This window comes from Nitratireductor sp. B36 (assembly GCF_020833685.1).
Taxonomy (GTDB): Bacteria; Pseudomonadota; Alphaproteobacteria; order Rhizobiales; family Rhizobiaceae; genus Nitratireductor.
The window spans coordinates 658733-713992 of the sequence record NZ_JACKZY010000003.1 but is presented as its reverse complement, the minus strand read 5'-3'; the positions used below and the strand labels follow the sequence as shown (position 1 = coordinate 713992).

Annotated in this window: 57 protein-coding genes, 1 other RNA gene and 1 riboswitch (2 of these 59 only partly in view); of the genes, 29 read left to right on the top strand and 29 right to left on the bottom strand. The window is 61.7% G+C overall.

Annotated features, from left to right (window positions below; translation table 11 throughout):
- From H7H48_RS15165 to H7H48_RS15155, 3 genes are all read left to right on the top strand, one after another.
- Nucleotides 1-419 carry the 3' portion of a carboxypeptidase M32 gene (locus H7H48_RS15165; RefSeq protein ID WP_229449875.1) on the top strand. The gene continues 1066 nt to the left of window position 1, outside the view, so 419 of the gene's 1485 nt are visible here — the last part of the coding sequence; its start codon lies beyond the left edge, outside the window; its stop codon occupies nt 417-419.
- 3 nt (nt 420-422) lie between these two features.
- Nucleotides 423-1175, top strand: coding sequence for a GntR family transcriptional regulator (locus H7H48_RS15160; protein ID WP_229449874.1), 753 nt, complete (start codon nt 423-425; stop codon nt 1173-1175).
- An 80-nt stretch (nt 1176-1255) separates the two neighbouring features.
- Nucleotides 1256-1945: a nitroreductase family protein gene (locus tag H7H48_RS15155; protein WP_229449873.1), complete on the top strand. Its 690-nt coding sequence runs from the start codon at nt 1256-1258 to the stop codon at nt 1943-1945.
- A 20-nt stretch (nt 1946-1965) separates the two neighbouring features.
- On the opposite strand, the gene H7H48_RS15150 is transcribed toward H7H48_RS15155, so the two are convergent.
- Nucleotides 1966-3771 carry an ABC transporter transmembrane domain-containing protein gene (locus tag H7H48_RS15150; protein WP_229449872.1) on the bottom strand — a complete coding sequence of 602 codons (1806 nt, stop codon included), beginning with the start codon at nt 3769-3771 and terminating at the stop codon, nt 1966-1968.
- A 206-nt stretch (nt 3772-3977) separates the two neighbouring features.
- Here H7H48_RS15150 and rpmE point away from each other — a divergent pair, with 206 nt between their 5' ends.
- A complete protein-coding gene (gene rpmE, locus H7H48_RS15145; RefSeq protein ID WP_223021740.1) occupies nt 3978-4199 on the top strand; it encodes a 50S ribosomal protein L31 in 222 nt (73 codons plus the stop codon).
- A gap of 66 nt (nt 4200-4265) precedes the next feature.
- On the opposite strand, the gene H7H48_RS15140 is transcribed toward rpmE, so the two are convergent.
- On the bottom strand, nt 4266-4550 hold the full coding sequence (locus H7H48_RS15140) for a SelT/SelW/SelH family protein (protein WP_229449871.1): 285 nt from the start codon (nt 4548-4550) through the stop codon (nt 4266-4268).
- A 66-nt stretch (nt 4551-4616) separates the two neighbouring features.
- Entirely contained in the window at nt 4617-5366 is a 750-nt protein-coding gene (locus tag H7H48_RS15135) for a YebC/PmpR family DNA-binding transcriptional regulator (RefSeq protein WP_229449870.1), read from the bottom strand.
- Nucleotides 5367-5514: 148 nt separating this feature from the next.
- Between H7H48_RS15135 and H7H48_RS15130 the strand changes: the two genes are divergently transcribed.
- A complete protein-coding gene (locus tag H7H48_RS15130; protein ID WP_229449869.1) occupies nt 5515-6321 on the top strand; it encodes an MBL fold metallo-hydrolase in 807 nt (268 codons plus the stop codon).
- 108 nt (nt 6322-6429) lie between these two features.
- Here the strand turns inward: H7H48_RS15130 and H7H48_RS15125 are convergent, their stop codons facing one another.
- The 4 genes from H7H48_RS15125 to ssrS all read right to left on the bottom strand — a co-directional run bounded on the left by H7H48_RS15125 (nt 6430) and on the right by ssrS (nt 8954).
- Nucleotides 6430-7197: a TerC family protein gene (locus tag H7H48_RS15125; RefSeq protein ID WP_229449868.1), complete on the bottom strand. Its 768-nt coding sequence runs from the start codon at nt 7195-7197 to the stop codon at nt 6430-6432.
- A gap of 69 nt (nt 7198-7266) precedes the next feature.
- Entirely contained in the window at nt 7267-8091 is an 825-nt protein-coding gene (locus tag H7H48_RS15120) for a YmdB family metallophosphoesterase (RefSeq protein WP_229449867.1), read from the bottom strand.
- A 50-nt stretch (nt 8092-8141) separates the two neighbouring features.
- Entirely contained in the window at nt 8142-8723 is a 582-nt protein-coding gene (locus H7H48_RS15115) for a 5-formyltetrahydrofolate cyclo-ligase (protein ID WP_229449866.1), read from the bottom strand.
- A 74-nt stretch (nt 8724-8797) separates the two neighbouring features.
- Nucleotides 8798-8954, bottom strand: a non-coding RNA gene (gene ssrS / locus H7H48_RS15110) — 6S RNA.
- A gap of 124 nt (nt 8955-9078) precedes the next feature.
- On the opposite strand from ssrS, the gene H7H48_RS15105 reads away from it, so the two are divergent.
- Together H7H48_RS15105 and H7H48_RS15100 are read left to right on the top strand one after the other, a co-directional pair.
- The gene (locus H7H48_RS15105; protein WP_229449865.1) at nt 9079-9915 is read left to right on the top strand and encodes a MoxR family ATPase; all 837 of its coding nucleotides are present in this window, start codon (nt 9079-9081) and stop codon (nt 9913-9915) included.
- An 81-nt stretch (nt 9916-9996) separates the two neighbouring features.
- Nucleotides 9997-10443 carry a GNAT family N-acetyltransferase gene (locus H7H48_RS15100; protein ID WP_229449864.1) on the top strand — a complete coding sequence of 149 codons (447 nt, stop codon included), beginning with the start codon at nt 9997-9999 and terminating at the stop codon, nt 10441-10443.
- On the opposite strand, the gene H7H48_RS15095 is transcribed toward H7H48_RS15100, so the two are convergent.
- On the bottom strand, nt 10440-10934 hold the full coding sequence (locus H7H48_RS15095; RefSeq protein ID WP_229449863.1) for a hypothetical protein: 495 nt from the start codon (nt 10932-10934) through the stop codon (nt 10440-10442). The genes H7H48_RS15100 and H7H48_RS15095 overlap by 4 nt on opposite strands.
- On the opposite strand from H7H48_RS15095, the gene H7H48_RS15090 reads away from it, so the two are divergent.
- Nucleotides 10927-12117 carry a VWA domain-containing protein gene (locus H7H48_RS15090; RefSeq protein WP_229449862.1) on the top strand — a complete coding sequence of 397 codons (1191 nt, stop codon included), beginning with the start codon at nt 10927-10929 and terminating at the stop codon, nt 12115-12117. The genes H7H48_RS15095 and H7H48_RS15090 overlap by 8 nt on opposite strands.
- A gap of 21 nt (nt 12118-12138) precedes the next feature.
- Here the strand turns inward: H7H48_RS15090 and H7H48_RS15085 are convergent, their stop codons facing one another.
- From H7H48_RS15085 to hemC, 6 genes are all read right to left on the bottom strand, one after another.
- The gene (locus tag H7H48_RS15085) at nt 12139-12924 is read right to left on the bottom strand and encodes a glutamine amidotransferase (protein WP_229449861.1); all 786 of its coding nucleotides are present in this window, start codon (nt 12922-12924) and stop codon (nt 12139-12141) included.
- Nucleotides 12925-12929: 5 nt separating this feature from the next.
- Entirely contained in the window at nt 12930-13394 is a 465-nt protein-coding gene (locus H7H48_RS15080; protein ID WP_223021749.1) for a TerB family tellurite resistance protein, read from the bottom strand.
- Nucleotides 13395-13460: 66 nt separating this feature from the next.
- Nucleotides 13461-15116 carry a heme biosynthesis protein HemY gene (locus H7H48_RS15075; protein WP_229449860.1) on the bottom strand — a complete coding sequence of 552 codons (1656 nt, stop codon included), beginning with the start codon at nt 15114-15116 and terminating at the stop codon, nt 13461-13463.
- A 6-nt stretch (nt 15117-15122) separates the two neighbouring features.
- On the bottom strand, nt 15123-16556 hold the full coding sequence (locus tag H7H48_RS15070; RefSeq protein WP_229449859.1) for a phage tail protein: 1434 nt from the start codon (nt 16554-16556) through the stop codon (nt 15123-15125).
- Between the two features lie 150 nt (nt 16557-16706).
- The gene (locus H7H48_RS15065; protein WP_229449858.1) at nt 16707-17414 is read right to left on the bottom strand and encodes a uroporphyrinogen-III synthase; all 708 of its coding nucleotides are present in this window, start codon (nt 17412-17414) and stop codon (nt 16707-16709) included.
- A gap of 1 nt (nt 17415) precedes the next feature.
- Nucleotides 17416-18345, bottom strand: a complete 930-nt coding sequence (gene hemC / locus H7H48_RS15060) for a hydroxymethylbilane synthase (protein ID WP_229449857.1) — start codon at nt 18343-18345, stop codon at nt 17416-17418.
- A 93-nt stretch (nt 18346-18438) separates the two neighbouring features.
- Between hemC and tsaD the strand changes: the two genes are divergently transcribed.
- From tsaD to H7H48_RS15020, 8 genes are all read left to right on the top strand, one after another.
- The gene (gene tsaD, locus H7H48_RS15055) at nt 18439-19524 is read left to right on the top strand and encodes a tRNA (adenosine(37)-N6)-threonylcarbamoyltransferase complex transferase subunit TsaD (protein WP_229449856.1); all 1086 of its coding nucleotides are present in this window, start codon (nt 18439-18441) and stop codon (nt 19522-19524) included.
- Nucleotides 19521-20507, top strand: coding sequence for an NAD(P)H-dependent glycerol-3-phosphate dehydrogenase (locus H7H48_RS15050; protein ID WP_229449855.1), 987 nt, complete (start codon nt 19521-19523; stop codon nt 20505-20507). The genes tsaD and H7H48_RS15050 overlap by 4 nt, the downstream gene beginning before the upstream one ends.
- Before the next feature lie 15 nt (nt 20508-20522).
- Nucleotides 20523-20819, top strand: coding sequence for a YciI-like protein (locus H7H48_RS15045; RefSeq protein WP_223005401.1), 297 nt, complete (start codon nt 20523-20525; stop codon nt 20817-20819).
- Complete coding sequence (locus H7H48_RS15040; RefSeq protein ID WP_229449854.1) at nt 20819-21244, top strand: EVE domain-containing protein; 426 nt, start codon at nt 20819-20821, stop codon at nt 21242-21244. Before H7H48_RS15045 ends, H7H48_RS15040 begins: the two co-directional genes overlap by 1 nt.
- Before the next feature lie 68 nt (nt 21245-21312).
- Nucleotides 21313-21912 carry a methyltransferase gene (locus H7H48_RS15035; RefSeq protein WP_229450094.1) on the top strand — a complete coding sequence of 200 codons (600 nt, stop codon included), beginning with the start codon at nt 21313-21315 and terminating at the stop codon, nt 21910-21912.
- 55 nt (nt 21913-21967) lie between these two features.
- Nucleotides 21968-22375, top strand: coding sequence for a DUF1761 domain-containing protein (locus H7H48_RS15030; RefSeq protein WP_229449853.1), 408 nt, complete (start codon nt 21968-21970; stop codon nt 22373-22375).
- 78 nt (nt 22376-22453) lie between these two features.
- On the top strand, nt 22454-22726 hold the full coding sequence (locus H7H48_RS15025; RefSeq protein WP_025031833.1) for a helix-turn-helix domain-containing protein: 273 nt from the start codon (nt 22454-22456) through the stop codon (nt 22724-22726).
- Nucleotides 22727-22854: 128 nt separating this feature from the next.
- On the top strand, nt 22855-24543 hold the full coding sequence (locus H7H48_RS15020; RefSeq protein ID WP_229449852.1) for a SulP family inorganic anion transporter: 1689 nt from the start codon (nt 22855-22857) through the stop codon (nt 24541-24543).
- Here H7H48_RS15020 and H7H48_RS15015 read toward each other — a convergent pair whose 3' ends face one another.
- The 5 genes from H7H48_RS15015 to H7H48_RS14995 form a co-directional block, all read right to left on the bottom strand.
- Nucleotides 24544-25191 carry a septation protein A gene (locus H7H48_RS15015; RefSeq protein WP_229449851.1) on the bottom strand — a complete coding sequence of 216 codons (648 nt, stop codon included), beginning with the start codon at nt 25189-25191 and terminating at the stop codon, nt 24544-24546.
- 2 nt (nt 25192-25193) lie between these two features.
- Nucleotides 25194-26756, bottom strand: a complete 1563-nt coding sequence (ftsY, locus tag H7H48_RS15010; RefSeq protein ID WP_229449850.1) for a signal recognition particle-docking protein FtsY — start codon at nt 26754-26756, stop codon at nt 25194-25196.
- A gap of 5 nt (nt 26757-26761) precedes the next feature.
- Nucleotides 26762-28045 carry a tRNA (N(6)-L-threonylcarbamoyladenosine(37)-C(2))-methylthiotransferase MtaB gene (gene mtaB / locus H7H48_RS15005; RefSeq protein WP_229449849.1) on the bottom strand — a complete coding sequence of 428 codons (1284 nt, stop codon included), beginning with the start codon at nt 28043-28045 and terminating at the stop codon, nt 26762-26764.
- Complete coding sequence (gene dapF, locus H7H48_RS15000; RefSeq protein WP_229449848.1) at nt 28046-28927, bottom strand: diaminopimelate epimerase; 882 nt, start codon at nt 28925-28927, stop codon at nt 28046-28048.
- 101 nt (nt 28928-29028) lie between these two features.
- Nucleotides 29029-29190 (bottom strand): DUF1328 family protein, encoded by a 162-nt coding sequence (locus tag H7H48_RS14995; protein ID WP_229449847.1) that lies wholly within the window; start codon nt 29188-29190, stop codon nt 29029-29031.
- Between the two features lie 250 nt (nt 29191-29440).
- On the opposite strand from H7H48_RS14995, the gene H7H48_RS14990 reads away from it, so the two are divergent.
- The 9 genes from H7H48_RS14990 (at nt 29441) to lpdA (ending at nt 41593) form a co-directional block, all read left to right on the top strand.
- Nucleotides 29441-29974 (top strand): protease inhibitor Inh/omp19 family protein, encoded by a 534-nt coding sequence (locus tag H7H48_RS14990; protein ID WP_229449846.1) that lies wholly within the window; start codon nt 29441-29443, stop codon nt 29972-29974.
- Nucleotides 29975-30025: 51 nt separating this feature from the next.
- Entirely contained in the window at nt 30026-31231 is a 1206-nt protein-coding gene (gene zapE / locus H7H48_RS14985) for a cell division protein ZapE (protein ID WP_229449845.1), read from the top strand.
- 355 nt (nt 31232-31586) lie between these two features.
- Complete coding sequence (gene mdh, locus H7H48_RS14980) at nt 31587-32552, top strand: malate dehydrogenase (protein ID WP_229449844.1); 966 nt, start codon at nt 31587-31589, stop codon at nt 32550-32552.
- A gap of 13 nt (nt 32553-32565) precedes the next feature.
- Nucleotides 32566-33762, top strand: a complete 1197-nt coding sequence (gene sucC / locus H7H48_RS14975) for an ADP-forming succinate--CoA ligase subunit beta (protein WP_229449843.1) — start codon at nt 32566-32568, stop codon at nt 33760-33762.
- 6 nt (nt 33763-33768) lie between these two features.
- Nucleotides 33769-34671, top strand: coding sequence for a succinate--CoA ligase subunit alpha (sucD, locus tag H7H48_RS14970; protein WP_229449842.1), 903 nt, complete (start codon nt 33769-33771; stop codon nt 34669-34671).
- A 110-nt stretch (nt 34672-34781) separates the two neighbouring features.
- Nucleotides 34782-37769, top strand: coding sequence for a 2-oxoglutarate dehydrogenase E1 component (locus tag H7H48_RS14965; protein ID WP_229449841.1), 2988 nt, complete (start codon nt 34782-34784; stop codon nt 37767-37769).
- Nucleotides 37770-37790: 21 nt separating this feature from the next.
- Entirely contained in the window at nt 37791-39332 is a 1542-nt protein-coding gene (gene odhB / locus H7H48_RS14960; RefSeq protein WP_229449840.1) for a 2-oxoglutarate dehydrogenase complex dihydrolipoyllysine-residue succinyltransferase, read from the top strand.
- Nucleotides 39333-39398: 66 nt separating this feature from the next.
- Nucleotides 39399-40154, top strand: a complete 756-nt coding sequence (locus tag H7H48_RS14955) for an SDR family oxidoreductase (RefSeq protein WP_229449839.1) — start codon at nt 39399-39401, stop codon at nt 40152-40154.
- Nucleotides 40155-40186: 32 nt separating this feature from the next.
- Nucleotides 40187-41593 carry a dihydrolipoyl dehydrogenase gene (gene lpdA, locus H7H48_RS14950; protein WP_229449838.1) on the top strand — a complete coding sequence of 469 codons (1407 nt, stop codon included), beginning with the start codon at nt 40187-40189 and terminating at the stop codon, nt 41591-41593.
- 54 nt (nt 41594-41647) lie between these two features.
- On the opposite strand, the gene H7H48_RS14945 is transcribed toward lpdA, so the two are convergent.
- The 5 genes from H7H48_RS14945 to H7H48_RS14925 all read right to left on the bottom strand — a co-directional run bounded on the left by H7H48_RS14945 (nt 41648) and on the right by H7H48_RS14925 (nt 46701).
- Complete coding sequence (locus H7H48_RS14945; protein WP_229449837.1) at nt 41648-41851, bottom strand: hypothetical protein; 204 nt, start codon at nt 41849-41851, stop codon at nt 41648-41650.
- 72 nt (nt 41852-41923) lie between these two features.
- Entirely contained in the window at nt 41924-42997 is a 1074-nt protein-coding gene (locus H7H48_RS14940; protein ID WP_229449836.1) for a TraB/GumN family protein, read from the bottom strand.
- A 67-nt stretch (nt 42998-43064) separates the two neighbouring features.
- Nucleotides 43065-44006: a tyrosine recombinase XerC gene (locus tag H7H48_RS14935; RefSeq protein WP_229449835.1), complete on the bottom strand. Its 942-nt coding sequence runs from the start codon at nt 44004-44006 to the stop codon at nt 43065-43067.
- Nucleotides 44007-44238: 232 nt separating this feature from the next.
- Entirely contained in the window at nt 44239-46050 is a 1812-nt protein-coding gene (locus H7H48_RS14930) for an ABC-F family ATP-binding cassette domain-containing protein (RefSeq protein WP_229449834.1), read from the bottom strand.
- A gap of 3 nt (nt 46051-46053) precedes the next feature.
- Nucleotides 46054-46701 carry a thiamine diphosphokinase gene (locus H7H48_RS14925; RefSeq protein ID WP_229449833.1) on the bottom strand — a complete coding sequence of 216 codons (648 nt, stop codon included), beginning with the start codon at nt 46699-46701 and terminating at the stop codon, nt 46054-46056.
- A 94-nt stretch (nt 46702-46795) separates the two neighbouring features.
- Nucleotides 46796-46909: riboswitch (TPP riboswitch) on the top strand.
- Between the two features lie 37 nt (nt 46910-46946).
- On the opposite strand from H7H48_RS14925, the gene thiB reads away from it, so the two are divergent.
- The 4 genes from thiB to H7H48_RS14905 all read left to right on the top strand — a co-directional run bounded on the left by thiB (nt 46947) and on the right by H7H48_RS14905 (nt 51971).
- Nucleotides 46947-47951, top strand: a complete 1005-nt coding sequence (thiB, locus tag H7H48_RS14920; RefSeq protein ID WP_229449832.1) for a thiamine ABC transporter substrate binding subunit — start codon at nt 46947-46949, stop codon at nt 47949-47951.
- Between the two features lie 19 nt (nt 47952-47970).
- Entirely contained in the window at nt 47971-49569 is a 1599-nt protein-coding gene (gene thiP / locus H7H48_RS14915) for a thiamine/thiamine pyrophosphate ABC transporter permease (protein WP_229449831.1), read from the top strand.
- On the top strand, nt 49566-50312 hold the full coding sequence (gene thiQ / locus H7H48_RS14910) for a thiamine ABC transporter ATP-binding protein (protein WP_229449830.1): 747 nt from the start codon (nt 49566-49568) through the stop codon (nt 50310-50312). The genes thiP and thiQ overlap by 4 nt, the downstream gene beginning before the upstream one ends.
- Before the next feature lie 171 nt (nt 50313-50483).
- Nucleotides 50484-51971 (top strand): M48 family metalloprotease, encoded by a 1488-nt coding sequence (locus H7H48_RS14905; protein WP_370633405.1) that lies wholly within the window; start codon nt 50484-50486, stop codon nt 51969-51971.
- 40 nt (nt 51972-52011) lie between these two features.
- Here the strand turns inward: H7H48_RS14905 and H7H48_RS14900 are convergent, their stop codons facing one another.
- The 5 genes from H7H48_RS14900 to H7H48_RS14880 all read right to left on the bottom strand — a co-directional run.
- Nucleotides 52012-52869: an RNA polymerase factor sigma-32 gene (locus H7H48_RS14900; RefSeq protein WP_229449829.1), complete on the bottom strand. Its 858-nt coding sequence runs from the start codon at nt 52867-52869 to the stop codon at nt 52012-52014.
- 335 nt (nt 52870-53204) lie between these two features.
- A complete protein-coding gene (locus tag H7H48_RS14895) occupies nt 53205-53777 on the bottom strand; it encodes a CarD family transcriptional regulator (RefSeq protein ID WP_229449828.1) in 573 nt (190 codons plus the stop codon).
- 379 nt (nt 53778-54156) lie between these two features.
- A complete protein-coding gene (fdxA, locus tag H7H48_RS14890) occupies nt 54157-54495 on the bottom strand; it encodes a ferredoxin FdxA (RefSeq protein WP_007007554.1) in 339 nt (112 codons plus the stop codon).
- 138 nt (nt 54496-54633) lie between these two features.
- Nucleotides 54634-55023, bottom strand: a complete 390-nt coding sequence (locus H7H48_RS14885; RefSeq protein ID WP_229449827.1) for an RNA-binding S4 domain-containing protein — start codon at nt 55021-55023, stop codon at nt 54634-54636.
- Between the two features lie 9 nt (nt 55024-55032).
- Nucleotides 55033-55260, bottom strand: the final stretch of a protein-coding gene (locus H7H48_RS14880; RefSeq protein WP_229449826.1) for a helicase-related protein. It continues 2808 nt past the right edge of the window; 228 of the gene's 3036 nt are visible here — the last part of the coding sequence; its start codon lies off the right edge, out of view; it ends in the stop codon at nt 55033-55035.

Below are 55260 nucleotides of genomic sequence, written 5' to 3'. Positions count from 1 at the left end.
TCATCCTGCGTTTCGAGCTGGAGCAGGATCTGATTTCCGGCAGGCTCGAAGCCCCCGACCTGCCGGAAGCCTGGGACGCGAAGATGAAAGCCTATCTTGGTCTCTCCACCATCGACACGCCGCAGGATGGCCCCATGCAGGATGTGCACTGGCCTTCCGCAGCCTTCGGCTATTTCCCATCCTATACGCTCGGCGCGATGATCGCCGCGCAACAATGGGCGGCAATCGAGAGGGAGATCCCGGATGTGAACGAGCAGTTTGCACGCGGGCAATTCGAAGCGGTGAACGCCTGGCGGCACGAGAAGATATGGTCGCAGGCATCGCGGCTCTCAACGCCGGACCTCATCGAACAGGCGACCGGCGAACCGCTCAACGCAGCGCATTTCACAAGACATCTGGAAGCACGCTACGGCAAATAGGCCGTGCCACCCGGACAGGAAGGCTTGTCAGAGCGCCGGCATCGGCACACTCTCGCCACCATGGAAGACACCGATTCCCGATCCACTGTGGAGACAGTGGCCGACGCTCTGACCGAAGCCGTTCGCACCGGACGGCTTGTTCCCGGCCAGAGGTTGACGGAAAGCGAGTTCACTGCCCGGCTCGGCGTGTCCCGCTCCTCCGTGCGTGAAGCGTTTCGCCGGCTGACGGCCGATGGTCTTCTCGCGGCGGAACCGCATCGGGGCGTGATGGTTCGCCAGCTATCACGCGCGGAGGTGGACAATCTCTTTCAGGTGCGCGGGGCGCTGGAAGCGCTTGCGGTCACCCTCGCCCTGCCGAAGCTGCATGTCGCTCCGTCGGCTCTTGTTACCTTGCAAAGCGATCTGGACGCTGCTGTCGATGAGGGCAACATGAACCGCTTCTCGCAGCTCAATGGCCAGTTTCACCGGCTCTTTCGCGAGACTGCGGAAAACCCCCTCCTCAGCGATACGCTCACACGATTGTCCAATTCGCTCTATTGGCTGCAGTTTCGAGTACTCGTGGACCGCAGCCACGTGTTCGAAACCAATCGGCAGCACCGGGAAGTGACGGAATGCGTGGTTGCCAACGACGAAGACGGAGCGCGAACCGCCATGCTTCGCCACATCGAGAACGCGAGAAAGCTCATTCAATCGCTGCCTGACGATCATTTTGCGCCACCGAAACAGCACATTGGCAAGAACGCATCGATGGCGTGAACCACGTCGATGCTTGACGTCGAGCCTCGCCTGAACGATTGTCCGACAATCTTATCGGACAAAATGGAGGAACCGTCCGCATGAGCAACAACGCCACTCAGGAATATCGCCCTGTTCCGCTTCCCGATTACAGGGAGTATCCAGTGGAGGAAATGCGGGCGCGGGCACGAGCCTTCTATGATGAGATCCGCACGCGGCACACGGTGCGCGACTTTTCAAGCCGCCCCGTTCCGCGCGACATTATCGAGACCTGCATCAGGGCGGCAGGAACCGCTCCCAATGGCGCAAACCACCAGCCCTGGCACTTTGCGGTCATCGGCGACCCTGCCGTGAAGAAGCAGATCCGCGAAGCGGCCGAAGTCGAAGAGAAAGCGTTTTACGAGGGACGTGCGGGAGAAGAATGGCTGCAGGCGCTGGGACCGCTGGGTACCGATGCGAGCAAGCCGTTTCTGGAGGAAGCGCCATGGCTGATCTGCGTGTTCGGCGAACGACGCAGCCGTTCTGCCGACGGCGTGAAACGCAAGAATTACTATGTGCCCGAATCGGTGAGCATCGCCACGGGTTTTCTGATCGCTGCCCTGCATCGGGCGGGACTTGCCACGCTGACCCACACACCCAACCCGATGAGCTTTCTCAACGAACTGTGCGGCCGGGACCCGCACGACAAGCCATATATTTTGATGGTTGTTGGCTATCCCAAAGAGGACGCCACCATTCCCCAGCATGCGATGGAGAAAAAGCCTCTGGAGGAAATCGCGACGTTTATTTGAGGCGGGAGTTCAGCCTCAACTCATTCCGCCGCCTCGCCGGGGGCATCGAACTGAAGGCTTGCTAGGTTCGCATAAACACCGCCTGCCGCAACAAGCTCGGTGTGCGTGCCTTCTTCAACAATACGCCCCTCATCAAGGACGAGAATGCGGTCGGCCTTCAGAACCGTCGACAGCCGGTGCGCGATGACGAGCGTGGTGCGTCCCTTCATCAGATGTTCCAGGGCCTGCTGCACCAGCGTCTCGCTCTGCGAATCGAGCGCCGAGGTTGCTTCGTCCAGAAGCAGGATCGGTGCATCGCGCAGGATGGCGCGTGCAATGGCCATACGCTGGCGCTGACCGCCGGACAGGGTGACGCCGCGCTCACCCACCAGCGTGTCGTACCCCTCTGCCAGATCGCTGATGAAATCATGCGCAAGCGCAGCCCGCGCTGCAGCCTCGATTTCCGCACGGGTCGCATCCGGGCGGCCAAAGGCAATGTTGTCCCCGGCGCTGGCGGCAAAAATGGTGACATCCTGCGGCACAATGGCCATGCGCGCCCGCAGAGCCAGCGGATCCGCCTGCCGAGCGTCGACGCCATCGACACGAACAGTCCCTGTGTCTGGATCATAGTAGCGCAACAGCAGTGAGAAGATCGTGGTCTTGCCCGCACCGGACGGACCAACAATCGCGACCGTCTCACCCGGCCTCACCCTGAAGTTCAGCCCGTGCAGAGCCGATCGGTCCGGTCGCGTGGGATAGGCGAAAGAAACATCCTCGAAAGCCACTTCACCATGCGCCGGCTCAGGCAGCGTGGCCGGATTGGCTGGCGCCGTGATGACCGGTTTCTCGGCAAGAAGCTCACTCATACGCTCGGCAGCGCCCGCAGCCTGCGAAAGCTCCCCCCAGACTTCCGAAAGGGCGCCCAAAGCGCCAGCCGCCAGAACCGAGTAGAGCAGGAACTGGCCGAGCGTTCCCGGCGTCATGGCGCCCGAGAGAACGTCACGCGATCCGAACCACAAGACGGCGACAACCGAGCTGAAGGTCATGAAGATGGCAAAGAACGTGAGAAAGGAGCGCGCGAAGATGGACGAGCGTGCAGCGGCGAATGCTGTCTCGATTGCTTCGGAGAATTTACCCCGCGCCGTGGCTTCTCCGGTGAAAGCCTGGAGTGTGCGCATGGCGCCGATCTGTTCGCCCGCATAGGCGGTGGCGTCAGCCAGCGTGTCCTGCGCAAATCGCGACCGCCGGCGCACGGAGCGGCCAAAGGCGACCAGCGGCAAGACGATGACCGGGATCGCCGCCACCACAAGGAGCGAAAGCCGGGGGCTCGTGACGACCATCATGCCCACCGCGCCCAATCCCATAATCACGTTCCGCAAAGCCTGGGAGATCGTCGCCCCCACCGCAGATTTGACCTGTGTCGCATCGGCAGAAATGCGTGACACGATTTCGCCGGACTGGACCGTGTCAAAAAAGCCCGGAGAAAGCCGCGTGACATGATCGAACACGTCGCGCCGCAGATCGCTCACGACACGCTCGCCAAGCGTGATGACGAAGAAATAGCGGCCGGCAGAGGCGACGGCGAGCACGGCCGCCACCACAATCAGCATTGAAAAATAATTGGCGATGAAGATGGAGTCGGATTCCGAGAATCCATGATCGATCATGCGCCGCACCGCAAGTGGCAGCGTCAACGTCGCGATGGCCGCGATAACGAGGAAAAACGCGGCACCGGCAGCCAGCCCGCGATAACGTCCGACATAGGGCAAGAGGCGCCGGAGTGGCTTGAGAGACCGCCGCTTCGCTGCCTGTTCCCTTTCGTCCGACGCCATTCTTCCACGCGCCATCGTCAGTTCCCTTTTTCACACCATGTCCGCGAGCGGCAATTTGTACCCCGCTCAACTCTTGTCTTGTCGCCGGACCTGATGTATAGGCTCGCCAACCAATTCCGAAGCCGTAGCCTTCCTTGGCCGCGGCTTCAAGTTTTCAGGATGGGTGCAATTGCCGCAAGTGCGGTCTTGGTTGTTACCCCGACCAAATTCAGGACAAGCCGATGAAAGCCGAAATTCATCCCGACTATCACACGATCAAGGTCGTCATGACGGACGGCACCGAGTATGAAACCCGCTCCACCTGGGGCAAAGAGGGCGACACGCTCCAGCTCGACATCGACCCGTCCACGCATCCGGCATGGACCGGTGGTCAGCAGTCGCTGATGGACCGCGGTGGCCGCGTCTCCAAGTTCAAGCAGCGTTATCAGGGACTGGGCATCTAACCCGCTCCAACGCAGCAGAGATTGCAAAAACCCGCCTCAAGAGGGCGGGTTTTTTGTTGCTTCCATTTAGGTTGCCGGCTTGTCGATGTGTCCGAGATCACGCTCCGGATCGATCACGTCACGCACGCGCTGTTTCAGCGTCTTGGCATCGGGAAAACCGCCATCGCGCTTCCGTTCCCAGATAAGTGTATCGTCGCAGGAGACCTCGAAGATGCCTCCCGTGCCGGGGCGCAGCGCCACTTCGGATAGCTCCGTGGAAAAGGTGGAGAGAAGCTCCTGGGCAAGCCAGGCCGACCGCAGGAGCCATTGGCACTGGGTGCAGTAGGTGATTGTCACGCGGTGCCCGGACATGCCAAACGTCCTTTGCCAAACGGGCGGGAAGTAGATGCCGGGCCAGAATGCCCGGCAAGAGCGCGGTCAGGCCGCGCTGAGTTTCGCAAGCGTCTCGTCATCGACCTCGAAATTGGCGTAGACGTTCTGCACGTCGTCGTCATCCTCAAGCGTGGCAACAAGCTTCAGGATCGACTGGGCGCGCTCCTCGTCAACCGGTGTGCCGGTTTGCGGCCGCCAGATCGCCTTGACGGATTCCGCCTCGCCGAGTGCCGCTTCCAGCGCTGTCGTGACATCGCCGATATCTTCAAAGGCGCAGGTGATGACATGGCCGTTCTCATCCGACTGGACGTCTTCGGCGCCGGCCTCGATGGCCGCCTCCATCACCGTGTCGGCGTCGCCCTTGTCGGCCGGATAGATGATCTCGCCCACACGGTCGAACATGAAGGAGACCGATCCTGTCTCCCCCAGCGACCCGCCAGCCTTGGTGAAGGCAGCGCGAATGTTGGAGGCAGAACGATTGCGGTTGTCCGTCAGCGCCTCGACGATGATTGCCACGCCGCCGGGGCCATAGCCCTCATAGCGCACCTCGTCATAGTTTTCCGCATCACCGCCCGACGCCTTTTTGATGGCGCGTTCGATGTTGTCCTTGGGCATGGACTGGGCCTTGGCGTTCTGGATGGCCAGGCGCAGACGCGGGTTCATCGCCGGGTCGGGCAGTCCCATCTTGGCTGCGACGGTGATTTCGCGCGCCAGCTTGGAAAACATCTTCGAGCGAACGGCATCCTGCCGGCCCTTGCGGTGCATGATGTTCTTAAATTGGGAATGACCGGCCATGGGGCTCCTTCTCACGGTCTTTTGAATGCAACGAAATAACGCCGCCTTATAGTGAAAATGCCGGCCAACGTCCAGAACCGCCGGCTGCCAAACATGGCGCACCGCGGCGCTTTGCCGTAGAATTGGCCGTCCAAAACGGGAGATGCCGATGAACGCCTTCCGACTGATTGCAGCCTTACTGACCATTTTGCTTTTACCGTTTGCCGCAGCGCAAGCGCAAACCGAGCGGCCAAGCACGTGTCTGGCCATGGCTCAGGGATTGCCTAAAGTGATCTACGCCTCCCTTGCTCTCCCAACAGCGGCCAGCGCGGAGGCGGTCGATATCACCTATGCGGGCCACTCCACCTATATCATCGAGACGCCCGCCGGCGTCACCATCGCCACGGATTTCTCGGGAGCGTATGGGGCCAGTCCGGTGCCGCGTGTCGTCACCATGAACAAGGCGCACGGCACCCATTTCACCCGCAGTCCCGATCCGGCCATCGAGCATGTGCTGCCGGGCTGGAACCCGGAAGGTGGGCCGGCGCGGCATTCGCTTCTCGTGGAAGACGTCTATATCCGCAACGTGACGACCGACATCCACCGCTATGGCGCCATGGAGCCGGACGCCAACTCCATCTTCATCTTCGAGGTGGCGGGCCTGTGCATCGGCCATCTGGGCCATCTCCACCACAGGCTCGACGACAGTGACTATGCGGCCATCGGCAGGCTCGACGTGGTGATGGTGCCCGTTGATGGCGGGCTGACGCTCTCGCTCGACGGGATGAGCGAAATCGCACGCCGGCTTTCCTCATCGGTCATCCTGCCCATGCATCGGCACTCCACACCCCTCAGCGCTTTCACAAGCCGGATGGGCGGTGGTTTCGAGCTCGATTTCCGTGAGGGACGGACGATCACCGTGGCGCTTGACAATCTGCCACGGCGACCGACCATCGTCATCCTGGACGGCGTTTAGCCTTACCTGGAGCGTGTCCGCTTTTCGTTGAATTGCAGACACTCTCCATTTTGCTTTTTGTTCGCAAATCCGAGCGGAAAACCGGTTTCCACTTTTCCTGGAATTGCGCTACTCAGCCGAACCTTCCGCCAGCGCCTTGTCGCGCGCCCGCTTGCGCCGCGCCATCATGTTGAGCCCCTCGACCAGCGCCGAGAAACCCATGGCGGCGTAGATATAGCCCTTGGGAACGTGGAAGCCCATGCCGTCTGCGATCAGCGTCATGCCGATCATCAGCAGGAAAGCGAGCGCCAGCATGACGACGGTCGGGTTGGCCGCAATGAAGCGCGACAGAGGCTCGGCAGCGATCAGCATCACGGTTACGGCCGAGATGACGGCGATGAACATGATCGCGATCTCATCGGTCATGCCGACGGCGGTGATGATCGAATCGATGGAGAACACCAGGTCGAGAAGCAGGATCTGAACGATGGCGGCACCAGCCGTCATCGTGACCTTGCCCATCATGTTCTCCTTGCCGTCGTCGGGATCAACCGAATGGTGAATTTCCTTCGTGGCTTTCCAGACCAGGAAGAGACCACCGGCAATGAGAATGAGATCACGCCAGGAGAAACCGTGGCCGAACAGCTCAAACACGGGCTCGGTGAGCTGCACGATGATGGAAATGGTGGCGAGCAGCGCCAGCCGCAGGATCAGGGCCGCGCTGATGCCGATGCGCCGTGCCCGCGCCTGCTGCTCCTGTGGCAACTTGTTCGTCAGGATGGAGATGAAGATCAGATTGTCGATGCCGAGAACGATCTCAAGCACCACCAGGGTCACAAGCGCGACCCAGGCTTCCGGATTGGAGACAAACTCGAAGTGACCGGCAAGCCATTCCATTGCAGCACCCCTCGCTGGCAATTGTTCAAATATAGCGTTTCGCAGAGTTATGCGTGCACGCGCCCAGCGTCAACGCCAGAAGGCAGGAACGGTTTCCTCAAGCCGGGGACCGAGCCGCAATGGGGCGATCTGCTCGCAAAGCCCGGTACGGTCTGAAATCTCCAGCCCGACACCGCAAATCGTGGCAGGGCCGGATGCCGCCTCAAAGCGTCCCTTGGGCACTTTCGCCGTGAAACGGTTGAGCGGTTCTTCCTTGTCCATGCCAAGCGAGGAATCGTAATCGCCGCACATGCCGGCATCGGAGAGATAGCCCGTGCCGCCATTGAGGATCTGGTGATCGGCGGTCGGCTGGTGCGTGTGCGTGCCCACGACTAGGCTCGCCCGCCCGTCCACGAAATGGCCGAAACACATCTTCTCAGACGTTGCCTCGGCATGAAAATCGAGAATGACGGCATCGGCCTGATCGCCCAGCGGACAGGCAGCCAGCACATCCTCCACGCAGGCGAAGGGATCGTCGAGCTCGGGATGCATGAAGACCCGGCCCATGATGTTGGAGACAAGGACCCGGGCACCGTTCTTTGCCATATAGACACCCGAACCCCGGCCCGGCGTGCCCTTGGGAAAATTCGCCGGCCGCAGGAAACGCTCCTCGCGGGGGGCGAAGGTCAGCGCCTCGCGCTGATCCCAGACGTGATTGCCTGTCGTCACCACATCGGCGCCGGCATCGAGCGTAGCCCGGAAAATCTCCTCGGTGATGCCGAAACCGCCGGCCGCGTTCTCGCCATTCACCACAACGAAATCCAGCCGGAAATCGGAAATCAGGCCGGGGAGCTTTTCCCAGACCGCCGTGCGGCCGGCGCGGCCGACCATATCGCCAAGAAACAAAAATCTCATGCGCCGCTTCTAGAGCATCGGAGGCGTGGGTGAAAAGCGCAAAAAACCTCTCACGCTTCAGTGAATCGCCGCAACCCCGTCTCGGTAAGGATTTCCGACAGGGGCTGGTCATGCGCCTCGTCGGGCACACAGTCCACTTCCTGGCAATCGAAGGCGATGCCGATGAGGCGCGGTGCACAACCCTTCGCCTTCAACCGCGCTATGGCGCGGTCGTAATAGCCTGCCCCATAACCGATGCGATGACCGCGTGCATCGAAGGCGGCGAGCGGCACCAGCATCACATCGGGATCAAGCACGGGCGCATCTTCACCCGGCCCCATGGTGCCAAAGCCCATATCGACCATTGGCACATCAGGCAGATATTCGCGGAAGACGATGGTGGTTTTGTCGAGAATGGCCGGCAGCGCGATCCGTGCACCACGTACGGCAAGTGCGTTCATCAGCGGACGCACATCCATTTCCGAGCGCATCGGCCAGAAACCGGAGACCACGCCCCCCGGCGACGGCGCCAGCGCATCCGCATGGGTGGCAAGCTGCTGCCCTACCTCCTGGCGCCACGCGGCATCCAGCGCATCACGACGCGCAAGCGCAGCTGCACGGAGTTCTTTCTTCAGATCGCGGGAGGTGTTCATGCGGAATGGTGTGTGGCGTGTCTCGACATCACGCGACGATAATCAGGCAAACCACAGAGAGCAAAGAGAAAGAGTGGCGATCCACGGCGACCGATGGAATACACGATCCCGGGAACCTACAAAGTAGGTGGGCGCCGTGTAGCCAAGCCCACGGGCGAGACCAGGGACAGCTCCCTTAAGGATCGATAAGGCCCCGGGGAATTAGATTCCTGTCGGGAAGCGCAGACCGCAGCACCAATATAGTCTTCCGCCCCCTGCTTCGCCAGAGGCATTCGCGCACTTGCGCCAGCAAAATTCACCCAATAGGGTCGCGCTCGAATTTTGAGCTGGAACCACACCGCAAGGACTGATGCGCATGCGTTTCGAAGGCACGGCGGATTATGTCGCCGACAAGGATCTGATGGTGGCCGTGAACGCGGCAATCGCGCTGGAGCGCCCGCTTCTGGTGAAGGGCGAACCCGGCACCGGCAAGACCGAGCTCGCCAAACAGGTGGCGGCAGCGCTCGGGCTTGATCTGATCGAATGGCATGTCAAATCCACCACGCGCGCGCAGCAGGGGCTTTATGAATATGACGCCGTCTCGCGCCTGCGCGACAGCCAGCTCGGCGATGAGCGCTTCAACGATATCAAGAACTACATCAAGCGCGGAAAACTGTGGGAAGCCTTCGCGGCAGACCGCAAGACCGTTCTCCTGATCGACGAGATCGACAAGGCCGATATCGAGTTTCCCAACGACCTGTTGCAGGAGCTCGATAAGATGGAGTTCTTTGTCTACGAAACCGGCGAGACGGTGAAGGCGATCCACCGCCCCATCGTGATCATCACCTCGAACAATGAGAAAGAGCTGCCCGACGCCTTTCTGCGCCGCTGCTTTTTCCACTATATCCGCTTTCCCGATGCCGAGACCCTGGCAGATATTGTCGAGGTCCACTATCCCGGCATCAAGAAGAACCTGGTGTCTGCCGCCCTCAGCCAGTTTTATGAAATCCGCGAGGTACCGGGGCTGAAGAAGAAACCCTCCACCTCCGAGGCGCTGGACTGGATCCGGCTTCTCGTCGCCGATGATGTTCAACCCGAAGACCTGCGCGGCGAGGCGAAAAACGCCCTGCCCCGCCTGCATGGCGCGCTGCTGAAGAACGAGCAGGACGTTCACCTCTTCGAGAAACTCGCCTTCATGGCGCGGCGGCAATAGGCGCAAGGCCTGCGCGTTCGTGGCCCTTGCCAGAACGCCAACCCCCGGCCAGACAGTGCCGCGAAGAAGAGGGAGAACACCATGACCGACATCACCATCCGCCCGTTGATAAAAACCGATGAAGCCGAATGGCGCCGGCTGTGGGCGGACTATCTGACATTCTACAAGACGAGCGTGCCCGAAGAGGTCTATGCCACCACATGGGAGCGGCTTTTCGACACTGGCGAATACGAACCCAATGGCCTGATCGCCGAGATGGACGGAAAGCCTGTCGGTCTGGTGCATTACATGTTCCACCGTACCTGCTGGACGGTTGGCAACAACTGCTATCTGCAGGACCTCTACGCCGATCCCACCGTGCGTGGAAAGGGCATTGGCCGGGCGCTGATCGAGGCCGTATACGAAAAGGCGGACGAGGCTGGCGCTGCCAACGTCTACTGGATGACGCAGGATTTCAACGAAACCGCGCGCAAGCTCTATGACCGGATCGCGAAACTGACGCCGTTTATCAAGTACCAGCGGCGCTAGGTCCGGCACGCGGTCTTCTTCGGCTGATCCTTCCGCATCTCTCCATTCAACGTATAGCTCTTCTTCAGATACGAGAGCCCTGCGACGAACCACAGATGAGGGAGGGGCCATTGATGGCGATGCTTCCGCTTCCTTTTCTCCGCGAAATACTCGCTGGAAAGAAATTCCGCGACAGACTGTGTGCCCTTGGCACGGTTGCATTCAAGACAGCATGGCAAAGTGTGTAACCCCGGTGCATAGACACGAGGGACAACATGATCGCGTGTTGCCTTGCTAAGCGGCAATGGCTTGCCCACGCCGGCACGACGCCGCATTGGAATTCCGCAATAGGCGCACCAGTTCTTACGGTCATCCTGCCACCAGAAACCGATGAGGGACTCCGCCGAACGTATCAGGGAATGCAATTGATCTGTTTCCATGGCACCTAATGTATGGAATTTCTTCCAACATGAGCCAAATGCTAGATGAAAGTTTTTAATCAAAATGTTCATTCCCTTCTTCCTTGAGCTGAAAGCCGCGCGCATTCCTGTTTCGCTGCGCGAATATCTTTCACTGCTGGAGGGGATGGAGAAGGAGCTTGTCTCCTATGATGTGGAGACGTTCTATTATCTCGCTCGCGCGACGCTGGTGAAGGACGAACGGCATATCGACCGGTTCGATCAGGTGTTCTCGCATGTCTTCAAGGGTGTCGAAGCGGTGTCGGGTGGCGAAGGTGTTGCGCCGCAGGCAATCCCCGAGGAATGGCTGCGCAAGCTGGCGGAAAAGCACCTTAGCGAGGAAGAGAAAAAGCTGGTCGAGGCCATGGGTGGCTTCGAAAAGCTCATGGAAACACTGAAAGAGCGTCTTGCCGAGCAGAAGGGGCGGCATCAAGGGGGCAACAAGTGGATCGGCACCGCCGGCACTTCTCCATTTGGCGCCTATGGCTACAATCCCGAAGGCGTGCGCATCGGCCAGCATGAATCGCGCCACCGCCGTGCGGTAAAGGTGTGGGACAAGCGCGAGTTCAAAAATTTCGACGATGCGGTGGAGCTCGGCACGCGCAACATCAAGGTGGCACTGAAGCGGCTGCGCCGCTGGGTGCGCGAGGGCGCGGTGGAAGAGTTCGACCTGCCCGGCACGGTACAGGCCACCGCCGAACACGGCTATCTGGATGTCAAAACCCGGCCCGAACGGCGCAACGCGGTAAAGCTTCTGATGTTTTTCGATGTGGGCGGCTCGATGGACGATCACATCCGCATTGTGGAAGAGCTGTTTTCGGCGGCGCGCGCCGAGTTCAAGCACATGGAATATTATTACTTCCACAACTGCCTCTACGAGGGCGTATGGAAGGACAACCGCCGCCGTTATTCCGAAGTGACACCCACTTTCGACGTGCTCCACAAATTCGGGCCCGACTACAAGGTCATTTTCGTTGGTGATGCTTCAATGAGCCCGTATGAAATCGCCTATCCGGGCGGCTCGGTGGAGCACTGGAACGAGGAAGCCGGCCATGTGTGGCTGAACCGCGTTCTCCAGCAATGGCCGAATGCGGTGTGGCTCAACCCGGTGCCGGAAAAACACTGGCGCTACACACACTCGATCCAGATGCTGCAGGAGATTTTCTCAGGCCGCATGTATCCGATGACGCTCGCGGGACTGGAAGCGGCCACGCGGGAGCTTTCGCGGAAGCATTGACCCCGAGGAGGCGCGTTTCGATCAGGCCACGCCCCTACGCCCGACCATACGCCGGCCCACGGGATGCTTTCCCTTCGCTTCGTCTCCTGTCTGCAGCGTTCCGGTGCATTCGCGCCCGAAAATCAGTTCCAGAAACTCCACCAGCCACTGTTTCAGGTGCCGGTCCCAAATGAGTCGCCCCCCCAGATGGTCGCGGCCCTGCTGGGCACCGGGCATGACAAAACGATGCGCGCCACGCACCACCCAGCGCTGCATCATGGCGCGCGTGAGTTCGGCATGAAACTGAACGCCCCACGCATTTTCGCCATAGCGGAAAGCCTGGTTGGGATAATGCTCGGCAGTGGCAAGAAGCGTGGCGTCCTTCGGAAGGGAGAACCCTTCCCGGTGAAACTGATAGACCATTTCCGGCCAATGGAGCAGTTTGCGTCCGGCGTCCGTTGCGCGCAACGGATACCAGCCGATCTCCACCAGTCCGTCATCATGGCTCTTCACCTGCCCGCCCAGATGCTTCACCAGCAATTGCGCGCCGAGGCAGATACCGAGAAAGGGCTTGTTCTCCCGCAGCGGAACAGCGAGCCAGTCGGTCTCGCGCCGTACAAAATCATCATGGTCATTGGCGCTCATGGGACCACCGAACATCACCACGCCAGCATGATCTTCAAGCGTTTCAGGCAGAAGATGCCCCAGCGGGGGACGGCGGATATCCAACGAGAAGCCGCTTGCCTGCAACACCTGGCCCACACGCCCCGCACTGGATGTTTCCTGATGCAGGACAATCAGGATCCTGCGGCTCGGCTCGGTCCCCATGGCAATCAGCTCTTGGCGTGTTTCTCTTGCATTTCCTGGCGCAGGATTACCCGATCCCGATTGTCGACGCCAATAAGCTCCGCCACACGCCAGACAAGGTTGTCCTCCAGTTCATGCATTTCGCCATCGGCGAAGACGATGCCCCACATGAGGCCGATGAAGGCCTTTCGCGCATCGGCATCCAGATGCCGTTTCAAAACGCTGGTGAAGGCGTAGAGGTCGATCGCCTCTTGTTCGGCTTTCTCACCAGCCTTGACGATCTTCTCAAGCTCCGCCCCCGTCAGATTGTAGGTGCTGGAAAGGGTTTCCCTGAGCTTTTCGACCTCAGATGCTTCACGAATGCCATCAGCATCGAGAACGTGGAAAAGCAATGCGGCGGCAGCCACACGCGGATCATCTTCCGGCTTCACCGTCGTTTGGCGGCTGCTGCCTGGAAGATCTTTCAGAAAGGACATAATGCTGTCGAACATGAGGGCCTGCTGTTCGGATCACGTGGAGGAGCGACCCGCCGTGAAGCGAATCGCAACATCTCAATCTTAAAATAGGCGGAAGGGACTTTGCGTCGAGCCGTTCTTGTCGTCCGGGTCCACGCCGGGGTCGTCAGGCAATGGCGGTTTGACTGGTTCGTCCTTGGATGAAGCATCTGTCTTCAGCCCGTTGACCGGGACGGGTTTCGGCTGCGGCGCGGGCTTCTGTGAACGAGCTTCCGCATCCGCTGCCTTTTCTTCCGGCTCTGCGTCTTTCGGATTTGCGTCTTTCGGCTTTTCCGCTTCGACAGGCTCTGCCTCGATTACCACCGGATCGGGTGCCGTCTCCTCGGGTTCACGCGCTTCTTCCGCACCCTCTGGTGCTGCGATGGCAGGGGCCGGCGAGAAATCTTCATCGCCTTCGACCACCTGCGCCAGCCGTTCCATGGGCATGCGCCACTCGAACGCATCCAGCTTGCCGGTGACGGGCGAGATCGGCGCCCAGCGGTCCGCCACATAGCCATCGGCGACCCAGGCGGGATCGCGCGGCGCACGCAGCGCCTTGGCAAGCCACTGGCGCACGCGGCCCTGATCTCCGGTCTCGGCTTCCTCGATGTCGGCCATCAGGAGATAGACGCTTTCGCGCGGCCCCAGCCGGGCGGCTGCCTCGCAGGACTCCCTTGCGAGCTTGAACTCGCCCGCGTCGAGCGCCGCACGGCCAACGATCAGGGCCGATTCCACATTGTTGCGTTTCAGCGATTGGAGTTTCTTGGCGCGCGCCAGACGGTCCTGCGTGGAATCACCGGGGCGAGCATGGATATAGGCTTCCGCAATTTCGGGATGCGGTTCTTTATTCCAGACGGTCTCCAGAACTTTTGAACCCTTGCGCAACTCGTTTTGGCGGAACAGCGCCCTGGCAGCGGTCACAGCCGCAGGCACGAAATCCGGCCGCAGCTTGTGGGCTTCCATGGCGGCGGTGCGCGCAGCCTGAGGATCGGCGTCCAGCACTTCGAGAGCCTTGGCGGTGAGCAACACGGCGCGACGATCGGTGACGCTCTCGCGCGCATCCTTGCCGCTCGGCTTGCGGCTGCCGAGCAATGCCAATGCCCCATCCCAGTCGCCCTCTGCCGTCTTCCCATCCAGTGTGGCGTTCACGGCCCAGTCAAGCTGGGGTGCATCTTCCACCGCCCGCTCCGCATAATGGCGGGCAACCTCGCGCTCACCCATTCGCTCGGCCTCGAGATACAGTCCGCGCAGACCCAGAAGACGCATCTCGGGATCGTCGAGCATCGCGGTGAACTTGTCGCGCGCCGCTTGCCGATCACCGTCCAGCAATGCTGCCTGCGCATCGAGAAGATGGATGAGCGGCTCCTGATCGGAAGAAATGAGCTTGGCCGCCTGCTGGCTCATGCGCCGCGCCAGACCGCCATCACCGGCGCCGGCCGCTATCATCCCGGTGGAAAGCGCCTGATAGCCGCGATCGCGACGACGCACACGGAAATACCGCGCAACCGCATAAGGGCTCGTCCAGATGCTCCGGATCAGCCACCACAGGATCATCACCGCCGCAACGATGGCCACAATTGCGACGGCGGCCACCATGAGCGAAACCTCATAGCGATAGCCCGCGAAGGTGACGACGAGATCGCCCGGACGCTCGGCCAGCCAGGCAAAGCCCAGCCCCAGAAGGAAGACGACAACAAGATAGAAGAGAATACGGAACATCTGCGCTTATGCCCCCTTCAGCGCATCGGCGAGCGCCCTGTTCAATATCTGGTCGGCGGCCTGACGGGCCCTGAGCTTTTCAGCGAAATCGGCGCCGGCCTGTTTGCCTGCCTCCGGCAGAGTCTCGTATTCGGCAAGCGCCTTTTCATAATCATTGGCAACCACGGCCGCTTCCATGCGTGCGGCGATCGCATCCGGCCCATCGCCTTCGACGCTGCCCACCGGACGCACCACCACGAGCGAGCGGGCGCTGGCCATCAGATTGTCGATGATGCCGCCACCGCCATCGCCCGCCTGGCGCGTGGTGGCGGCCACGATGCGGCTCGCCACTTCGGGCGCCTCGGCGGCAAGCGCCGCGCGGCTCGGCACACCGGAGTTCGCATTCGCCTCAAGCGGCGCCAGCGCCTCGGCCTCACCCTCGGGTGCGATGGCGGTATAGGTCTCAAGCTCGCTGGCATAAGGCGTGCCGCGCTCCACAGCGGATTTCAGTGTGGTCGCGGCAATGACCAGCGCCATGCGCGGGGCGGCATCCGCCTCCTCAGCCTGCGCCTTCAGCGCGTCGACCTCGGTCTTCAGTGTGGAAAGAGCCGCGGCGTTGTCAGACGCCGTCTGGCTCGCCGTACCGGCCACTTCGGATGCTTCCCGTACGCTGGCCTCTATCGACGAGATCCGGGAGGTTACATCTTCAAGCGCGGCTCCTGTTTCACCGCCTGCCGATAGGCCCTGCGTCTTTTCCTCAAGTGCTGCGAGCCGATCCGAGATCGCCTCAAGTCCCGGCCCCTCGCCGGCTTCGCCTGAGGAGATCGATTCGCGCAGCGCCGTAATCTCATTTCCCAGCTCGGAAAGGCGCTGCTCGGTTGCGCCGGCGCGCTCACGCGCCTCGCTCAACGCGGCCTCCACCGCTTCAGTGTTGCCGCTGGCGGCAGGCTGATCGCCCAACCTGCTTTCAAGGGCTGCCACCTGCTGACGGAGTGTTTCCACCGCCGGGTCGGCGGCATCACCGCCCCTGTCGGGAGAAGGCAGGATGCCTCCCCACTGCAGGCCACCTGCAAGTGCCAACGCCACGACACCGCCGACAACACCACCGATAGCCGCACGGCCAGCGCCGCCCCCGCCTGTGGCGGGCGAGGAGCGCTCGGGTTTTGCGGATTTCTTTTCGGCATCAGCCTTGCTGACATGTGCACCACCAGCTTTCGCTTCGCGCCCGAACCCGGCATCCTTGCTCGCGGGCTCTTCTTTGGACGCGGCGGCAGGCTTTTCGTCTTTTGGAGCGGTAGAGGGGGCGGGCTTGGCAGATGTCTCCGTCCCGGAGGCCTCCGGCTTCGCTTCCGCGCCCATTTGCGCGACCTGCCCGGCTGCCTGTTTGCTGGCTTCACCGGGCGCGTCAGGCTTGTCGACCTTTTCCTTCTTCACCTGATCGGGATCCAGATCGATGGTCACTGGCTCCTTCTGGGTTTTGGAATGACGCGTTCTCGGCGTTTTGACCATCAGGCAACTCCGCTGCAAAAGACTGACCCTGCACTATGTGCAGTGCATATAAGTTCCTATCACACCCCCATGTGTTGAAAACAGGGGCTCACAGGATTGCGGTTACGTCTTTAGCAGAAAGAGCAGACGATCTTCCGACGGAAAATCCGCAATTCGAACGGTTTTTGCGACATCCTGACCCAAAACCCCGGCAATACGCTCCGAGAGACAATAAAATGTCGCAGCTGCCAAATTTGTTCCCACGACAGACCGCTCCATGAGGCGCACAAGCTGGCTTGCACCATTGGCCGAATAAAGCAGCACGTCATCGACAGGGCGCTCGCCGATAACCGACCGGATAGCGCTCTCTGAAGGATCCAGCGGCAGTGTGTCGTAAATCTCGACCAGACGTGGGCGGTGGCCTGCCGCTCGAAGCCCTGTTTCCAGCACGTGGCGGCGCACCCGCCCGCAAAGCACCGTTATATGGGCGGGAGCCGCGAAAGCCCCGTCGATGCGCACCGCCAGCCGCTCCGCATCGCCCGCCTCGTCATCGACCACATTGAGCCCGGCAGCACGCGCGGCATCACCGGTGCGGTGTCCCACGGCGAAGACCGGCTTGCCCTTCAATGCGTCGAAAACGGATTGTGGCGCATGGCGGATCGCATTGGGGCTGGTGACAGCGACAACATCCACCGGTTCGGCGTGGATGGCGGGGTGAAGCGGCACAGTCTCCGTCAACGGCAGGACGAGGGGCTCGAACCCCATTTCAGCGAGCCTGCCTGCCGTTTCCGAAGCGCCCGGCTCCGGACGCGTGACCAGCACCCGCCGCATCTTACTGCCAGCTATCGAAGAACCGCGTGCCGGCCTTCTCGCGGATTTCCGCGCCTGCCTCCGCGCCGATGCGCACGGCATCCACTGCCAGGCCCTCAGTTGCGATCTCATGGGTCTCACGGCCATCGGGCGTGAGGATCAGGCCCGAAAAGCGCAGCGTGTCGCCGTCTATGCGGGCAAGGCCCGCGATGGGCGTGCGGCAGGAACCGTCCAGCGCACCGAGAAAAGCGCGTTCGCAAAGCAGCGCATCGCCCGTTTCGGCATGATGGATCGCGGCGATCATCGGCCCGATGCGCGCATCACCGATGCGGCTTTCGATGCAGATCGCGCCCTGCCCCAGCGCCGGCGGAAAGCGTTCGGGGTCCATCACCTCGGTCGCTATATGCGGCATGCCGAGCCGGTTAAGCCCGGCAAGCGCCAGAAGCGTGCCTTCGGCGACGCCTTCCTCCAGCTTCCGCAGGCGCGTCTGCACATTGCCACGGAACATGCCGACATCAAGATCCGGGCGCAGCCGCAGCACCAGCGCCTGACGACGCAGCGAGGAGGTGCCGAGCTTGGCGCCCCGCGGCAGATCCTCGAGCTTTGCAATGGAGCGGCCAATGAAGACATCGCGCACATCCTCTCGCTCCAGAAAGGCGGAGATTTCGAGCCCGTCCGGCAGGACGGTGGGCATGTCCTTCGAGGAATGCACGGCCAGATCGATGCGGCCATCGAGCATGGCCTCCTCGATTTCCTTGGTGAAAAGCCCCTTGCCGCCGGCCTGCGAGAGCGGGCGATCCTGAATGCGGTCGCCGGAGGTGGAGATGACGACGATCTCGAACGCCTCTTCTGGCAGGCCGTGTGCCGCCATGAGGCGCGCGCGCACCTCTGCCGCCTGAGCCACTGCCAGAGCGCTTCCGCGCGTGCCGATCTTCACCACATCAGTTTGCATGCCGTCACGTCCGTGCTAACCCGCATCCGAACCGGATGCACCACACCCCTAACGGGGATTGGCTGCGACGGCAACATGAGCGGGTAAGTCTGAATGACGCGCATCCTTGGCATCGAGACGAGTTGCGACGAGACGGCAGCGGCCGTGATCGAAAAATCGGGCAACGACACCAAAATCCTGTCCAATGTGGTTTTGAGCCAGATCGCCGACCATGCCGCCTTTGGCGGCGTGGTGCCGGAGATCGCAGCCCGCGCCCATGTGGAAGCGCTGGACGGAGTGGTGAAAGCCGCACTCGATGAAGCGGGCCTCCCGCTACAAGACATCGACGCCATCGCCGCCACGGCAGGTCCCGGCCTGATCGGCGGGCTGATCGTGGGGCTGACCACCGCCAAGGCGATCGCGGCGGCGAGCGGCAAGCCGCTCATTCCCGTCAACCATCTGGAAGGCCATGCGCTGACCGCCCGGCTGACCGACGGGATCGACTTTCCCTATCTGCTTCTGCTCGTCTCAGGCGGGCATACGCAGATCGTTCATGTGGAGGGCGTCGGGCGCTATCAGCGCTGGGCCTCCACCATAGACGATGCGCTGGGCGAGGCATTCGACAAGACAGCCAAGCTCCTCGGCCTGCCCTATCCCGGCGGCCCCAGCGTGGAAATGGCGGCAGCGGAGGGCGACCCGGCGCGCTTTGCCTTTCCGCGCCCATTGAAAGGTGAATCACGACCCGATTTCTCATTCTCCGGCCTCAAGGCCGCGGTGCGGCGTGAAGCCACCGCACTTGCGCCACTCGGTGAAAAAGACATCGCCGACATCTGTGCGTCATTCCAGCAGGCGGTGACCGAAACACTGACCGACCGGGTTGCTCGAAGTCTCGCCCGCTTCCGGGAAACGCATCCCGATCTCAAAACTCCGGCCCTTGTGGTGGCGGGCGGTGTGGCGGCCAATCAGGCAATTCGCTCTGCACTCGATACACTCTGCGAGAAAGCCGGTTTCCGGCTCATCGCCCCGCCCTTGCGCCTATGCGGTGACAATGCCGCGATGATCGCCTGGGCCGGTCTGGAACGGTTGGAAGCAGGCCTTGAAGAAGAGGAGACCCTCGGCTTCGCCCCGCGCCCGCGCTGGCCGCTGGATCAGGCATCGGCCCCACTCTTCGGCGCGGGCAAACGGGGAGCAAAGGCATGAGAACACCATGGACCATCGCTGTTCTGGGCGCAGGCGCATGGGGAACGGCGCTGGGCGCGACAATGCTCACGAGCGGGCACCGCGCCAAACTTTGGGCGCGCGACGAAGCGCTGGCGCAGGCGATCAATGCCGATCACATCAACGAACGCTACCTGCCCGGCTTGAAGCTTGATCAAAAGCTTGCTGCAACGAGCAGCATGGAGAATGCACTCAAGAATGCCGACTGCATTCTTGCCGTGACGCCAGCGCAGACCCTGCGGGCGGTTCTTGCCGATGCCGGCCCGCATGTGCCGAAGGGGGTACCCATCGTGCTATGCGCCAAGGGCATCGAACGCGAGACGGGCAGGCTCATGTCCGAAATCGCCTCCGAGATGCTGCCTGAAAACCCTGTGGCCGCGCTGTCCGGGCCGAGCTTCGCCAGCGATCTGGCGCGCGGCCTGCCGACCGCCGTGACGGTGGCGGCAAAAAATGCCGGTCTGGCGATGACGCTCGCCGAACAGCTCTCCGCGCCGCGCCTGCGCTGCTATTCGACCGACGATCTGACGGGTGTGGAGATCGGCGGCGCGCTGAAAAACGTTCTGGCCATCGCCGCCGGCGCCACACACGGAGCCGGGCTCGGCGCCAGCGCATCGGCAGCGCTGATCACCCGTGGTTTCGTGGAATTGCGGCGTATCGGCGAGGCTTTTGGCGCGCGGCCCGACACGCTGATGGGGCTTTCGGGCCTCGGCGATCTGATCCTGACCTGCGGCTCGGAACAATCGCGCAATTTTGCCTTTGGGGCAGCACTCGGACGCGGGGAAAGCCTTGAGGGCCGACCGCTGGCGGAGGGCGCACATACGGCGGGGATTGCCGCGCGCATCGTGCGCGAACGCGGCCTCGAAGCGCCCATTATCGAAAGCGTGACAGAGCTTCTCAAGGGACGGGTCACCGTACAGGCCGCCATGGAAGCGCTGCTTTCACGCCCGCTCAAGAGTGAAACCTGAAACAGGGGGAAGAACATGATCTTTGCTATCATCTGCCGGGACAAGCCTGGCCATCTGGAAACGCGTATGAGCACACGGCCCGACCATGTGGACTATTTGAACGGGCTCAACGAAAACGGCGCGCTGAAATTCGCAGGGCCATTCCTTGACGATGAAGGCAAGCCCTGCGGCAGCCTTGTTGCAGTGGAGGCCGAAGACCAGGCGGCAGCGGAACTGATCGCCGCCGCAGACCCCTATGCTCTTGCGGGCCTTTTCGAATCCGTTGAAATACGGGCCTGGAACTGGGTCTTCAACAATCCGGAGAATGCGTGATGGCCTATTGGCTGTTCAAGTCCGAGCCTTCCACCTGGTCGTGGGAGATGCAGAAGAAAAAGGGTGACGAGGGCGAGCAGTGGGACGGCGTGCGAAACTATCAGGCGCGCAACAACATGCGCGAGATGAAGCTCGGCGACCTCGGCTTCTTCTACCACTCGGTCAAGGAAACTTCCGTGGTCGGTATCGTGGAAGTGTGCGCGCTGGCGCATCCCGACACCACGACGGATGACCCGCGCTGGGAATGCGTGGACATTCGCGCGGTCAAGGACATCCCTCGCCCGGTCACGCTGGCCGAGATCAAGGCCAATCCGGCGCTTTCGGAGATGATTCTGGTCAACAATTCGAGGCTTTCCGTGCAGCCGGTGCGGCCTGACGAATGGGCCGAGATCTGCCGCATGGGCGGCCTCGACAAGGCACCCTGAGCCTTTCCCCCGTGCGGCGCATCACCCCGGACAATGCGGCGGCGTTCATCCGCGCCAACACGGCGCTGATGCGCCCGCCGCATGTGCCGGAAATCGCGCTCCATCTGGCCGATGAGGCGCATGATCTGTGGCAACGCACGGAGGAGGAGCTTGCAGAGATCGGCCTGCCGCCCCCTTTCTGGGCCTTCGCATGGGCGGGTGGTCAGGGGCTTTCGCGCTACATTCTCGATCACCCCGAAACCGTGCGGGGGAAAACCGTTCTCGACTTTGCGACCGGATCCGGGCTTGTCGCCATCGCCGCCATGAAGGCTGGCGCGAAACATGTTCTGGCAGCGGACATCGACCCGTTCAGCGGACCGGCCTGTGCGCTGAACATGGTCGCGAACGATGTGCAGTTCGAGACCACGCAGGAAGACCTCACCGGCGCAACAGGCAAATGGGAGGTGGTGCTTGCCGGCGACGTGTTCTATGACCGGGCGATGACCGACACGCTGGTGCCATGGTTCGAGCGCCTGTCAGAAGCAGGCGCGACGGTCATTGTCGGCGACCCCGGCCGGAGCTACCTGCCGCGCGAACACCTTGCCGAACTGGCGAGTTATATCGTGCCGGTGACCCGTGCGCTCGAAGACGCAGAGGTGAAGCGTACTACCGTCTGGCAATTCGCTTGACCGCTTTGTGGAGTGCGGATTCAATCCGCCCTGCTGGACATGTGAGGAGAACCCCATGGATTTCGCCGGTCTCAACTATCTCGCCATCCTCGTTGCCGCCGTCGCAGCGTTCATGTTCGGCGCCATTTATTACGGCGCGCTCGGCAAGCCATGGATGAAGGCCGCTCGCATCAAGCCCGAAGACGCCAGGATGGAACCGTCGCTCTTCATCACCTCATTCGTGGCCGAACTGATCATGGCATGGGTTCTGGCCGGCGTGATCGGCCATCTGGGCGCAGGCCAAGTGACCTTCTGGAACGGCGTTGTCTCCGGTGCCTTCATCTGGCTCGGCTTCATGGCCACGACCGTGGCTGTCAACCAGCGCTATGAAGGCTTTGGCTGGGACCTGACCCTGATCGACGCCGGCCACTGGCTAGGTGTCGCCCTTATCATGGGCGGGGTGATCGGACTTTTCGGCGTCTGATCCGTTTGAAACCATCAATATTGATGTTCTAGACATCAATACTAAAAGACTGTATATACTCTCGAAGACGGAGCGCCAATGATAACCGCAGCACAGATGCGCGCCGCCCGAGCCCTTTTGGGCATCGACCAGAAGCAACTGGCCGAGCTTTCGGGCGTTTCCCTGCCGACCATCCAGAGGATGGAGGCAAGCGAAGGCAATGTGCGCGGTGTGGTCGACACGCTTTCCAAAGTGGTCGAGGCGCTGGGGGCAGCCGGCATCGAGCTGATCGGCGACCATGCACCCAGCCACGGCACCGGACGCGGTGTACGCTTCAGAGAGCCAACCCCGGCAAAGGCGAAAACCGTCTGAGACAACGCAGTTCCAGCAAAAGTGGAAACCGGCTTTGCGACCGGAACTGCGGGAACGATGAGAACGCAACGGCGACCGCCTGCAAATCCGCCGACGGCCTTCCGCTGCCGATGGTATGAGGCTTTCCCATGCAGGCGAGCGCCACGCGCCCCGGCTTCACTGCTCTGTTCACACCCAAACTGCTGACCGTGCTGCGCGAGGGCTATGGCCCTGCCGCGCTCAAGGCCGACATCGTTGCCGGCCTGACGGTCGCGATCATCGCGCTGCCCTTGTCCATGGCCATCGCCATCGCTTCGGGCGTGGGGCCGGAGCGCGGCCTCTATACCGCCATTGTCGGCGGCTTTCTGGTTTCAGCGCTTGGCGGCAGCCGGTTTCAGATCGGCGGCCCGGCGGGCGCGTTCATCGTGCTCGTTTTCGCCACGGTGCAGGCGCACGGCATGGACGGGCTGATCCTCGCCACCTTCCTCTCCGGTTTCATCCTGCTTGCCATTGGTCTCTTGAGGCTCGGCACCTTCATCAAATATGTGCCTTACCCGGTCACGGTGGGCTTCACCTCCGGCATCGCCGTCATCATCCTGACGAGCCAGCTCAAGGATTTCTTCGGCCTGACGCTGACGGGCGCGGAGCCCGGGCCTTTCATCCCCAAATTGCAGGCGCTGGCGGAAGCCGCGCCGACGGTGAACGCCGCAGCCCTTCTGCTGGCGCTTGGCTCGGTGGCGGTGATCGTCGGGCTGCGCCGCTGGCGGCCGCACTGGCCGGGCTTTCTGATCGCCGTGGTGGCGGCCACGCTGGTCGCATGGGCGCTGGGTCTGCCGGTGGAAACCATCGGCTCGCGGTTTGGCGGCATTCCGCAGATGCTGCCTGCCCCGCACCTGCCGGACCTGAGCACCGAAAAGATCATGGCGGTTCTGCCCGCCGCGTTCTCGTTTGCGCTTCTGGGCGGCATTGAGAGCCTGCTTTCGGCGGTGGTGGCCGATTCCATGACCGGACGCCGGCACCGCTCCAACAGCGAACTGGTGGCGCAGGGCGCGGCCAATATCGGTTCGGCGCTGTTTGGCGGTTTCTGCGTGACGGGCACCATCGCGCGCACGGCAGCCAATGTGCGGGCCGGCGCACGCGGGCCTGTTTCGGGCATGCTGCATTCGCTGTTTCTTCTGGCGTTCATGCTGGTGGCGGCGCCGCTGGCACGCTTCATCCCGCTTGCAGCCCTTGCCGCAATTCTGGCGGTGGTTGCATGGAACATGGCGGAGAAGCATCAGTTCGCAGCACTGCTGCGCTCCTCGTGGGGCGACGCTGTGGTGCTTCTGGTGACGTTCCTGCTAGTGGTGTTCCGCGACTTGACGGAGGGCATTCTGGTGGGCTTCGGCCTCGGCGCGCTGCTCTTTCTGCACCGCATGTCGGAAGCGGTGCGCGTGGAGCATGGCGTTGCCTCCCTGGGAGATCAGCCTGACAATGGCGAACGTCCATACAAATCCGAGATTGCAACCGACGACGATGTGGTTGTCTATCGCATTGCCGGCGCGTTCTTCTTCGGTGCAGCGGCTGCGGTGGGGGCCGCACTCGACCGGATTGGCGGCCAGCCGAAAGCCTATGTCATCGACATCGGCTCGGTGAGCTTTCTCGATTCCACAGCGGCTGCGACAATCGAAGGTTTCGTGCGCAAGGCGCGCCAGAAGGGAACCAATGTCTATCTCGCGGGGGCAAGCCAGCCGGTGCGCAAATTGCTGCGCACCCACGGGATGCGGCCACCCGCACTCCGGTTCTACAGCCGGCTGGACGACGCCATCGCCGCTGCAAGGCGGGATGCGGCTGAGTAGCTACTTCGTGGGCTCTTCCAGCGAGTGCTTCATGATCAGCGGCATCTGGCTCATCGTGAAGAGGATGGTGATCGGCATGATGCCCCACACCTTGAAGGCGACCCAGGCGTCGGTGGAGAACATCCGCCACACCACCTCGTTGACCACCGCCAGGAAAATGAAGAACAGGCCCCAGCGCAGGGTGAGCTTGCGCCAGCCTTCCGCATCCAGCTTGAAGGCGGAATCGAACACATAGCCGAGCAGCGACTTGCCGAAGGCGAGACCGCCCAGAAGCACCACGCCGAACAGCGTGTTGACGATGGTCGGCTTCATCTTGATGAAGATTTCGCTGTGCAGGTAGAGCGTCAGCGCGCCGAACACGAACACCACCACGCCCGAAACGAGCGGCATGATGGGAAGAGTGCGGGTGAGAATCCAGGAGGCTGTGAGCGCAATGGCCGTGGCGGCCATGAAGAGCGCGGTCGCCACAAAAAGCGGCCCACCGAGACTGCCCAGCGCCGGGAAACGCTCCACCAGCCACTCACCACGCGAATTGGCGAAGAAGAACACCATGAGCGGCCCCAGCTCCAGCGCCAGCTTTAAGAGCGGGTTGATCTCCTTGCGCTTGGGATCGGCGGGATCGCGTTCGAAGACGGGTTTTTCGCTCACGCTTACTGAACTCCTGCAATCGCCTTGGCGAAATCACTCGCCGAGAAGGGTTCGAGATCGTCGACCTGCTCGCCGACGCCGATGAAATAGACCGGCAGCTTGTGCTTGGCAGCGATGGAAACAAGGATGCCGCCGCGCGCCGTGCCGTCGAGCTTGGTCATGACCAGGCCGTTGACGCCGGCAACATTGCGGAAGATTTCGACCTGATTAAGGGCGTTCTGCCCGGTGGTCGCATCCACCGTCTGGAGGACGGTGTGCGGCGCGTCGGGATCGTGCTTGCCGAGCACACGCACAATCTTTTCAAGCTCGGCCATCAGCTCGGCCTTGTTCTGCAAGCGCCCGGCGGTATCGATGATCAGCACATCGGAGCCCGCTTCCTTGGCCTTTTCATAAGCATCGAAAGCCAGCCCCGCCGCATCCGCGCCCAGCTTGGAAGAAACAACCGGAGACCCGGTGCGCTCGCCCCAGATCTTGAGCTGTTCGATGGCGGCGGCGCGGAACGTGTCACCGGCCCCCAGCGTCACCGAAAGCCCGCCCTCGGTGAGCTTTGCGGCCAGCTTGCCGATGGTGGTCGTCTTGCCGGTGCCGTTGACGCCGACCACGAGGATGACATGCGGCTTGTGCGACAGGTCGAGCTCGAGTGGCATGGCGACCGGCGCCAGCACCTTCTCGATTTCCTCGGCCATGACGGCCTGCACTTCTTCACCGGAAACATCCTTGCCGTAACGGCCCGACGCCAGCGCATCGGTCACGCGCATGGCCGTCTCAAGGCCGAGATCGGCGCGCAGCAGAACGTCTTCCAGATCCTGGAGCGTGTCTTCGTCCAGCTTGCGCTTGGTGAAGACCCCGGCGATGGACTCGCGCAATTCGCGCGATGAACGCGACAGCCCCTCGCGGAGGCGCTGGAACCATGGCCTGCGCGGCTGCGGCGCTTCCGGCTCGGGCGCCTTCTCTTCAACGCGCTCGACGGCTTTGGAGACGGCGATCTTGCCTGCGGCAGCGGCTGGCGCGGATTCGGCGACGGACGTGATGTCGTCAACCTCGCGTCGCCCCTCATCCTCACCTTCTCCCCGTTCACGGGGAGAAGGGGGCACGGGCGCCGCGTCTGGTTCTGCGGCCTTCGGTTCCGGGGCTTCGTCGGCCTCGGCCTTTTCCGCAACCTCGATGACGGGCTCCGCTTCCTTCTCCCCGCCAGCGGGGAGAAGGTGGTCCGAAGGACCGGATGAGGGGCTTGCGTCGTCGGTCGAGGGTGTCGGCGCGGCCTCGACGGCAGGCTTGATGTCGTCAGCGTCGCGCTGCCCCTCATCCTCACCTTCTCCCCGCTCGCGGGGAGAAGGGGGCGCGGGCGTCGCGTCTGAAATTTCGGCCTTCGGCTCTGGCTCTGGCTCTGGCTCTGGCTCTGGCTCTGGCTCTGGCATGATCTCAGGGGCGGGCTTCTCACCCGTCAAGGCCGCATCGGACTCTTCGGAAGCAACAGCCTCTTCCGTTTCAGCCTCGTCGGGCTTCGTTTCCTCAACTTCCTTTTTGCCGAAGGAAAAGACCTTTTTGATAAATCCAAACGCCATGCCTGCTATGCCGCTTCCTGTGTGACGGCGACCGCAGTGAGCCGCTCCCCGTCGTGGCCGGTGACCCGCGCCTCGATAATCTGCCCCGGCTGACCGCCCTCAAGCGCGGCCAGCGTGAAACCCTCTGTGCGGCCAAGCCCCGGCCGCTCGATCAAAATGCGCTGACGGGTGCCGTCAAGCGATGCGAGATGCCGAGCATAGGCGACATCACCTACGGCGCGCAGACGCGCTGCGCGCTCCTTCACCAGCGCGCGGTCGAGCTGCGGCATGCGCGCTGCCGGCGTGCCCTCGCGCGGGCTGAAGGGGAATACATGGAGATGCGTGAGCCCGCATTCCTCGACGATCTTCAGCGAATTCTCGAACATGGCGTCGGTCTCTGTCGGGAAACCGACGATGATGTCTGCGCCGAACACAGCGTCGGGCCGGAGCGCACGCACACGCTCGCAAAATTCAATGGCATCGGCGCGCAAATGGCGGCGCTTCATGCGCTTCAGGATCATGTCGTCGCCATGCTGCAGCGAAAGGTGGAGATGGGGCATCAGCCGTTCCTCTTCCGCCAGCGCGCGCAGCAGCTCGTCATCCGCCTCGATGGAATCGATGGAGGAAAGACGCAGGCGCTCAAGCTCCGGCACTTCACGCAAAAGCGTGGAGACAAGCCGCCCGAGGCGCGGGCTACCCGGCAAATCCGCCCCGAAACTGGTGAGATCCACGCCCGTGAGCACCACTTCGCCATAGCCATTGCCGACGAGCTGGCGCACCTGATCCACCACAGCGCCCATGGGCACCGAGCGGGAATTGCCCCGGCCATAGGGAATGATGCAGAAGGTGCAGCGATGATCGCAGCCATTCTGCACCTGAACGAAGGCGCGGGCACGGCCCTCGATGGATTCGACCATGTGCGAGGCTGTCTCGCGCACTTCCATGATGTCGTTGACGCGAACCTTCTCGAACTGGTTCACGCCGAAATCCGGCAGGGCGCGGTAATTGTGGGCCTTGAGCTTTTCCTCGTTGCCGAGCACGAGATCGACCTCGTCCATGGCGTCGAAGGTGCCCGGCTCCGTCTGAGCCGCGCAGCCGGTGACGATGATGCGGGCATCGGGATTTTCACGTCGCGCCTTGCGGATCGCCTGACGCGCCTGCCGCACCGCTTCGCCGGTGACGGCGCAGGTGTTGACGACGACAGCACCGCCCGCCAGCTCCTCAAGCCCGGCAGCCTTCGCCTCGCGCTTGATGACCTCGGACTCATAGGCGTTCAGCCGGCACCCGAATGTCAGAACATCCACCGTCATTCAGGCTGCTCCCTCGGTCTCGCGCTCCCAGGCCCCGGTGGCGGGGTCGAAGCGGCCGGAGAATTCCCATTCGGCGGGACCGGTCATGATGACATGATCATCTTCGCGCCAAAGGATATCGAGCGGCCCGCCCGGAACGGTGACCGTCACGTGACGGCCCGTGCGCCCGGTTCGCGCGGCAGACACCGCAGCCGCGCAGGCCGCAGAACCGCAGGCGAGCGTAAGCCCGGCCCCGCGTTCCCATGTGCGCAGGTTCATCGCATTTTCGGCTGTCACCTGCGCGATGGAGATGTTGGCACGTTCCGGGAAGATCGGATGGTTTTCAAGCAGCGGCCCAAACCGCTCCAGATCGTAGACATTGACGTCTCTCTCGACCCAGAAGATCGCATGGGGGTTGCCCATGGAGGCAACGGAAGGCGAATGCAGCACCGGCGCATCGATGGGCCCCGCCTGCAACTCGATCATGCGCGTATCGCGAAACTCCTCGGCGAGCGGAATGTCCTGCCAGCCGAACCGTGGCTTACCCATATCGACAGAGATCAGCCCGTCCTCATGCTCCTCGGCGTTCAGAATGCCGGCGATGGTCTGGAAGGTGAAAACCTTCTCGCCGGTTTCAGCGGCCAGCGCCTGCACGACACATCGCGTGCCATTGCCGCAGGCCTGCGCCTGGCTGCCATCGGAATTGATGATTTCGATATAGTTATGGGTGCCGGCAAGGCGCGGGTCATGGATCGCCATGATCTGGTCGAAGCGCGTAGCCGGATCGGCATTGAGCGCGCGCGCAGCCTCGGGCGTCACCCGGTCCGCGCGGCCACGCATATCGGCAACGATGATCGCGTTGCCGAGGCCGTTCATCTTTGCAAATGCTGCCTCGAGCGCCATGGTGGCTCCAAAACCTTTGTCTCAGGCGCCTATATGGCTGATGAGAGGCAAAATTACCAGACGAACGGCCCCATCAATCGTGCATCAGATCCGGCGCGATGTCAGGCTATCGCCACAATACCGAGGACCGCGAGAAGGAAGAGAACGAGAACCACCGCGATCAACAGTTTGGCGCCGGTCATCGCCGCCCCCGCCAGACTGTTCATACCAAGCAGGCCTGCCACAGCCGCGACGATCAACAAAATGAGAATCCATTTAAGCATTGTTTGCCCTCCTATTGGCGCTAGCGCCGGTTGAGAAGCTTCAACGTCAAAAACGGTCCCCGGTTCCCGCAGATGCGCCAATACCCCTGAGAAGGTGTTGCCAATAAGAAACAGTCACCCGGCCACGTGGCGGAAACAGGTTCTTAACCCTGGCTGGGCTGTTATAATTGCAAAAGTTCGCCACGATCTGGCGTTTCAAACGGAACTCATTTGTATTTCAGTGCATTGGACGCTGCAACGGAGAGACGGCATGCCACATAATAAGTTCGCAATTCTGGCCGTATCGCTTTTGGCCGTCGGTCTGGCCGGCTGTCAGAGCGACCGCTTCTCGCCGATGAGCACCAGGGCTCCAGAACCATTGCCCTCCGCGCCGTCTGGCACGGTAACGTCTAACCAGCTTCCGCCTCCCTCAAGCCCGACCACCAATCCTTCGCAGTTCCCTGAGGCACCTCAGCAGGAAACCCAGGTGGCAGCGCTCGACCCGAATGCGGCAGCCAATGCACCGGACGTTTCCACCGGCAGTGTTGCCGGCGTATGGAGTGTGAATGTGGCAGGCCAATCGTGCCGGGTCGCCACACCGCAGACCAAATTCGGTTCTGGCTATCGGGCGGGGCCGCTGCGTTGCCCCGCTCCGATCGACGGCGTGAAATCATGGAATGTCGAGGGCAAGCAACTCGCATTTTACGATGCGAATGGCAGCGTGCTCGCACGTCTCTACTCATCCGGAGCGGGCCGTTTCGATGGCCAGACCACCTCCGGCCAGCCCATCTCACTGTCGCGCTGAGCGACGCCCTCCATTATCCCTCGGCCAGACTGCCAAGCGTGAAAGCCTGACATGACACTGCGTGACGGACTTGTAACCCATCCTTCCGTCACGCAGCGCTACGACCACATGGTCGAGACGGGCAAGATCGCGCGCGATCCGGCACAGGAGAAAATCGCGGCGGCGTTAGACAGGCTGATCGGCGAGATCAGCGACAAGCGCCTGGCTCGAAAATCGAGCGCGCTCGGCTGGCTTTTCGCCCGGCGGAAAACATCCCGCGAGCCGGTGCGAGGGCTCTACGTGTATGGCGGCGTGGGCCGAGGCAAAACCATGCTCATGGACATGTTTCATGAGTTGGTGCCCGTAGAGCACAAGCGCCGCGCCCATTTCAACGATTTCATGGCAGACGTTCATGATCGCATTGGACAACACCGTGCGGCACTGAAAGCCGGCGAGACCCAGGAAACGGATCCGATCCCGCCCGTGGCGGCGGCGCTGGCGAAAGACGCATGGGTTCTGTGTTTCGATGAGTTCACTGTAACCGACATTGCCGATGCGATGATTCTCTCCCGCCTTTTCTCTGCCTTGTTCGACAAGGGTGTCGTTCTGGTGGCCACATCCAACGTCGCACCGGACGACCTCTATCGCGATGGACTCAATCGCGGTCTTTTTCTACCGTTCATCGGCATTCTCAAGGAAAACACCCGCATTCTGGAGCTGGATATCGACACCGATTACCGGATGCAGAAGCTCAACCGCATTCCTGTCTATATCTCTCCGGACGATCCAGCTGCCACAAAGCAGATGGACGAGGCCTGGGCGACGGTGACCGACGGACAGCCAGTCGAGCCTTCGGAACTGAAGGTGAAGGGCAGGACCGTGCCCGTGCCACAGGCCTCCGGCTCAGCTGCACGCTTTTCATTTGCGGATCTCTGCGAGAAACCGCTCGGCGCTCGCGATTATCTGGCCATAGCCGGCGCTTTCGACACGATCTTCATCGATCACGTCCCGACCATGGATATACGACGGCGCAACGAAGCGAAACGGTTCATTCTTCTCATCGACACACTGTACGATGCCGGCGCAAGGGTGTTCATCTCTGCCGCTGCTCAACCCGATGCGCTCTACACGGCTTCAAACGGCACAGAAGCTTTCGAGTTTGATCGCACTGTTTCCCGACTCATAGAGATGCAGAGCCAGGACTGGCTGGAGCAAACCGGTCCGCGAATGGCTGAGAAATCCACTTCTGTTGGAGAGCAGGCAGCGCAAACGGGCTGATCTTCAGCCTCCTCGCCCGCAGAATCCCCTGCAAGCCGGGGCGCGATCGATAATAATGCACATTTTTCAGGCAAAATTCTTACGTTTACGTAAGTCCACAAATGTCTAAACGATTGAAATTCCTGAGCAGATAAGAATCGGTTGAATTTCTCTGCCAGTATGCTTATTCCAATGAGGCTTATGAAGCGGGCCACGCCATGGATTTGCCGCGCCTTTATGGAAAAAGGAGCGCGACGAACCGCTGGCCCGAAATGCATTAGTGTGACACGACACAGGCAAAACGCGACGCGCGCATTCTTCTTCACACATCCATCTCACCACCTATCCTTTCGACACAAGGGGGAATTCTAACCACATGGCACGCGACAAGATCGCTCTCATCGGCTCCGGCATGATCGGTGGAACGCTCGCACACCTGGCGGGCTTGAAGGAACTGGGCGACGTCGTCCTGTTCGACATTGCCGAGGGCATCCCCCAGGGCAAGGGACTGGACATCGCCGAATCCTCGCCGGTCGAGGGCTTCGACGCCAAAATGGTTGGCGCCAACGACTACGCTGCCATCGAGGGCGCGGATGTCTGCATCGTCACCGCCGGTGTTGCCCGCAAGCCCGGCATGAGCCGCGATGACCTTCTGGGCATCAATCTGAAAGTGATGGAGCAGGTCGGCGCTGGCATCAAGAAATACGCCCCCAACGCTTTCGTGATCTGCATCACCAACCCGCTCGACGCCATGGTCTGGGCGCTGCAGAAGTTCTCCGGCCTGCCGAAGAGCCATGTGGTCGGCATGGCCGGCGTGCTGGACTCGGCTCGTTTCCGTTACTTCCTGTCGGAAGAGTTCAAGGTCTCCGTCGAAGACGTGACGGCTTTCGTTCTCGGCGGCCACGGCGATTCCATGGTTCCGCTGACGCGCTACTCCACCGTTGCCGGCATTCCGATCCCGGACCTGGTGAAGATGGGCTGGACCTCCAAGGAGAAGATCGACGAGATCGTGCAGCGCACCCGTGACGGCGGCGCAGAGATCGTCGGCCTTCTGAAGACCGGCTCGGCCTATTACGCCCCGGCTTCCTCGGCGATCGCCATGGCCGAGAGCTACCTGAAGGACAAGAAGCGCGTCCTGCCCTGCGCGGCACATCTTGCCGGCCAGTATGGCGTCAAGGACATGTATGTGGGCGTTCCCACAGTCATCGGCGCCGGCGGTGTCGAGCGCATCATCGAAATCGATCTCAACAAGTCTGAGCAGAAGATGTTCGAACAGTCCGTGGAGGCCGTTGCCGGTCTTTGCGAGGCCTGCGCCAACATCGCGCCCAACCTGAAGAAGTAGGAGTAGGCCTCCAATGAACATTCATGAGTATCAAGCCAAGCAGCTTCTGAAGAGCTATGGCGCACCGGTGGCCGATGGCGTGCCGGTGTTTGAGAAGGGCGAAGCCGAAGCCGCTGCGAAGAAGCTTCCCGGACCGCTCTATGTGGTAAAGAGCCAGATCCACGCGGGTGGACGCGGCAAGGGCAAGTTCACCGAACTCGGGCCCGACGCCAAGGGCGGCGTGCGGCTTGCGAAGAGCGTCGAGGAAGTTGTCGCGCACACCAACGAGATGCTCGGCAACACGCTCGTCACCAAGCAGACCGGCCCGGCCGGCAAGCAGGTGAACCGCCTCTATATCGAAGACGGTGCGGACATCGACCGCGAGCTCTACCTCTCGATCCTCATCGACCGCACGGTCGGCCGTCCGGCTTTCGTCGTCTCGACGGAAGGCGGCATGGACATTGAGGCTGTCGCCGAAGAGACGCCGGAGAAGATCCTCACGCTCGCCATCGACCCGGAAACGGGCGTTACGGCTGACGACGTGAAGAAGCTCAACGAGGCGCTGAAGCTCGAGGGCGACGCAGCGAAGGACGGCGAGACGCTGTTCCCGATCCTCTACAAGGCCTTCACCGAGAAGGACATGAGCCTTCTGGAAGTGAACCCGCTGATCGTCATGGAAAATGGCCGCCTGCGCGTTCTCGATGCCAAGGTCTCCTTCGACGGCAACGCGCTGTTCCGTCACGAGGACGTGGTTGCCCTGCGCGACACGACCGAGGAAGACGAGAAGGAAATCGAGGCTTCCAAATACGACCTCGCCTATGTCGCGCTCGACGGCAACATCGGCTGCATGGTCAATGGTGCCGGTCTCGCAATGGCCACGATGGACATCATCAAGCTCTACGGAGCCGAGCCTGCCAACTTCCTCGATGTCGGCGGCGGCGCATCCAAGGAGAAGGTGACGGCAGCCTTCAAGATCATCACCGCGGACCCGGCCGTGAAGGGCATTCTGGTCAACATCTTCGGCGGCATCATGCGCTGCGACGTCATCGCTGAAGGCGTTGTCGCTGCCGTCAAGGAAGTGGGCCTGAAGGTTCCGCTGGTGGTTCGCCTCGAAGGCACAAATGTCGATCTTGGCAAGAAGATCATCAACGAAAGCGGCCTCAACGTGATCGCCGCCGATGATCTCGACGACGCCGCCAAGAAGATCGTTGCAGCCGTTAAGGGAAGCTGAGCCAAGATGTCCATTCTCGTAAACAAAGACACCAAGGTTCTCGTTCAGGGCCTGACCGGCAAGACCGGAACCTTCCACACCGAACAGGCGCTTGCCTATCATGGCACGCAGATGGTCGGCGGCATTCACCCCAAGAAGGGCGGCTCCACCTGGACCGGCCAGGGCGGTGAAGAGCTCCCGATCTTCGCATCCGTCGCCGAAGGCAAGGAAAAGACCGGCGCCAACGCATCCGTGATCTATGTCCCGCCGGCAGGCGCGGGCGCGGCCATCATCGAGGCCATCGAGGCCGAGATCCCGCTCATCGTCTGCATCACGGAAGGTATTCCTGTGATGGACATGGTTGCGGTGAAGGCGAAGCTCGACAAGTCCAAGTCGCGCCTGATCGGCCCGAACTGCCCCGGTGTTCTGACGCCGAACGAATGCAAGATCGGCATCATGCCCGGCAACATCTTCCAGAAGGGTTCCGTGGGCGTCGTGTCGCGCTCCGGCACACTCACCTATGAGGCCGTGTTCCAGACGACCAATGCCGGCCTTGGCCAGACGACGGCAGTCGGCATCGGCGGCGACCCGGTGAAAGGCACCGAGTTCATCGACGTTTTGGAGATGTTCCTGGCCGACGACGAAACCCAGTCGATCATCATGATCGGTGAGATCGGCGGTTCGGCGGAAGAAGAAGCAGCCCAGTTCCTCCGCGATGAGGCCAAGAAAGGCCGCAAGAAGCCGATGGCCGGCTTCATCGCGGGCCGTACCGCTCCTCCCGGACGCACCATGGGCCATGCAGGCGCCGTGATCTCCGGCGGCAAGGGCGGCGCAGAAGACAAGATCGCGGCAATGGAAGCAGCCGGCATCAAGGTTTCGCCCTCCCCGGCGCGCCTTGGCCAGACGCTCGTTGAAGCGATCAAGGGTTGAAGAAGAACCATAAACCCGGCTTGCCACATAAGTGGCAGCCGGGAACAATGTGACTGTCCGGCTAATGTGCCGGCGACCAAGGAGCCGGAACGCGGGTTCCGGAAATCAAAATGGCACGGCAAGATCAGGCCAACGACCAAATGTCGCTCACCTCGTTTCTCTATGGCGGCAATGCCGCCTATATCGAGGAACTCTACGCCAGCTATCAGGACGATCCGTCTTCCGTCAGTGAAGACTGGCGCGATTTCTTCGGCGCGCTCAAAGATGATGCCGCCGATGTGAAGAAGAACGCCGCCGGCGCGTCCTGGAAAAAGAAGAATTGGCCTCAGGCCGCAAATGGCGAGCTTGTCTCAGCGCTTGATGGCGACTGGGGCGCAGTCGAAAAGCATTTCGACGGCAAGATCAAGGAAAAGGCAGCCAAGACCGGCGCGCAGCTCTCGCCCGAAGAAACCCTCCAGGCGACCCGTGATTCCGTCCGTGCCATCATGATGATCCGCGCCTATCGCATGCGCGGTCATTTGCATGCCGACCTCGACCCGCTGGGCATTGCCAAGCCGCTGGAAGATTACAACGAGCTGTCGCCAGAGGCCTACGGCTTCACGGAAGCCGACTACGACCGCCCGATCTTCATCGATCATGTGCTCGGCCTCGAGACGGCCACGATCCGCCAGATGCTCGACATTCTGAAGCGGACCTATTGCTCGACGCTGGGCGTCGAATTCATGCACATCTCCAACCCGGCTGAAAAGGCGTGGATCCAGGAGCGCATCGAAGGTCCCGACAAGGGTGTCGAGTTCACTGCCAACGGCAAAAAGGCAATCCTGCAGAAGCTGATCGAAGCGGAAGGCTTTGAGCAGTTCATCGATGTGAAATACAAGGGCACCAAGCGCTTCGGCCTCGACGGCGGTGAAGCGCTGATCCCCGCTCTCGAACAGATCATCAAGCGCGGCGGCCAGATGGGCCTCAAGGAAATCGTTCTCGGCATGGCCCACCGTGGCCGCCTGAACGTCCTCGCGCAGGTCATGGAAAAGCCTCACCGCGCCATCTTCCACGAGTTTAAGGGCGGCTCCTTCGCGCCTGACGATGTGGAAGGCTCCGGTGACGTGAAATATCATCTCGGCGCCTCCTCCGACCGCGCCTTCGATGGCAACAATGTGCACCTCTCGCTCACGGCAAACCCCTCGCATCTGGAAATCGTGAACCCGGTGGTGATGGGCAAGGCCCGCGCCAAGCAGGACCAGGTGTTCGGCCGCAAGCGCGAGGAAGTGGTGCCGCCGGAAGAGCGTGCGCGGGTCATGCCGTTGCTGCTGCACGGTGATGCCGCCTTTGCCGGTCAGGGCGTTGTGGCCGAGTGCTTCGGCCTCTCGGGCCTGCGCGGCCACCGCGTTGCCGGCACCGTGCATTTCATCATCAACAACCAGATCGGCTTCACCACCAATCCGCGCTTCTCGCGCTCCTCGCCCTATCCTTCCGATGTGGCGAAGATGATTGAGGCACCGATCTTCCACGTGAATGGCGACGACCCGGAAGCGGTGGTCTATGCGGCAAAGGTTGCAACCGAATTCCGCATGACCTTCCACAAGCCGGTTGTCATCGACATGTTCTGCTACCGTCGCTACGGCCACAACGAGGGCGACGAGCCGGCATTCACCCAGCCGATCATGTATCGCAAGATCCGCAAGCACACGACGACGAGCGAGATCTATGCGAAGAAGATGATCGAGGAAGGTCTTGTGACCGAAGCCGACATCGAGAAGATGCGGGCCGACTGGCGCGCCCATCTTGAAGCGGAGTTCGAGGCCGGTCAGGCTTACAAGCCCAACAAGGCCGACTGGCTGGATGGCGTCTGGTCGGGCCTGAAGAAGGCCGATCATGCGGATGAACAGCGCCGCGGCAAGACCGCCGTCCCGGTCAAGACGCTCAAGGAAATCGGCAAGAAGCTGACCGAAATCCCGGAGGATTTCGAAGCCCACCGCACGATCCAGCGCTTCCTGAAAAACCGCAAGGCAATGATCGACGAGGGCGCCGGTATCGACTGGGCGACGGCTGAGGCCCTTGCCTTCGGCTCGATCCTGCTCGAGGGCAATCCGGTGCGCCTGTCCGGTCAGGACTCCGAGCGCGGCACCTTCTCGCAGCGCCACTCCGTGCTCTACGACCAGCGCGACGAAAATCGCTACATCCCGCTCAACAATCTGGGACCGCAGCAGGCCTATTACGAGGTCATCAACTCGATGCTTTCGGAAGAAGCTGTCCTCGGCTTCGAATACGGCTTCTCGCTTGCCGAACCCCGTGCGCTGACGCTGTGGGAAGCGCAGTTCGGCGACTTCGCCAACGGCGCGCAAGTGGTCTTCGACCAGTTCATCTCGTCTGGCGAACGCAAGTGGCTCCGCATGTCAGGCCTCGTGTGCCTGCTGCCGCACGGTTATGAGGGTCAGGGTCCGGAGCACTCCTCCGCCCGCCTCGAACGCTGGCTTCAGATGTGCGCGGAAGACAACATGCAGGTCGCCTATTGTTCAACGCCTGCGAACTATTTCCACATCCTGCGTCGTCAGCTGAAGCGCGATTTCCGCAAGCCGCTCATCCTGATGACACCGAAATCGCTGCTGCGCCACAAGCGCTGCGTGTCCACATTGGCTGAGCTTTCCGGCGAAAGCGCATTCCACCGTCTCTTGTGGGACGATGCCGAGCATCTGGACGGCGAGAAGATCAAGCTGGTGAAGGATTCGAAGATCCGCCGCGTCGTCATGTGCTCCGGCAAGGTCTATTACGACCTTTACGAAGAGCGCGAGAAGCGCGGCATCGACGATATCTATCTTCTCCGTGTCGAGCAGCTCTACCCGTTCCCGGCCAAGGCTTTGATCAACGAGCTTTCGCGCTTCAAGAATGCGGAAATGGTGTGGTGCCAGGAAGAGCCCAAGAACATGGGTGCCTGGTCCTTCATCGATCCGTATCTGGAGTGGGTTCTGCAACACATCGAGGCCAAGAACACGCGCGTGCGCTACACCGGTCGTCCGGCCGCTGCATCGCCCGCGACCGGCCTTATGTCGAAGCATCTGGCGCAGCTCGAGGCTTTCCTCGAAGACGCGCTCGGCGAATAGCAAGCGACGGAGAAAAACGACATGGCGACCGAGATTCGGGTTCCCACACTGGGCGAGTCCGTTACCGAGGCAACCATTGCCCGCTGGATGAAATCGGTGGGTGACACGATCGCCACCGACGAGCCACTCGTTGAGCTGGAAACCGACAAGGTTTCCATTGAAGTGCCCGCGCCCGCTGCCGGCACTCTCGATGAGATCACCGTCAAGGAAGGCGAAACCGTCGAAGTCGGCGCGCTCCTCGGCATGATTGCCGCGGGCGAAGGCGCCGGCAAAGCAAAACCAGAAACCAGTCAGGCCGGCGAAAGCTCGTCCGGTACGAAAGAAACCCAGGAGGCAACCATGGCCGGCGGCGGAAAAATCGTCGAGGTGAATGTTCCATCGGCGGGCGAATCCGTCACCGAAGCCCAGGTCGGCGAGATCTACAAGAAGGTTGGCGACGCGGTGAAAACCGATGAAGCCATTCTTGAACTCGAAACCGACAAGGCGGCCCAGGAAGTGATGTCGCCGGTCGATGGCGTGATCACTGAGATGGTGGTTGCATCGGGTGACGAGGTCGAAGTCGGGGCGCTTCTCCTGCGCATCGAACAGGGAGCCTCTGCCGGCGCCGCAGCGCCCAAGGCCGACAAGCCGGCCGAGAAGGAAGCCCCCGCGGCGAAGAAGGATGACGATGGCGGACGTCCGCCCGCACCCTCTGCTCAGAAGCTGATGACAGAAAAGGGCATGAAGGCTTCGGACGTTGCCGGTTCCGGCAAAGACGGCCAGGTGCTGAAGGGCGATGTGCTGGCAGCGCTTGAGGGCGGCGCACCGAGTTCACCGGCTGAAAAGCCCAAGGCAGCCCGCCCCGCTTCTCCGGCCGAGGACGAGAGCCGTGAAGAGCGCGTGAAGATGACACGCCTGCGTCAGACCATCGCGCGCCGCCTCAAGGATGCGCAGGACACTGCCGCCATGCTCACCACCTTCAACGAGGTGGACATGACGGCGGTCATGGAGATGCGCAAGAAGTACAAGGAGCTCTTCGAGAAGAAGCATGGCGTGAAGCTCGGCTTCATGGGCTTCTTCACCAAGGCGGTGTGCCATGCGCTGAAGGAAATCCCGGCTGTGAATGCCGAGATCGACGGCACGGACATCATCTACAAGAACTTCTGCCATATCGGCGTTGCCGTCGGCACCGACCGCGGTCTCGTCGTGCCGGTGGTGCGCGATGCCGACCAGATGTCGATCGCCGAGGTGGAGAAGGAAATCGGTCGTCTGGGTCTCGCGGCCCGCGATGGCAAGCTCTCCATGGCTGACATGCAGGGCGGCACATTCACCATCTCCAATGGCGGTGTCTATGGCTCGCTGATGTCGACCCCGATCCTGAATGCGCCGCAATCGGGCATTCTGGGCATGCACAAGATCCAGGAGCGGCCCATGGTGGTCGGCGGCCAGATCGTCATCCGCCCGATGATGTATCTCGCGCTTTCCTATGATCACCGGATCGTTGACGGCAAGGAAGCCGTGACTTTCCTCGTGCGCATCAAGGACGTGCTCGAGGATCCGGAACGACTGGTCCTCGACCTCTAGAAAAGCCGGGCGCGGAAGGCGGATGTCTTTCGCGCCCTTGTCCATCCGGCGAGATCAGGAATGGCGATGATGCAGTCAGCAAAGACACTTCTGGTGACAGGCGGGAGCCGCGGCATCGGCGCTGCGATCTGTCGACTGGCGGCAAGCGCGGGATATCGTGTAGCAGTCAACTATGTTGCCAACCCTGACGCAGCCGAAACCGTGGTCCGGAATATCGAACAAGCGGGCGGCGAGGCCTTCGCCGTCAAGGCTGACATGGCCGAGGAAAGCGAAATCCTGGCCATGTTTGAGGCCGTTGACCGGCGCTTTGGCCGGCTCGATGCTCTTGTCAACAATGCGGGCATTGTCGACCGCAAGGCGCGCGTCGACGAAATGGACCTCGCTCGCTTCGAGCGTATGATGCGTATCAATGTGATCGGCACGATGCTGTGCGCCCGCGAGGCGGTGAAGCGCATATCCACACGCCACGGCGGCAAGGGCGGTGCCATCGTCAACATATCTTCCATCGCCGCAGTGCTTGGTTCGGCAGGCGAATATGTGGATTACGCAGCCTCCAAGGCAGCGGTCGATACCTTCACAATGGGGCTTGCCCGCGAAGTTGCTGAGGAAGGCATCCGTGTCAACGCCGTGCGGCCCGGCATCACCGATACCGAAATCCACGCCTCCGGCGGCCAGCCGGACAGGGCGCAGCGGCTTTCGGGTCTGATCCCAATGAAACGGCCTGGCACGGCAGAGGAAATCGCCCGCGCCGCGCTCTGGCTTCTCTCCGATGAGGCGTCCTACTCCACGGGCGCCATTCTCAATGTCAGCGGCGGTCGATAGCCGACGCAACGGAATTCAGGAAAGGCACGAACATGTCCTATGATCTCGTCGTGATCGGCACCGGCCCCGGCGGCTATGTCTGCGCCATCAAGGCGGCTCAACTCGGCCTCAAGACAGCTGTTGTCGAGAAGCTCTCCACCCATGGCGGCACCTGCGTCAATGTCGGCTGCATCCCCTCCAAGGCGCTGCTGCACGCCACGGAGATGTTCGCGGAAGCCGGCCATGGCCTTGCCGATCTCGGCGTTGAGGTGAGCAAACCCAAGCTCAATCTCAAGAAGATGATGGAGCATCGCGTCAAGACGGTCGAGCAGAACACCAAGGGTCTCGACTTCCTGATGAAGAAGAACAAGATCGATGTCCTTCGCGGCTTTGGCAGCATCGCCGGCAAAGGCAAGGTCAGCGTTAAGGGCGACGACGGCAAGGAACAGTCTGTCGAGACGAAGAACATCGTCATCGCCACCGGCTCCGACGTCGCCGGCATTCCTGGCGTCGACGTGAAGTTCGACGAAAAGGTGATCGTCTCCTCCACCGGCGCTCTGGAGCTTTCCAAGGTCCCTGAGCACATGGTGGTTGTCGGGGGCGGCGTGATTGGCCTGGAGCTGGGTTCCGTCTGGGCCCGCCTCGGTGCCAGGGTGACCGTGGTCGAATATCTCGACACCATTCTTGGCGGCATGGACGGTGAGGTCGCCAAGCAGTTTCAGCGTATGCTCGGCAAGCAGGGTTTCGAGTTCAAGCTCGGCGCGAAGGTCACGGACGTAACCAAGGCCGGCAAGGGCGCGAAGGTCACTTTTGAGCCGGCAAAGGGCGGAGACGCCGAAACCGTCGAAGCAGATGTGGTTCTCGTTGCGACCGGCCGCAAGCCGTACACAGAGGGCCTTGGCCTTGATGCCGTGGGCGTGGAGCTGGATGAGCGCGGCCGTGTAAAGACCGACGAGCATTTCAAGACGAATGTCGATGGCATTTACGCGATTGGCGACGTGATCGCCGGTCCGATGCTCGCGCACAAAGCCGAGGATGAAGGCGTCGCCGTGGCCGAGATCCTCGCCGGACAGGCCGGGCACGTGAACTATGATGTGATCCCCGGCGTGGTCTATACAAGCCCGGAAGTCGCCTCCGTCGGCAAGACCGAAGAAGAGCTTAAAAAGGCCGGCGTGGAATACAACGCCGGCAAATTCCCCTTCTCGGCCAACGGTCGCGCCCGCTCCATGCTCAAGACGGATGGTTTCGTGAAGGTGCTCGCCGACAAGAAGACGGATCGCGTGCTGGGCGTTCACATCGTCGGTTTCGGCGCCGGCGAGATGATCCACGAGGCAGCGGTTCTGATGGAGTTCGGCGGCTCGTCGGAAGACCTGGCCCGCACCTGCCACGCACACCCCACCATGTCGGAAACGGTCAAGGAAGCCGCACTCGCCACTTTTGCCAAGCCGATCCACATGTAATCCGACAGGGGTTTAAACAACGACGAAGCCCCGAAGCGAAAGCTTTGGGGCTTTTTACTCACCATCACCGGTGGGAATACTGTCGTTGACAGCCTCCGGCACCGTGGTGACATGTGGACCGAAGAAGCCGCTTCCTGAAATCGCCATGAAGACGAGTATGGCGAGCGCGGCGGCGATGGCGCCAATCACAAACCCGCGCGTTCCCGCCGAGCTTGCGGAACGGTGTTTGGGATTCTCGTTTGGGTTTTCGTCTTGCATGACGTCACTCCAAAAACCCTCCCCAGCACCATCACCACGATAACACGCGTTTAGTTAGCCGGAACCCTAAATCTACCGCACGCCTTCAACTGAATAACCCTGTGCACGCAGAAGTTCGATGAGGCCTTCCTCCCCGGGCAGATGCAATGCTCCAACTGCGACAAAGGCATTGCCCCTGTCCAGTATGGGCCGCACCCGCTCAGCCATTGTTCCATTGCGCGCTTTGACCATTGCCTGATCGAAGGCAGCGTAATCACCCGAACCCTCTTCCTGCTCGGGGATTGCAACACGGATCAGTGGCCAGAACATGCCGGTCTCTCCCTCGGCGTAGAGCGACACCATGGTTTCCATCACGTCGTTCAGGCCATCACCCAGCGCCAACGTCTCTACCAGGCCACGCACATGCATTTCCATGGGCAGAGAGGCCATGGCGTCCAGTTGCTCAACCGCCGTCTCAAGACCCAGAAGCTCTTTGCCGGCGTTTTGCGCATCCCCGGCGAGTTTAACGTCCAGGATCGGCATCCCGGCTTCCTTGCGCTGAATTTCGCAGGCAGGCAATGCCACCAGCGAGATCAACATCCATGGCTTCATCTTCTTCACGCTGGCGAACGAAATACCGCGCAGCTCAAGCGCATCCGCCACCGTTTGACGCTCGGCCCCGGCCAGGTGATCGCCAAGCGTTTCCTCACCGGTGAACATCATCAGTTCCGGGCGTTTAAACATGGCTGCAGCCATTTTGGACTGATCGAGAATATCCGTTGTTTCGATGACGACGCGTTCCGCCGCGTCGAATGCTTGGCGAGCATCCACGGGAAGAGTGACCACGCGCGGGTCGCTCATATGCATGGTGCCGAAAAGATAAGAGGGCGCAACGCCCTCCTTCTCGACCCGCCAAAGGAGTCCGCTGCCATTCGGCGTCTCCGCCGCCTGTCGTCGCACCTCTTCAAGCGCGGCCGGGTTCTCTGCGGCGAGTTCCGTCAGGAGGTTTGTGCCCGAACAGACAATCTCATCCGCCTTTGCCGGCTTTGCCATCAGCAGGCCGAGGACCAGCGCCAGCAGCAGGAAAAGCGGAAAGGCAGCAGCGCACAGAAAAAGGCGGTCAACAAACCGCTCGGTTGCGGTGGTGGCTTTTGCATGCGTTTTCATGGCGCCACGCTAGCGGCAAATCCCGGCGAAACCGTTAAACCGCCACCACAAATTGCGAGCAATGGCTTCAGGCCCGCGGATGGGCGGCATCGTAGATTTCGAGAAGCCGCGCCGTGTCCACACCCGTATAGACCTGCGTCGTGGAGAGGCTCGCATGGCCCAGAAGCTCCTGGATCGCGCGCAGATCGCCGCCGCGCCCAAGAAGATGCGTGGCGAAGGAATGCCTGAGCGCATGCGGCGTTGCTGTCTCCGGCAGGTTGAGCGCGGAGCGCATACGCTTCATCTCGCGCTGAATGATCGCAGGCTGCAACGCACCGCCACGCGCGCCGCGAAAAAGCGGCCCGTCGGCCTCCAGATGATAAGGGCAAAGGCGCTGATACTCGGCGACCGCCTCGGCGGATACCGGCAGCACCGGCACAAGCCGTGTCTTGCCGCCCTTGCCGGTGATCCTGAGCGCGCCTTGGCGCAGTTCCCCGACCTGGCCGCCTAGAAGCCCCAGCGCCTCCGAAATGCGAAGCCCGGCTCCATAAAGCAGCGTGAAGACGGCGGCATTCCGCGCCGCGATCCACGGTTCCTCGGCAAGTTGCCCCTCGCCCGAGGCAACCTTGCGCGCATCGGCGGCCGTTAGCGGCTTGGGCAGCGCGCGCGGAGCACGCGGCGCCTTCAGCGCAGCCGCAGCCGCTGCGTTCACCAGCCCCCGACGCTCCAGATACCGCAGAAACGAGCGAACCCCGGCAAGCCCGCGCCCGAGCGTGCGCGCTCCCGCCCCCTTGCCCCGCCGAAAGGCCAGAAAGGCGCGCAGGTCCGCCGGGCGCAGCTCGGCAATGTCGGAGAGACCCGGTGCCTCGCCGCAATGCCCTGTGAGAAACTGCAGAAACTGCCGTGTGTCGCGCTCATAGGCATCGACGGTCAGCGCCGAAAGACGCCGCTCATCGGCCAGCGAGGCAAGCCACCTGACACGGGCCTTCTGGAGGTCGGGCTTTGCGGAAATGAGGAAATCCTGGTCCATACGCGGCATTCTGAACCAGTCTGGTTAGCGAGCGGTGAAGGCGGCTTCCTTCTCCCCGCCTGCGGGGAGAAGGTCCCGGCAGGGGGATGAGGGGTTGGCGCTGACGCCGCGCTTGTAAAACTCTCGCGTATTGCGGTTTCACAGAACATGGCGCTCGCCCCTCATCCTCACCTTCTCCCCGCCGGCGGGGAGAAGGGGGCTTTGAAGTCGGTGTCCAAAAAAGCAAGAGGTGCTATGCGCCCTCAACCTCCTCGCGCAGCATCTCCAGCTCCAGCCATTCCTCTTCCATCGTCTCCCGGCTCGCGCGCTTTTCATCAAGCTCTTTGGAATAGCGCTGAAAAGCGGCTGCATCCCGCGTGTAGAGATTCGGATCGGCGAGTTTCTCTTCCAATGCCGCGATCTCATCCGCCAGCTCGTCGATTTTCTTTGGCAGCGTCTCCAGCGCGAATTTCTGCTTGTAGGAGAGCTTTTTCGAACCGGCCTTGGGCGTGCCTGCATTGCCGGCTGGCTTCGCCTTCTGCTGCTCGGCACTACGGGTCTTGCGCCGCTCCAGCTCCTCGCCCTTGCGCTGCGCCATCATGTCGGAATAGCCGCCGGCATACTCGATCCAGCGGCCATCGCCCGCAGGCGCAATGGTGCTCGTCACCGTACGGTCGAGGAAATCGCGGTCATGGCTGACGAGCAGCACCGTGCCGGGAAAGTCCTCGACAAGCTCCTGCAGAAGGTCGAGCGTCTCCATATCGAGATCGTTTGTCGGTTCATCCAGAACCAGCAGATTGGCCGGGCGTGCGAGGAGCCGGGCCAGAACCAGCCGCGCGCGTTCACCGCCCGAAAGCTCGCGGATCGGTGTGCGCGCCTGCTCGGGTTTGAACAAAAAGTCCTTCATGTAGGAAACGACATGTCGCTCCTGCCCATTGACGACGACGCTGTCGCCGCGCCCGTCGGTCAGGAAGTGAGAGAGCGTCTCCAGCGGATCGAGCGCTCGCTTCTGGTCCAGAATGGCGATGTCCAGATTGGCACCGAGCCGCAGCGATCCCTCATCGGGCTCAAGCTTGCCTGTCAGAAGATTGATCAGCGTCGTTTTGCCGGCGCCATTGGGCCCGACAAGGCCGACACGGTCGCCACGCAGGATGCGCGCGGAAAAGTCCTTGACCACCTGCAGTCCGTCATAGGATTTGGCGAGCCCCTTCGCCTCGATGACAAGCTTGCCGGATTCAGCGGCATCACTGGCCGCCATGGTCGCCACGCCTTCCGCGCCGCGGTGGCTGCGGTGTTTCTCGCGCAGCGCCTGCAACTCACCAAGGCGGCGCACATTGCGCTTGCGGCGCGCGGTCACGCCATAGCGCAGCCAGTGCTCTTCGCGCTCGATCTTGCGGGCGAGCTTGTGCTGCTCGCGTTCTTCCTCTTCGAGCACCTGATCGCGCCAGTCCTCAAAATGGGCGAACCCCTTGTCGAGCCGGCGCGTCACACCCCGGTCGAGCCACACGGTTGCGCGGCTTACCTTTTCCAGAAATCGGCGGTCATGCGAGATGGTGACCAAAGCGGAAGAGGTCCGTTGCAACTCTTCCTCAAGCCACTCGATCGTGGCGAGGTCGAGATGGTTGGTCGGCTCATCGAGCAGTAGCAGATCCGGCTCCGGCGCAAGCACGCGGGCCAGTGCCGCACGGCGCGCCTCGCCGCCAGAAAGCGTCGCCGGGTCTTCATCGCCCGTGAGCCCCAGCCGGTCGATGACCAGCGCCACCCGGTTGATGTCGTCGGCAGGCCCAAGCCCCGCCTCCACATAGGCGCGCACGGTCGCGAACCCCTGCCAGTCGGGCGTCTGCGGCAAATAACGTATGGTTGCCGTCGGTTGGCGGAAGATCTCGCCATCCTGCGGCTCCACGAGCCCGGCGGCAATCTTCAACAGGGTCGACTTGCCGGAGCCATTCCGCCCCACCAGCGCAAGCCGCTCGCCGGGGCCGACCATCAGCGAGGCACCGGCCAGCAGCGGCGTGCCACCGAAGGTCAAACGAATATCATCCAGCTTTAAGAGTGGCGGCGCCATGGTTCAGCGTTCTCCGTCATTCAGTAGATGCGCCATGAACAGCGCCCGGCCCTTTTTCAAGGTTATCGAGAGGTCGCCCTCAACGACATTGGAAAGTGTCAGAGACGATCCGAAGGGCACCTCCACGGCATCGAGCGGCCATTTCGCGCCTTCGACCGTGAGGCCGGAAAGCTCCGAAAAGCCGAGGATCGAAAACAGTGTTCCATCAGCATAGGCGAAGCTGTGGCGCCGCCCCGGGACGAGCGGCACGCCTTCCTGATGCCCGCTCGTCAGCTTCGCGGCAATGCCGCGCTCGGAGAGCTGCAATGCCTGCGCGAAATGCAGGAACATGTGGTCGGCCCGTTCGCCACCAAAGGCGCCGGCCAGCAGAAGGCTTGTCGCCCCGGCCTCCAGAGCTGCCGCAATCGCGATCTCGCCGTCGGTCTTGTCCTTCTCGGAGGGAAAGGTGCGGCGCGCCACGTCGACATAGGCATCCTCAAACCCGTCGGGCACGGAATCGAAGTCCCCCACCCAGAGCTCGGGCTTCACATCCAGAAGCGCAGCATGGCGCATGCCCGAATCCGCTGCGATGATGCGGCTGTCGGCGATTTCGGCATCAAGGGCCGGTGTCCGGGTGAGGTCTCCGCCAAGGAGAAGGGTAAATCGGCTCATGGGCGAGGCCCATATCATGCCGGCGGGCCAGCGCCAACGGCGTTTGCACCATTCACCCCCCTTGCGGAGCTGCGCACCGCGCCCTATTTTCCCGGTCGCTCTAACGGGGTGCCGGCGCATTGTCGGCTGAGAGGCTTGGGAAGAACCCAACCAACCCGCGGAACCTGATCCGGCTGATACCGGCGGAGGGATTAGACGCTTTTCACTCAGCGCCTCATTCCCAGACCAGAAAAGAGGAGGCGCAGATGCGCACCACCACCCTGCTTTCCACCCTGGTGCTCGGCACATTGGCCCTTTCCGGGCAGGCATTCGACCAGAATAAGCTCACAGTGTACACCTATGAGAGCTTCACATCCGACTGGGGCCCAGGCCCACAGGTGGAAAAGGCGTTTGAGGCGGAATGCGGTTGCGACGTGGAATTCGTTTCGGTCGCCGATGGCGTGGCACTGCTGAACCGTGTCCGGCTTGAGGGCAGCTCCACGAAAGCCGACATTGTGCTCGGCCTCGACAATAATCTTCTCCACGAGGCGCAGGAAACCGGCCTCTTCGCCCCCCACGGTATTGATACGGCCAAGGTAGAGGTGCCGGGCGGCTTTGAGAACGACATTTTCGTACCCTTCGACTATGGCTATTTCGCCTTCGTCTACGACACCGAAGCCATCGAGACACCACCGGCAAGCCTGAAGGAACTGGTGGAGGCCGAGGGTGATCTGAAGATCGCCATTCAGGACCCGCGCACCTCCACACCGGGCCTAGGTCTTCTGCTCTGGGTCAAGGCCGTCTATGGAGACAAGGCATCAGAAGCCTGGAGCCGGCTGCAGGACAAGGTGCTGACGGTGACACCCGGCTGGAGTGAGGCCTATGGACTGTTCACCAGCGGTGAGGTTCCCATGGTGCTCTCCTACACCACCTCGCCCGCCTATCACCGCATCGCCGAGGATACGGAGCGCTACAAGGCAGCCAGCTTCGCGGAAGGCCATTACCTGCAGGTGGAAGTGGCGGCACAGACGGTTGCGGGCGCAAAAAACCCGCTGGCGCAGAAATTCCTCGCCTTCATGACCGGTCCCGGCTTTCAGGACGCCATTCCCGAAACCAACTGGATGTTCCCGGCCGGAGAAACCTCCGGCAAGTTGAATCCGGTTTTCGATGAACTCGTCAAACCGACCAAAACGCTCGAGTTCCCGCCTGAAGAGGTGGCAAAGAACCGGAAGACATGGGTCGATGAGTGGCTTTCGGTGATGAGCCGCTAAGCACACCCCGGTGCCAGCCATGGACAGACGCATAACCGCAGGGCGTGTCGCGCTAGCGGCCGTCGGCCTGCTTGTCAGCGGAGCCTTTATCGGCCTCGCATTGGAAGCGGCACGCCAGGGTTCTGGCGTGCTGGATGCGTTCGATGCATGGCTTCTGCGCATTGCCCGTTTCACGCTCTGGCAGGCCCTGCTTTCCACGCTGCTCTCGGTGCTCCCTTCGATCCTTCTGGCGCGTGCGCTGGCGCGGCATCCGGCCTTTCCGGGCCGCGCCTTCATCCTGCGCCTGTTCGCCGTGCCGCTTGCGCTGCCAGCCATTGTCGCTGCCCTTGGCGTGCTCGCGCTCTATGGCCGCGCGGGCTTCTTCGCGCCATTCCTGTCGGTCGCCTTCAACGAGCACTGGCCTGGCATCTATGGCCTTTCGGGCATTCTGGTCGCCCATGTCTTCTTCAACCTGCCGCTCGCAACGCGGCTCTTCCTGAACGCGCTTGAAAGCGTGCCGGCAGACCAGTGGCGTCTTGCAGCCCAGCTTGGCATGGGCGCGCGAGCCTCGTTCCGGTTTCTCGAATGGCCGGCCATGCGCGCTGCCCTGCCCGGCATTGCCGGGCTCGTTTTCATGCTGTGCGTCACGTCCTTCACCATCGTCTTGCTACTCGGAGGAGGCCCGCGCGCGACCACACTCGAAGTGGCGATTTATCAGGCCTTGCGCTTCGACTTCGACCCTGCCCTTGCACTGGTGCTCACCCTCATTCAGGTGGCACTGGCGGGCAGCATCGTGTTGGCAATGAGCCGCCTCGGCGCGTCCTTCAGCGGCGATGCAAACCTCCCCGTCGCACCCCGACGGATCGTCTGGCATACGCCCGCAGAGACCGGTCTTAACGCAGCCCTCATCCTTGTCGCCCTCTTCTTCGTTGCAGGGCCGATGGCGGCAACCGTGGTCGCTGGCCTGAAAGCCGATCTCGGACGCCTTGCCACCGAAAGCGCGGTCTTTGCGGCCACCGCCACCAGCCTTGTTTTCGCGAGTCTGTCGGCCCTCCTGTGCCTCATCCTGTCACTGGCACTGGTCGCGGCCCGGCGCGCGCTGGAAATGAAACGCGGCGCCCTGCCCGCAACCCTGCTGGAGCGCGCAACCGACAGCGGTGCTGCCATGGTGCTCATCGTTCCGCCGCTGGTCATCGGTGCTGGCTGGTTTATTCTCCTGCGCCATGTGGGCAATGTCTTCGCCTTCGCGCCGGTCATGGTCGTCACGGCCAATGCGGTAATGGCCATGCCCTTCGCCATCCGTGCCATTCGTCCGGCTTATGATGCCGCCAGCGCCCGCCATGAAAGACTGTGTCTCTCACTTGGCATTACCGGGTGGAGCAGGCTACGCCTTGTCGACTGGCCTGCGCTCAAACGTCCCGCTGCCACCGCACTCGCCTTCGCTGCCGCCCTATCTCTGGGCGATCTCGGCGTCATCGCCCTGTTCGGCTCCGATCAGGTGCAGACGCTGCCCTATCTCCTGCTGCAGCGCATGGGCAGCTACCGCACGGCAGATGCCGCCGGCCTCGCTCTTTTCCTGGGGCTTCTCTGTCTGGCATTGATGTTCATCGCCGATCGTCTCGGCAGGGAGAAGACATGATCAAGACCGCCGCTGGACATGGCGCGCAAATCGCTCTGGAAGCGCTGCAATTCGCTTATCCGGGGGGGAGGCCGATGGCGTTCGATGCAACAATCGCGCCATCCGATATTGTGGCCGTTATGGGCCCAAGCGGTTCGGGCAAATCGACGCTGCTCAGTCTGATAGCCGGCTTCGAGAAACCCACCGCGGGCCGCGTTCTCATAAATGGCGAAGATGTTTCCCGGCTCAATCCTCACCGCAGGCCTGTTTCCATGGTGTTTCAGGAAAACAATCTCTTCGCGCATCTCACCGTCGCCCAGAATGTGGGGCTTGGCCGCTCTGCTTCCCTGAAATTGACCGAGGAAGACCGGGCAGCGGTTTCGGATGCTCTTGCCAGAACCGGCCTCGCCGGCAAGGAAGACCGCTTACCCCAGGCGCTCTCGGGCGGAGAGCGCCAACGTGTGGCGCTTGCGCGCGTATTGATTCGCAGACGCCCCGTCCTTCTGATGGACGAGCCCTTCGCTTCGCTCGGACCTGCCCTGCGTGATGAGATGCTCGATCTCATCACCGAGCTGCACGCCGCGCAAGGAATGACAATTCTGATGGCGACGCATGATCCACGCGATGCAGAGCGGCTTTGCAAAACGATGATCTTCGTGGAAGAAGGACAGGTTTCCGCCATTGGCACAACCGATGCGTTCATCTCTGGCAAGGCATCGGACGCCTTCAACCGCTATATAGGCGCGCGCCGCGAAATCAACTAAGCTCCAAGAAATGGATTCCCCTTTTGCAGCTTATGCGCTAGACGATGCCCCCGATGGGACATGATGCAATGCTGAGGGAACCAAAAGCGCGGCTGGCTGGTTGAGGCTGGTCATGCTTTGGACAAGATCAACCGGAAGGACATTCACTTGTCCAATCGAGCGCCCGCTACCATGAACTTCCTGCCGCCCGCGCGGTCATCGTCGCGCAAAACTGTCCTGGCCCTGACGCTCACCGCGCTCCTCTCCGGCTGCCAGATGATCCCGACCGACACGGGCAGTTTCATGCCATCCTCCAACCCGGTCACGGTGGACACGGTGACACGCGGTGACCGGCTGGCACGTCTCGCCCGCCAGCAGCACCCACGTATCCTCCAGACCTATGGCGGCGAGTATTCCGACGCGAAGCTCGAACGAATGGTAGCCAAGGTCGTCGGCTCGCTGACGTTGGACGAACAAAACACCGGCGCCGCCTATCGGATCACGATACTCAATTCACCGAACGTGAACGCGTTCGCCCTGCCCGGCGGCTACCTTTATGTCACACGCGGGCTCTTGGCGCTTGCCAATGATTCGGCGGAGCTTGCCGCTGTCCTGGCCCATGAAATGGCACACGTGACCGCCAATCATGGCATCGAGAGGCAGAAACTGGAGGCGGAAGAAAAATTCGCTTCCAAGGTGGTCAATGAAGTGGTGGGCGGTCGCGATCAGGCGGCGCAGGCTGCACTGGTTCGCGGCAAATTGCGGCTTGCGCAATTCTCCCGAAACCAGGAGCTTGAAGCCGACCGTATTGGCATTCGCACCACCTCCCATGCCGGCTACGACGCGTTCGCCGCGGCTCGTTTCCTGCAAGCGATGGACGCCTATCAGGGCTTTCGCAGCGTCAGCGGCGCGACGGACGCCAGCCTCGACTTTCTGGCCAGCCACCCCAACGCGCCACGCCGCATCGAGCTCGCGCAACGCCATGCCCGTGAACTTCAACAGCCCAACGCGGCGGGCAAGCGAGACCGCGATTCCTTCCTCGCTGGTATCGACGGCATGATCTACGGCGATTCCCCGGAAGAAGGGTTTGTGCGCGGACGCGACTTTCTTCATCCAAGGCTCGGCGTCGCCTTCCGCGTTCCCCAGGGCTTCATCATCGACAACTCAGCGAAAGCAGTCACCGCCGTCGGACCCGAGGACATCGCCGTCCGTTTCGATGGAGCCACCGTTCCGCAGGGAACATCCCTGACCGATTATCTGACGAGTGGCTGGGTTGCCGGGCTTGAGCCCGAGACAATCCGGACCCTCACCATCAATGGCTACCCGGCCGCCAAGGGACGCGCCAGCGCCGATGGCTGGCAGTTCGATGTGACGGTGATCCGTTCGGGCGGACAGGTCTATCGCCTGCTGACCGCCGCCCCCGCAACGAGCGGCGAACTTGAAAAGGTTGCCGATTCTGTCGGTCAGAGCTTCCGCGTCCTCAATCAGGCGGAGCGCGCGGCGCTCACCCCCCTGCGGATCCGCGTGGTCACGGTTCAGCCTGGCGAAACGCTGGCTTCGCTGGCTGCACGCATGCGCGGCGTGGATCGGAAGGTAGAGCTTTTCCGACTGCTGAATGCTCTCGGACCCGGTGCGTCACCTTCAGCGGGCACCAGGGTGAAGATCGTCACCGATCAATAGCGTTTGTCATTTGTCTTATCTTTCAGAAGCGCAGTTTGTCTCAGGCTGCGCCCCCGAGGAGCGCGGGATGCTCACGAACAAGCACGCCGCGCAACTTCTCGATCGCCCTGCTTTCGATCTGACGAACACGTTCCTTTGATATTCCGAGCGCGGTGCCCAGCGCCTCAAGAGTCGCCCCGTCGTCTGACAACCGGCGCTCGCGTATGATCTGTAATTCGCGCCGATCCAGAACATTGAGCGCCTTGGCGAGCCACACCGCACGCCGCTCACCGTCGATCATGTGCTCGACGGTTTCATCCACGGGATCGGCATCGGAAGGTATAAACTCCATCCGCTCCGCAGACGCCTCGCCTTCATCGCGCATCGGTGCGTTGAGAGACAAGTCGGGTCCGGACAGCCTCGCATCCATCATCGCCACGTCGGCGGTTGAAACGCCAAGAAGTTTGGCCGCCTCTTCGTGAATCTCGGCAGAAGTCCCCATGCTTTTCTGGAGCTTCGCCCTCAGACGGCGGAACTTGAAGAAAAGCGCCTTCTGGGCGGAACTCGTCCCACCGCGCACGATCGACCAGTTGCGCAAGACATAGTCCTGCATCGAGGCGCGTATCCACCATGTCGCATATGTGGAGAAACGGACGCCGCGCTCGGGATCAAACCGGGCTGCAGCCTCCAGGAGCCCGATATGCCCCTCCTGTATGAGGTCAGCCATCGGCAGTCCAAAGTTTCGAAAACGGCCAGCCATGGCGATAACCAGGCGCATATGAGCGACGGTCAGTTGATGCAGCGCTTGCTGATCCTGTGTTTTCGACCAGCGTTTTGCCAGATCTTGTTCTTCTTCCAGCGCCAGATATGGCGCTTTCATCGCATTCTCGATCAGTTTGCGTTCCGCCCGGTCTTGCATCATGCACTCCCGCGTTACGAGCCAGCCTCCGACAACGGAGAGCGGGCCACCAAGCCCACACGCACTGGCTTAGCCATGCGCTGTCCAAACATTCAAAGCGTCGCTGACGCCCCGTTCAAACATGCGCGGCCGCGCCAGTGGCGGACGTCTCGCCGGCGGTAAGAGGCCTTTTGAAAGCACCGTGAACAGGGTTTCTCAGGCCCAGGCAACGAGACATCACTTAAAGTAACGAGTCGGAAACACGAAAAGTTCCAGCCGCGAGCTCGTATGACACCGAACAACAAAAAACCCGGCTAGAGAGCCGGGTTCCTTGGAAAGTGTTGGGGAGGGACGTTTTACGCCGCCTCGTCCTTCTCGGCTTCCTCATTGTCGGCTTTCGCACCACGGCGCGGACCCTTGTTCAGGTTCGTCTCGATCAGGCGCACAGCTTCGGTTTCCGACATGCGATTGACGGCCGCGATCTCGCGCGCCATGCGGTCGAGTGCGGCTTCATAGAGCTGACGCTCCGAATAGGACTGCTCCGGCTGATTGTCGGCACGATAAAGATCGCGCACGACTTCCGAAATGGAGATCAGGTCACCCGAATTGATCTTTGCATCATACTCCTGGGCGCGGCGCGACCACATGGTGCGCTTCACGCGGGCACGGCCCTGGACGACCTTGAGCGCACGATCGACATAATCAGTTTCGGAAAGCTTGCGCATGCCAATGGACGTCGCCTTGGCGACCGGAACCTTGAGGCGCATCTTGTCCTTCTGAAAATCGATGACGAACAATTCCAGCTTGTGACCGGCGACTTCCTGCTCTTCGATCGTAACGATCTGCCCGACGCCGTGCGCCGGATACACGATATATTCGCCAGTCTTGAATCCCTGACGCTGCGCCGATTTCTTCTGCTGGGTGGTCATCCGCCTAACACTCCTGTTCTAGTGGGGCATGCCGGCATCGCCTCGCCTCGACGATAACCTATGCCCATACGCCTGCCGGCTTTTCGGACGCACGAGAAATTTCAAGCTCTGGGAAATGGTGACAGCCCTGTACCGAAGGCCCGCCACGCAAACCAATACACCCTGACCCAGATAGCCCCGGTCCGGATTTTGAGCCCCACCTTTCAGTGATTAGTCTGTGTGCGCCATCAAAAGACGTGTTGTCACCGGCATGATTTCGTGAAGCTACCACAAAAAGCCGAAAGAATCAAGAATTTGACGCATGTGCGAAGATGTCGCGGCAGAATCCTGCGCGATTGCCACGTCTATTTGCATTATGCCCCACGGACGTAAAGTGGGTTCAATCTCCTTCGCCGGGCTCCGGCGAAAAGTACTGCTCCAGCTTGTTTTCGACGCCATCAAATTCCTTGGCGTCTGCCGGAGGCTCTTTCTTAGCGGTGATGTTGGGCCATTTTTCGGCATATTCGGAATTCAGCTGAAGCCAGCTATCCAGACCTGGCTCAGTATCGGGCTTGATCGCCTCTGCCGGGCATTCCGGTTCACAGACACCGCAGTCGATGCACTCATCCGGATGGATGACGAGCATGTTTTCACCCTCATAGAAACAGTCCACCGGACAAACTTCTATACAGTCCATGTACTTGCACTTGATGCAATTGTCGGTGACGATATAGGTCATTGGTGCTCTCGGCTGACAGCTTCTTGGAATGTCGAGAGGTGAGGTATCGCCTTTGAAGGGCGGTTGCAAGGCCCGTTATTGCGCCGCAATCGTCGCAGGCGAAATCCCATTCCTACCTTTGGAGACCTGTTTTCGGATTCAGCCGTCGTCGCGCCACCGATCGAGCGCGCGACGCTCCTTCTTGGTCGGGCGTCCGGTCCCCAGATCACGCTTTGGCGGCTGTGACGCTACCAGGATCTCTTTCGGCGGGGCAGGCGGAGTCATGTCTTCATAGAGCAGACGTGCCTCTTCCGCGGGGCCACGCCGCGCCCCAGGCGCCAGAACACGGTATACAAGGATACGCCGGTCAAGAGAGATGGTGAGCACGTCGCCCACCTTGATCTGGTAGGCGGCCTGCTCGATCTTGTTGCGATTGACCCGAACTCGTCCCGCCTGTGCGAGCTTGGCAGCGAGTGAGCGTGATTTCACCACCCGTGCAAAGAACAGCCACTTATCGATGCGCTGCCGTTCTAAAGCTGTCCCGCTCATTGCATGGCGCTACTTCTTCAACTGGTCCTTCAGTGCAGCGAGCTTGGCAAAGGGTGAATCCGGATCGATCCGAGCCGGCCGCTCCTCGCGCGGACGATGCGCAGCTCCTTTGCGTTTAAAGCTCTGCTTGTCACCGTCCTTGCGTGGAGGTTTGCCTCGCTTTTGGGCCCCCTCGCGTTCCTGACGCCCGCGCCCCTGCTGGCGCGGACTTCCCTTGCCCGCACCATGGCGCTTTCG

What these genes read in the sequence shown, in the direction of transcription:
- zapE (WP_229449845.1), top strand. Translation starts at nt 30,026, where the DNA reads ATGACACTGCGTGACGGACTTGTAACCCATCCTTCCGTCACGCAGCGC.
- ftsY (WP_229449850.1), bottom strand. Translation starts at nt 26,756, where the DNA reads ATGGCGTTTGGATTTATCAAAAAGGTCTTTTCCTTCGGCAAAAAGGAA.
- H7H48_RS14900 (WP_229449829.1), bottom strand. Translation starts at nt 52,869, where the DNA reads ATGCAAGACCGGGCGGAACGCAAACTGATCGAGAATGCGATGAAAGCG.
- H7H48_RS15030 (WP_229449853.1), top strand. Translation starts at nt 21,968, where the DNA reads ATGGATTTCGCCGGTCTCAACTATCTCGCCATCCTCGTTGCCGCCGTC.
- H7H48_RS14955 (WP_229449839.1), top strand. Translation starts at nt 39,399, where the DNA reads ATGATGCAGTCAGCAAAGACACTTCTGGTGACAGGCGGGAGCCGCGGC.
- rpmE (WP_223021740.1), top strand. Translation starts at nt 3,978, where the DNA reads ATGAAAGCCGAAATTCATCCCGACTATCACACGATCAAGGTCGTCATG.
- H7H48_RS15085 (WP_229449861.1), bottom strand. Translation starts at nt 12,924, where the DNA reads ATGGGGACCGAGCCGAGCCGCAGGATCCTGATTGTCCTGCATCAGGAA.
- H7H48_RS14965 (WP_229449841.1), top strand. Translation starts at nt 34,782, where the DNA reads ATGGCACGGCAAGATCAGGCCAACGACCAAATGTCGCTCACCTCGTTT.
- H7H48_RS15090 (WP_229449862.1), top strand. Translation starts at nt 10,927, where the DNA reads ATGTTCATTCCCTTCTTCCTTGAGCTGAAAGCCGCGCGCATTCCTGTT.
- H7H48_RS15045 (WP_223005401.1), top strand. Translation starts at nt 20,523, where the DNA reads ATGATCTTTGCTATCATCTGCCGGGACAAGCCTGGCCATCTGGAAACG.
- H7H48_RS15080 (WP_223021749.1), bottom strand. Translation starts at nt 13,394, where the DNA reads ATGTTCGACAGCATTATGTCCTTTCTGAAAGATCTTCCAGGCAGCAGC.
- H7H48_RS14885 (WP_229449827.1), bottom strand. Translation starts at nt 55,023, where the DNA reads ATGAGCGGGACAGCTTTAGAACGGCAGCGCATCGATAAGTGGCTGTTC.
- H7H48_RS15050 (WP_229449855.1), top strand. Translation starts at nt 19,521, where the DNA reads ATGAGAACACCATGGACCATCGCTGTTCTGGGCGCAGGCGCATGGGGA.
- H7H48_RS15105 (WP_229449865.1), top strand. Translation starts at nt 9,079, where the DNA reads ATGCGTTTCGAAGGCACGGCGGATTATGTCGCCGACAAGGATCTGATG.
- H7H48_RS15150 (WP_229449872.1), bottom strand. Translation starts at nt 3,771, where the DNA reads ATGGCGCGTGGAAGAATGGCGTCGGACGAAAGGGAACAGGCAGCGAAG.
- H7H48_RS14905 (WP_370633405.1), top strand. Translation starts at nt 50,484, where the DNA reads ATGAACTTCCTGCCGCCCGCGCGGTCATCGTCGCGCAAAACTGTCCTG.
- H7H48_RS15140 (WP_229449871.1), bottom strand. Translation starts at nt 4,550, where the DNA reads ATGTCCGGGCACCGCGTGACAATCACCTACTGCACCCAGTGCCAATGG.
- H7H48_RS15040 (WP_229449854.1), top strand. Translation starts at nt 20,819, where the DNA reads ATGGCCTATTGGCTGTTCAAGTCCGAGCCTTCCACCTGGTCGTGGGAG.
- H7H48_RS14945 (WP_229449837.1), bottom strand. Translation starts at nt 41,851, where the DNA reads ATGCAAGACGAAAACCCAAACGAGAATCCCAAACACCGTTCCGCAAGC.
- H7H48_RS15025 (WP_025031833.1), top strand. Translation starts at nt 22,454, where the DNA reads ATGATAACCGCAGCACAGATGCGCGCCGCCCGAGCCCTTTTGGGCATC.
- thiB (WP_229449832.1), top strand. Translation starts at nt 46,947, where the DNA reads ATGCGCACCACCACCCTGCTTTCCACCCTGGTGCTCGGCACATTGGCC.
- mdh (WP_229449844.1), top strand. Translation starts at nt 31,587, where the DNA reads ATGGCACGCGACAAGATCGCTCTCATCGGCTCCGGCATGATCGGTGGA.
- H7H48_RS15135 (WP_229449870.1), bottom strand. Translation starts at nt 5,366, where the DNA reads ATGGCCGGTCATTCCCAATTTAAGAACATCATGCACCGCAAGGGCCGG.
- H7H48_RS15020 (WP_229449852.1), top strand. Translation starts at nt 22,855, where the DNA reads ATGCAGGCGAGCGCCACGCGCCCCGGCTTCACTGCTCTGTTCACACCC.
- H7H48_RS15155 (WP_229449873.1), top strand. Translation starts at nt 1,256, where the DNA reads ATGAGCAACAACGCCACTCAGGAATATCGCCCTGTTCCGCTTCCCGAT.
- tsaD (WP_229449856.1), top strand. Translation starts at nt 18,439, where the DNA reads ATGACGCGCATCCTTGGCATCGAGACGAGTTGCGACGAGACGGCAGCG.
- mtaB (WP_229449849.1), bottom strand. Translation starts at nt 28,045, where the DNA reads ATGACGGTGGATGTTCTGACATTCGGGTGCCGGCTGAACGCCTATGAG.
- H7H48_RS15125 (WP_229449868.1), bottom strand. Translation starts at nt 7,197, where the DNA reads ATGGAATGGCTTGCCGGTCACTTCGAGTTTGTCTCCAATCCGGAAGCC.
- H7H48_RS14995 (WP_229449847.1), bottom strand. Translation starts at nt 29,190, where the DNA reads ATGCTTAAATGGATTCTCATTTTGTTGATCGTCGCGGCTGTGGCAGGC.
- H7H48_RS15035 (WP_229450094.1), top strand. Translation starts at nt 21,313, where the DNA reads ATGCGCCCGCCGCATGTGCCGGAAATCGCGCTCCATCTGGCCGATGAG.
- H7H48_RS14895 (WP_229449828.1), bottom strand. Translation starts at nt 53,777, where the DNA reads ATGACCACCCAGCAGAAGAAATCGGCGCAGCGTCAGGGATTCAAGACT.
- odhB (WP_229449840.1), top strand. Translation starts at nt 37,791, where the DNA reads ATGGCGACCGAGATTCGGGTTCCCACACTGGGCGAGTCCGTTACCGAG.
- H7H48_RS14930 (WP_229449834.1), bottom strand. Translation starts at nt 46,050, where the DNA reads ATGGCGCCGCCACTCTTAAAGCTGGATGATATTCGTTTGACCTTCGGT.
- lpdA (WP_229449838.1), top strand. Translation starts at nt 40,187, where the DNA reads ATGTCCTATGATCTCGTCGTGATCGGCACCGGCCCCGGCGGCTATGTC.
- H7H48_RS15065 (WP_229449858.1), bottom strand. Translation starts at nt 17,414, where the DNA reads ATGCGGCGGGTGCTGGTCACGCGTCCGGAGCCGGGCGCTTCGGAAACG.
- dapF (WP_229449848.1), bottom strand. Translation starts at nt 28,927, where the DNA reads ATGGCGCTCGAGGCAGCATTTGCAAAGATGAACGGCCTCGGCAACGCG.
- H7H48_RS14935 (WP_229449835.1), bottom strand. Translation starts at nt 44,006, where the DNA reads ATGGACCAGGATTTCCTCATTTCCGCAAAGCCCGACCTCCAGAAGGCC.
- sucD (WP_229449842.1), top strand. Translation starts at nt 33,769, where the DNA reads ATGTCCATTCTCGTAAACAAAGACACCAAGGTTCTCGTTCAGGGCCTG.
- H7H48_RS15130 (WP_229449869.1), top strand. Translation starts at nt 5,515, where the DNA reads ATGAACGCCTTCCGACTGATTGCAGCCTTACTGACCATTTTGCTTTTA.
- H7H48_RS14940 (WP_229449836.1), bottom strand. Translation starts at nt 42,997, where the DNA reads ATGAAAACGCATGCAAAAGCCACCACCGCAACCGAGCGGTTTGTTGAC.
- H7H48_RS15115 (WP_229449866.1), bottom strand. Translation starts at nt 8,723, where the DNA reads ATGAACACCTCCCGCGATCTGAAGAAAGAACTCCGTGCAGCTGCGCTT.
- H7H48_RS14990 (WP_229449846.1), top strand. Translation starts at nt 29,441, where the DNA reads ATGCCACATAATAAGTTCGCAATTCTGGCCGTATCGCTTTTGGCCGTC.
- H7H48_RS14925 (WP_229449833.1), bottom strand. Translation starts at nt 46,701, where the DNA reads ATGAGCCGATTTACCCTTCTCCTTGGCGGAGACCTCACCCGGACACCG.
- H7H48_RS15100 (WP_229449864.1), top strand. Translation starts at nt 9,997, where the DNA reads ATGACCGACATCACCATCCGCCCGTTGATAAAAACCGATGAAGCCGAA.
- H7H48_RS15095 (WP_229449863.1), bottom strand. Translation starts at nt 10,934, where the DNA reads ATGAACATTTTGATTAAAAACTTTCATCTAGCATTTGGCTCATGTTGG.
- H7H48_RS15120 (WP_229449867.1), bottom strand. Translation starts at nt 8,091, where the DNA reads ATGAGATTTTTGTTTCTTGGCGATATGGTCGGCCGCGCCGGCCGCACG.
- thiQ (WP_229449830.1), top strand. Translation starts at nt 49,566, where the DNA reads ATGATCAAGACCGCCGCTGGACATGGCGCGCAAATCGCTCTGGAAGCG.
- H7H48_RS15075 (WP_229449860.1), bottom strand. Translation starts at nt 15,116, where the DNA reads ATGTTCCGTATTCTCTTCTATCTTGTTGTCGTCTTCCTTCTGGGGCTG.
- sucC (WP_229449843.1), top strand. Translation starts at nt 32,566, where the DNA reads ATGAACATTCATGAGTATCAAGCCAAGCAGCTTCTGAAGAGCTATGGC.
- fdxA (WP_007007554.1), bottom strand. Translation starts at nt 54,495, where the DNA reads ATGACCTATATCGTCACCGACAATTGCATCAAGTGCAAGTACATGGAC.
- hemC (WP_229449857.1), bottom strand. Translation starts at nt 18,345, where the DNA reads ATGCAAACTGATGTGGTGAAGATCGGCACGCGCGGAAGCGCTCTGGCA.
- thiP (WP_229449831.1), top strand. Translation starts at nt 47,971, where the DNA reads ATGGACAGACGCATAACCGCAGGGCGTGTCGCGCTAGCGGCCGTCGGC.